This is a genomic window from Ornithinimicrobium sp. CNJ-824 (assembly GCF_001942405.1).
Classification (GTDB): Bacteria; Actinomycetota; Actinomycetes; order Actinomycetales; family Dermatophilaceae; genus Ornithinicoccus; species Ornithinicoccus kibberensis.
Genome location: NZ_MKKA01000060.1, coordinates 1 through 57,671, shown reverse-complemented (window position 1 = coordinate 57,671; position 57,671 = coordinate 1). Strand labels below are relative to the sequence as shown.

General features: G+C 73.9%; 44 protein-coding genes, 1 rRNA gene and 5 pseudogenes (1 of these 50 running past the window's edge). 6 read left to right on the top strand and 44 right to left on the bottom strand.

The window, feature by feature from the left end; genetic code table 11:
• From BJF81_RS14885 to pyrR, 18 genes and pseudogenes are all read right to left on the bottom strand, one after another.
• Positions 1-1,583: the 5' portion of an ABC transporter ATP-binding protein gene (locus BJF81_RS14885; protein ID WP_075958994.1), read on the bottom strand. The gene continues 220 nt to the left of window position 1, outside the view; 1,583 of the gene's 1,803 nt are visible here — the first part of the coding sequence; it begins with the start codon at positions 1,581-1,583; its stop codon lies beyond the left edge, outside the window.
• Positions 1,583-2,695 (bottom strand): ABC transporter permease, encoded by a 1,113-nt coding sequence (locus tag BJF81_RS14880; RefSeq protein WP_446740569.1) that lies wholly within the window; start codon positions 2,693-2,695, stop codon positions 1,583-1,585. Before BJF81_RS14880 ends, BJF81_RS14885 begins: the two co-directional genes overlap by 1 nt.
• A gap of 76 nt (positions 2,696-2,771) precedes the next feature.
• Complete coding sequence (locus BJF81_RS14875; protein WP_075958993.1) at positions 2,772-4,304, bottom strand: ABC transporter permease; 1,533 nt, start codon at positions 4,302-4,304, stop codon at positions 2,772-2,774.
• 230 nt (positions 4,305-4,534) lie between these two features.
• On the bottom strand, positions 4,535-6,427 hold the full coding sequence (locus BJF81_RS14870; RefSeq protein WP_187345523.1) for an ABC transporter family substrate-binding protein: 1,893 nt from the start codon (positions 6,425-6,427) through the stop codon (positions 4,535-4,537).
• A 186-nt stretch (positions 6,428-6,613) separates the two neighbouring features.
• The gene (locus BJF81_RS14865; protein WP_075959054.1) at positions 6,614-8,677 is read right to left on the bottom strand and encodes a primosomal protein N' family DNA-binding protein; all 2,064 of its coding nucleotides are present in this window, start codon (positions 8,675-8,677) and stop codon (positions 6,614-6,616) included.
• Between the two features lie 39 nt (positions 8,678-8,716).
• A pseudogene (metK, locus tag BJF81_RS14860) lies at positions 8,717-9,930 on the bottom strand (methionine adenosyltransferase).
• A gap of 76 nt (positions 9,931-10,006) precedes the next feature.
• On the bottom strand, positions 10,007-11,257 hold the full coding sequence (gene coaBC, locus BJF81_RS14855; RefSeq protein ID WP_075958991.1) for a bifunctional phosphopantothenoylcysteine decarboxylase/phosphopantothenate--cysteine ligase CoaBC: 1,251 nt from the start codon (positions 11,255-11,257) through the stop codon (positions 10,007-10,009).
• Between the two features lie 14 nt (positions 11,258-11,271).
• Positions 11,272-11,535: a DNA-directed RNA polymerase subunit omega gene (rpoZ, locus tag BJF81_RS14850; RefSeq protein ID WP_075958990.1), complete on the bottom strand. Its 264-nt coding sequence runs from the start codon at positions 11,533-11,535 to the stop codon at positions 11,272-11,274.
• Between the two features lie 4 nt (positions 11,536-11,539).
• Positions 11,540-12,073, bottom strand: a complete 534-nt coding sequence (gene gmk / locus BJF81_RS14845; RefSeq protein ID WP_237770274.1) for a guanylate kinase — start codon at positions 12,071-12,073, stop codon at positions 11,540-11,542.
• Between the two features lie 86 nt (positions 12,074-12,159).
• Entirely contained in the window at positions 12,160-12,477 is a 318-nt protein-coding gene (gene mihF / locus BJF81_RS14840; protein WP_075958988.1) for an integration host factor, actinobacterial type, read from the bottom strand.
• Between the two features lie 94 nt (positions 12,478-12,571).
• Positions 12,572-13,417: an orotidine-5'-phosphate decarboxylase gene (gene pyrF, locus BJF81_RS14835; protein WP_075958987.1), complete on the bottom strand. Its 846-nt coding sequence runs from the start codon at positions 13,415-13,417 to the stop codon at positions 12,572-12,574.
• Positions 13,414-14,406, bottom strand: a complete 993-nt coding sequence (locus BJF81_RS14830) for an iron-sulfur cluster-binding protein (protein WP_143780894.1) — start codon at positions 14,404-14,406, stop codon at positions 13,414-13,416. Before BJF81_RS14830 ends, pyrF begins: the two co-directional genes overlap by 4 nt.
• Positions 14,292-15,086, bottom strand: coding sequence for a hypothetical protein (locus tag BJF81_RS17755; RefSeq protein WP_075958985.1), 795 nt, complete (start codon positions 15,084-15,086; stop codon positions 14,292-14,294). Before BJF81_RS17755 ends, BJF81_RS14830 begins: the two co-directional genes overlap by 115 nt.
• 20 nt (positions 15,087-15,106) lie before the next feature.
• The gene (carB, locus tag BJF81_RS14820; protein WP_075958984.1) at positions 15,107-18,529 is read right to left on the bottom strand and encodes a carbamoyl-phosphate synthase large subunit; all 3,423 of its coding nucleotides are present in this window, start codon (positions 18,527-18,529) and stop codon (positions 15,107-15,109) included.
• On the bottom strand, positions 18,516-19,676 hold the full coding sequence (carA, locus tag BJF81_RS14815; RefSeq protein ID WP_075958983.1) for a glutamine-hydrolyzing carbamoyl-phosphate synthase small subunit: 1,161 nt from the start codon (positions 19,674-19,676) through the stop codon (positions 18,516-18,518). The genes carB and carA overlap by 14 nt, the downstream gene beginning before the upstream one ends.
• Positions 19,673-20,997, bottom strand: a pseudogene (locus BJF81_RS14810) (dihydroorotase). Before BJF81_RS14810 ends, carA begins: the two are co-directional and overlap by 4 nt.
• Complete coding sequence (locus tag BJF81_RS14805; RefSeq protein ID WP_075958982.1) at positions 20,994-21,926, bottom strand: aspartate carbamoyltransferase catalytic subunit; 933 nt, start codon at positions 21,924-21,926, stop codon at positions 20,994-20,996. Before BJF81_RS14805 ends, BJF81_RS14810 begins: the two are co-directional and overlap by 4 nt.
• Complete coding sequence (pyrR, locus tag BJF81_RS14800) at positions 21,923-22,501, bottom strand: bifunctional pyr operon transcriptional regulator/uracil phosphoribosyltransferase PyrR (protein ID WP_075958981.1); 579 nt, start codon at positions 22,499-22,501, stop codon at positions 21,923-21,925. Before pyrR ends, BJF81_RS14805 begins: the two co-directional genes overlap by 4 nt.
• 41 nt (positions 22,502-22,542) lie before the next feature.
• Here pyrR and BJF81_RS18185 point away from each other — a divergent pair, with 41 nt between their 5' ends.
• Positions 22,543-22,707 (top strand): hypothetical protein, encoded by a 165-nt coding sequence (locus BJF81_RS18185; protein ID WP_158068707.1) that lies wholly within the window; start codon positions 22,543-22,545, stop codon positions 22,705-22,707.
• A gap of 54 nt (positions 22,708-22,761) precedes the next feature.
• Here BJF81_RS18185 and nusB read toward each other — a convergent pair whose 3' ends face one another.
• Both nusB and efp read right to left on the bottom strand, forming a co-directional pair.
• Entirely contained in the window at positions 22,762-23,175 is a 414-nt protein-coding gene (gene nusB, locus BJF81_RS14795) for a transcription antitermination factor NusB (RefSeq protein ID WP_075958980.1), read from the bottom strand.
• Position 23,176: 1 nt separating this feature from the next.
• Positions 23,177-23,737: an elongation factor P gene (efp, locus tag BJF81_RS14790; protein ID WP_075958979.1), complete on the bottom strand. Its 561-nt coding sequence runs from the start codon at positions 23,735-23,737 to the stop codon at positions 23,177-23,179.
• A gap of 137 nt (positions 23,738-23,874) precedes the next feature.
• Between efp and BJF81_RS14785 the strand changes: the two genes are divergently transcribed.
• On the top strand, positions 23,875-25,542 hold the full coding sequence (locus BJF81_RS14785; protein ID WP_075958978.1) for an FMN-binding glutamate synthase family protein: 1,668 nt from the start codon (positions 23,875-23,877) through the stop codon (positions 25,540-25,542).
• A 6-nt stretch (positions 25,543-25,548) separates the two neighbouring features.
• Here the strand turns inward: BJF81_RS14785 and aroB are convergent.
• The 9 genes and pseudogenes from aroB to BJF81_RS14740 all read right to left on the bottom strand — a co-directional run bounded on the left by aroB (position 25,549) and on the right by BJF81_RS14740 (position 35,848).
• A pseudogene (gene aroB / locus BJF81_RS14780) lies at positions 25,549-26,627 on the bottom strand (3-dehydroquinate synthase).
• Complete coding sequence (locus tag BJF81_RS14775) at positions 26,624-27,145, bottom strand: shikimate kinase (protein ID WP_075958977.1); 522 nt, start codon at positions 27,143-27,145, stop codon at positions 26,624-26,626. The pseudogene aroB and the gene BJF81_RS14775 overlap by 4 nt, the downstream one beginning before the upstream one ends.
• Positions 27,142-28,425, bottom strand: coding sequence for a chorismate synthase (gene aroC, locus BJF81_RS14770; RefSeq protein ID WP_075958976.1), 1,284 nt, complete (start codon positions 28,423-28,425; stop codon positions 27,142-27,144). Before aroC ends, BJF81_RS14775 begins: the two co-directional genes overlap by 4 nt.
• A gap of 69 nt (positions 28,426-28,494) precedes the next feature.
• Positions 28,495-29,214 (bottom strand): prepilin peptidase, encoded by a 720-nt coding sequence (locus BJF81_RS14765; protein ID WP_075958975.1) that lies wholly within the window; start codon positions 29,212-29,214, stop codon positions 28,495-28,497.
• Positions 29,207-30,079, bottom strand: coding sequence for a shikimate dehydrogenase (locus BJF81_RS14760; protein WP_075958974.1), 873 nt, complete (start codon positions 30,077-30,079; stop codon positions 29,207-29,209). The genes BJF81_RS14765 and BJF81_RS14760 overlap by 8 nt, the downstream gene beginning before the upstream one ends.
• Entirely contained in the window at positions 30,073-30,978 is a 906-nt protein-coding gene (gene mltG, locus BJF81_RS14755) for an endolytic transglycosylase MltG (protein WP_075958973.1), read from the bottom strand. The genes BJF81_RS14760 and mltG overlap by 7 nt, the downstream gene beginning before the upstream one ends.
• A 347-nt stretch (positions 30,979-31,325) precedes the next feature.
• Positions 31,326-31,817 (bottom strand): Holliday junction resolvase RuvX, encoded by a 492-nt coding sequence (ruvX, locus tag BJF81_RS14750; protein WP_075958972.1) that lies wholly within the window; start codon positions 31,815-31,817, stop codon positions 31,326-31,328.
• Positions 31,814-34,506, bottom strand: a pseudogene (gene alaS, locus BJF81_RS14745) (alanine--tRNA ligase). The gene ruvX and the pseudogene alaS overlap by 4 nt, the downstream one beginning before the upstream one ends.
• Positions 34,507-34,552: 46 nt before the next feature.
• A complete protein-coding gene (locus tag BJF81_RS14740; RefSeq protein WP_143780893.1) occupies positions 34,553-35,848 on the bottom strand; it encodes a replication-associated recombination protein A in 1,296 nt (431 codons plus the stop codon).
• Between the two features lie 109 nt (positions 35,849-35,957).
• Between BJF81_RS14740 and BJF81_RS19980 the strand changes: the two genes are divergently transcribed.
• The 4 genes from BJF81_RS19980 (at position 35,958) to BJF81_RS14725 (ending at position 39,906) form a co-directional block, all read left to right on the top strand.
• Entirely contained in the window at positions 35,958-37,544 is a 1,587-nt protein-coding gene (locus BJF81_RS19980; RefSeq protein WP_237770272.1) for an MMPL family transporter, read from the top strand.
• A complete protein-coding gene (locus BJF81_RS19975; RefSeq protein ID WP_237770271.1) occupies positions 37,475-38,230 on the top strand; it encodes an MMPL family transporter in 756 nt (251 codons plus the stop codon). The genes BJF81_RS19980 and BJF81_RS19975 overlap by 70 nt, the downstream gene beginning before the upstream one ends.
• A complete protein-coding gene (locus BJF81_RS14730; protein ID WP_083664274.1) occupies positions 38,227-38,991 on the top strand; it encodes a GNAT family N-acetyltransferase in 765 nt (254 codons plus the stop codon). Before BJF81_RS19975 ends, BJF81_RS14730 begins: the two co-directional genes overlap by 4 nt.
• 150 nt (positions 38,992-39,141) lie before the next feature.
• Positions 39,142-39,906 (top strand): hypothetical protein, encoded by a 765-nt coding sequence (locus tag BJF81_RS14725; RefSeq protein ID WP_143780891.1) that lies wholly within the window; start codon positions 39,142-39,144, stop codon positions 39,904-39,906.
• Positions 39,907-40,000: 94 nt separating this feature from the next.
• Here BJF81_RS14725 and BJF81_RS14720 read toward each other — a convergent pair whose 3' ends face one another.
• The 15 genes and pseudogenes from BJF81_RS14720 to rrf form a co-directional block, all read right to left on the bottom strand.
• On the bottom strand, positions 40,001-41,473 hold the full coding sequence (locus BJF81_RS14720; RefSeq protein WP_075958968.1) for a phytoene desaturase family protein: 1,473 nt from the start codon (positions 41,471-41,473) through the stop codon (positions 40,001-40,003).
• Positions 41,474-41,538: 65 nt separating this feature from the next.
• Entirely contained in the window at positions 41,539-43,365 is a 1,827-nt protein-coding gene (gene aspS, locus BJF81_RS14715) for an aspartate--tRNA ligase (protein WP_075958967.1), read from the bottom strand.
• A 206-nt stretch (positions 43,366-43,571) separates the two neighbouring features.
• Positions 43,572-44,177, bottom strand: coding sequence for an NUDIX domain-containing protein (locus BJF81_RS14710; RefSeq protein WP_075958966.1), 606 nt, complete (start codon positions 44,175-44,177; stop codon positions 43,572-43,574).
• Positions 44,178-44,207: 30 nt separating this feature from the next.
• Positions 44,208-45,899: pseudogene (locus BJF81_RS14705) on the bottom strand (CTP synthase).
• Positions 45,900-45,915: 16 nt separating this feature from the next.
• Positions 45,916-47,070 (bottom strand): glycosyltransferase family 4 protein, encoded by a 1,155-nt coding sequence (locus BJF81_RS14700; protein WP_075958965.1) that lies wholly within the window; start codon positions 47,068-47,070, stop codon positions 45,916-45,918.
• Positions 47,067-48,758, bottom strand: coding sequence for a murein biosynthesis integral membrane protein MurJ (gene murJ, locus BJF81_RS14695; protein ID WP_075958964.1), 1,692 nt, complete (start codon positions 48,756-48,758; stop codon positions 47,067-47,069). The genes BJF81_RS14700 and murJ overlap by 4 nt, the downstream gene beginning before the upstream one ends.
• Positions 48,740-49,552, bottom strand: a complete 813-nt coding sequence (locus BJF81_RS14690) for a hypothetical protein (protein ID WP_075958963.1) — start codon at positions 49,550-49,552, stop codon at positions 48,740-48,742. The genes murJ and BJF81_RS14690 overlap by 19 nt, the downstream gene beginning before the upstream one ends.
• Positions 49,549-50,691: a copper transporter gene (locus tag BJF81_RS14685; protein WP_075958962.1), complete on the bottom strand. Its 1,143-nt coding sequence runs from the start codon at positions 50,689-50,691 to the stop codon at positions 49,549-49,551. Before BJF81_RS14685 ends, BJF81_RS14690 begins: the two co-directional genes overlap by 4 nt.
• A complete protein-coding gene (gene steA, locus BJF81_RS14680; protein ID WP_237770270.1) occupies positions 50,692-51,822 on the bottom strand; it encodes a putative cytokinetic ring protein SteA in 1,131 nt (376 codons plus the stop codon).
• 67 nt (positions 51,823-51,889) lie between these two features.
• Complete coding sequence (recN, locus tag BJF81_RS14675; protein WP_075958960.1) at positions 51,890-53,701, bottom strand: DNA repair protein RecN; 1,812 nt, start codon at positions 53,699-53,701, stop codon at positions 51,890-51,892.
• Positions 53,698-54,630 carry an NAD kinase gene (locus BJF81_RS14670; RefSeq protein WP_202817503.1) on the bottom strand — a complete coding sequence of 311 codons (933 nt, stop codon included), beginning with the start codon at positions 54,628-54,630 and terminating at the stop codon, positions 53,698-53,700. Before BJF81_RS14670 ends, recN begins: the two co-directional genes overlap by 4 nt.
• The gene (locus BJF81_RS14665; RefSeq protein WP_075958959.1) at positions 54,627-55,472 is read right to left on the bottom strand and encodes a TlyA family RNA methyltransferase; all 846 of its coding nucleotides are present in this window, start codon (positions 55,470-55,472) and stop codon (positions 54,627-54,629) included. The genes BJF81_RS14670 and BJF81_RS14665 overlap by 4 nt, the downstream gene beginning before the upstream one ends.
• A gap of 199 nt (positions 55,473-55,671) precedes the next feature.
• Entirely contained in the window at positions 55,672-56,526 is an 855-nt protein-coding gene (locus BJF81_RS14655; protein ID WP_075958957.1) for an HAD-IIA family hydrolase, read from the bottom strand.
• Positions 56,523-57,233, bottom strand: a complete 711-nt coding sequence (locus BJF81_RS14650) for a hypothetical protein (protein WP_187345522.1) — start codon at positions 57,231-57,233, stop codon at positions 56,523-56,525. Before BJF81_RS14650 ends, BJF81_RS14655 begins: the two co-directional genes overlap by 4 nt.
• Positions 57,234-57,580: 347 nt before the next feature.
• Positions 57,581-57,671 (bottom strand): 5S ribosomal RNA (rrf, locus tag BJF81_RS14645); the annotation flags it as partial.

The window sequence follows — 57,671 nt, the reverse complement described above, 5'->3', positions numbered from 1 at the left end:
ACGACCTTGCCGTTCTGCAGCACGACCACCTGGTGGGCGAGCAGGTCGACCACCGCCAGGTCGTGGCTGATGAAGAGGCAGGCGAAGCCGAACTGCTCCTGCAGCTCGGCGAAGATCTTCAGCACCCGGGCCTGGACGGACACGTCGAGCGCCGACGTCGGCTCGTCGGCGACGAGGAGCTCGGGATCCAGGGTCAACGCCCTGGCCACGCAGATGCGCTGCCGCTGCCCGCCGGAGACCTCGTGCGGGTAGCGGTTGAAGACCTCCCGGGGGAGCTGGACGGCGTCGAGCAGCTCGTAGACCTTGTCCTGCCGGGTCTTGCGGTCGCCCACCTTGTGCACCACGAGGGGTTCGGCGATGCACTCGCCGATGGGCAGGCGGGGGTTGAGCGAGGCGGCCGGGTCCTGGAAGACGACGCCGATCCGCTTGCGCAGGGCCTTGAGCTCGCGCTTGTTCATCGTGGTGATGTCCTCGCCGAGGAGCCGGAACTCCCCGGACGCGGCGGGGATCAGGCCCAGGGCGCACCGGCCGATCGTGGACTTGCCGGAGCCGGACTCGCCGACGAGACCGACGATCTCGCCCTTGCGCACCTGGAAGCTGACGTCGTCGACGGCCCGGAACGGGGGCTTGCCCATCCGCTGGTACTCGATGACGAGGTTGCGCAGGTCGATGGCCAGCGGGGCGTCGTGGTCGACCTCCTCGCGCACGCTGATGCCCATCTGGCCGCGGCCGGCCCCCATCTTGGGCACCGAGCCCAGCAGCATCCTGGTGTAGGCGTGCTGGGGGTGCAGCAGCACCTCCTCCACGGTGCCGCGCTCGACGATCTCGCCCTTGAACATCACGGCGACCCGGTCGGCCATGTCGGCCACGACGCCCATGTTGTGGGTGATGAGCAAGATCCCGGTGTTGAGCTTGTCCTTGAGCGAGCGCAGCAGGTCGAGGATGTCCGCCTGCACCGTGACGTCGAGGGCGGTGGTCGGCTCGTCGGCGATGATGACCTTGGGGTCGCAGCTGATCGCGATGGCGATGACGACCCGTTGACGCTGACCGCCGGAGAGCTCGTGCGGGTACTTCTTCATCTGCTTGGCCGGCTCGGGGATGCCGACCATCTCCAGCAGCTCGATGGCCCGGTCGACGGCGGCCTGGCCGCGGGCCACGTGGTGCAGCTCCATCGACTCCACCATCTGGGTGCCGACGGTCAGCACGGGGTTGAGCGCGGTCATCGGCTCCTGGAACACCATGGCCACGTCGTTGCCGCGCAGCCGGCGCATGTTCCGCTCGGAGAGCTGACCGACGTCCCTGCCGGCCACGTTGACGGCCCCGCCGATGGTGGCGTTGGACGGCAGCAGCCGCATCGCCGTCATCGAGGTGACGGACTTGCCCGAGCCGGACTCGCCCACGAGCGCGACGACCTCGCCCGGGCGCACCCGCAGGTCGACGCCCTTGACGGCGTGGACGCTGCCGAACTCGGTCTTGAAGCGGACGTCGACGTCGTCGAAGGTCAGCACGACCTCCTCGCCCTCGCCGGGGGTCCCCGAGCCGGTGAACACCTGGTCGCCGTAGTTCTCGGTCGTGGTCGTCATCAGTCGGCGGTCCTGTTCTGACGGGGGTCGAAGGCGTCGCGCAGGCCGTCACCGAGGAAGTTCACGGACAGCGCGATCGCCAGGATGATCATGCCGGGCCACCAGAAGAGCCACGGCCGGGTCTGGAAGCTGTTCTGGTAGGTCGAGATCAGCAGGCCCAGGGAGGTGTCGGGCGGTCGGACGCCCCAGCCGAGGAAGGACAGCGCCGACTCCAGCAGGATGGTCGCCGCGATCGCCAGCGTGGCGCTGACGATGATCGTGCCGATGGTGTTGGGCAGGATGTGCTTGAAGATGATCCGGCTCGAGCTGGTGCCGATGGCCTCGGCGGCAGCGACGAACTCGCGCTCGCGCAGGGAGAGCACCTCGCCGCGCACCAGCCGGGCCAGGCCGGTCCAGGTCAGCACGCTCAGCAGGAAGGCCAGGGGCCAGATCCCACCACCGGCCATCTTGCCGAACACCGCGGCCATGACCAGGAGCGGGATGACGATGAACAGGTCGGTGACCCGCATGAGGATCGCCTCGACCCAGCCGCGGTAGTAGCCGGCCAGGGCGCCGACGAGCGTGCCGATGATCGTCGACAGGATGCCGACGGTGAAGGCCACGATGAGCGAGCGCTGCGTGCCGCGCATCGTGAGGGCGAAGTAGTCCTTGCCGGCGTTGTCCTGGCCGAAGGGGTACTCCCCCGCCTCGAACGGCCACAGCTGCAGGGTGGGCCGCCCCATGTTCTCCACCAGGGCGCCCTCCCAGAAGTTCTTGCCCCACCAGCCCGGGATGACCCCGTAGCCGATCGAGGTGAAGGCGAAGACCGTGATGGCCAGCAGGGCGACCAGGGAGACCATGGCGCCGCGGTGGCGGAAGAATCGGCGGCGGACCAGCTGGCCCTGGGAGTAGGACTTGCCGGTCAGGTCGATGTTCTTCTCGACCGAGTAGATCTCCGGGGCCCCGTCGGCGCTGGTGCCGTCGGTGACCTCGTCCATGGTGTCCGGGTCCTGCGGGGCGGCCTTGTCCTGGGGGGCCGGCACCGGGGAGAGACCCTCGCGTCCGCTGCCGGGGACCTCGGGCCGGTCCTGCTCGGGGCGGTCCCCGCCGCTGGTCGGGGGCTTGTCGTTCATCGGTCGTTCCTTCGCATGGTCGTGGCCGGCGTCGTCGCCGCCGGTGTCGTGCTCGGGTCGCGGTTCACGGCGCCGCTCACCGGCGGATCCGCGGGTCGAGGAAGGCGTAGGCGATGTCCGCGAGCATGTTCATCAGCACCGCCGCACCGCCGGCCACGAGGTAGTAGGCCATGACCGGGCCGGGGTCGACGGTGTTCAGGCCGTCGCGGAAGATCGCCCCGAGGCCCTTCCAACCGAAGATGGTCTCGGTGATGACGGCGCCGCCGAGGAGGGCGGCGAAGTCGAAGGCGACGATGGTGGTGATCGGGATGAGGGCGTTGCGCAGCGCGTGCTTGGTGTAGACGACCCGGTCGGAGAGGCCCTTGGACCGCGCGGTGCGGATGTAGTCCTGGTTGATCGTCTCCAGCATCGAGGCCCGGGTGTAACGGCTGTAGCCGGCGATGGAGATCAGCGTCAGCACGATCGTCGGCAGGATCAGCTGGACGCCCCAGTTGTAGATCTCGATCCAGAAGTTGCCCTCGAGCCGCTCCGAGGGGATGCGGGCGTCGCCGATGGTCCCGATCGGACGGCCCTGCGGGGCGACGTCCAGGAAGCCGGCCCAGTTGCGCAGCAGCTGGTCCATGAAGACGAGGAAGCCGAAGGCCAGGGCGGTGCCGATGTTGACCACCATGGAGGTCTTCTTCTCGAAGCCGCCGAAGAACCAGCCGATGGCCGCACCGACGACCGCGGACACCAGCGCCAGCAGCAGGACGAGGCCCCACGAGGGATCCTGGATGAGGGGCTGGACGAGGAAGTAGCTCACCACCCCCACGGCCAGGGTCCCCAGGCCGGCGTAGAGGATGCGGCGGTGCTGCAGACCCACGGTCAGCACGAGGAAGAAGGCCAGGGCGGCCAGCCCCCCGACGATGATGAGGGGCAGGCCGAGGGCGGGCTGGCGCCACCAGCCGATGCGGTCGAACCAGAAGACGGCTGCGAAGACCACGCCGGCCGTCACCAGGAAGGTCAGCGCCTGCCGTCGGATGTCCCCGCCGAGCACCGAGGCGATGAGCAGGCCGAAGACGATCGCGATGACCCCCATGGCGACCGTCGTCAGCTGTGGGTCGGCCATCCAGTTGTTGAACCGGATCGCGCCGAAGTCCTTGAGCAGCACCGCGGCCCAGAAGACGGGCAGGGAGAAGAAGAGGAAGGCCAGGAAGGTGATCGAGTAGTCGAACCCGGAGTACTGGCGGATCGCGGAGAGGACGCCCAGGGTGATGCCGATGATGATGGCCAGGGCCACCGACAGGGCCACCAGCCGCAGGCTGGCTCCCGCCGCCCCCAGCAGGAGGCTGTTGACGTTGGCGCCGTCCCGGGTGGTGCCGAGGTCGCACTGGAGCACCAGGCACTTGCCGGCCCCGGTCAGCCACGTCAGGTAGCGCTGCCACCACGGCAGGTCCAGGTTCATGTTCCGGATCCGCGCCTCCATGAGCTGCTCACGGTTCTCGGCGCGGGTCTCCCGCAGGTCCTGCAACGGGTCTCCGGAGTTGATGGTGGCGAAGTACATCAACGCCGAACCCAGGACCAGGATCACCGCCGAGATGGCGATCCGGCGGAGGATGAACTGGAGCACGGGGAATACCTTCCTGCACTGGGACCACGTCGTCGTGGCGGGGGTGACGTGGCACTCTAACCGACCTGGCAGGCCGTTGGCGAAGAGCCCCGACCGCGCGTCGGAGACGGGACGGACCGGGCGACGGAGGGGGCACGCGGCGGGGCGGGAGGGCTGGTGCCCTCCCGCCCCGTGGCGTGCGACGGACCTACCGGGACGACGTCCCCGGACGGACCGCTAGCGCCGGTGGATCAGCTGGCGCGGACCCACTGCTCGGCGTTCCACGACACACCCGTCTGGGTGGAGTTGTGGCGGACGTTCTCGAGCGTGGCGTCGTGACCGATGACGCCCGGGTGGGCGAACAGCGGGATGCCGTAGAGCTCGTCCCACAGCAGCTTCTCGATCTTCTTCACCTGCTCGAGGTGGACGGCCGGGTCGTTGGACGAGGCCAGCTCGTCCCAGGCCGCGTCGACCTCCTCGTTGGAGAACTGGCCGAAGTTCTGGCCGCCACCGGTGGAGTAGATCGGCTCGCCCGAGGCGATCTGCCCCGAACCGGCCCACGCGAAGAGAGCCACCTCCCAGTCACCGGTCTCCAGCGGGCCGCCCTGCTGGAAGAAGGTGGAGTCGCCGGCGTCGACGATGTTGAAGCCCGCCTCGTCGCAGGAGGCCTTGATCGCGGTGACCTCGTCGGTGCGGCGCGGGTTGGGCGCCGAGTAGCCGATGCGGACCTCGACCGGGGTCTCGACCCCGGCCTCCTCCAGCTTGGCGGCCGCACCCTCGATGTCGACCTCGTCGTACCGGCCGTCGTAGGCGGCCGAGAGGACCTCCTGGTAGTCCGGCTGGAAGGGGAACTTCTCGCGCAGGTTCATGACCTCAGCCTCGGGGTTGATCGGCTGGATCAGGTTCTGCACGATCTGCTGACGCGGCACGCACATCGCGAACGCCTCGCGGGCGGCCAGGCCACCCTCCTCGTCGGAGAAGACCGAGCCCTCGGCGAAGTTGAAGTCGAGGTGCTCCCAGGTCATCTCGTCGCCGGTCAGGGTGGTGACGGTGTCGCCCATGCCGGCGAGCTGGTCCATGGTGTCCACGGTGGCCTGCGGCTCGATGACGTTGATGTCACCGTTCTGCAGGGCCTGGACGTGGGTGCCCGGGTCGGCGAACTTGAAGACCAGGTTGGCCGTGGCCGGGGCCGGGCCGTAGAACTCCTCGTTCGGGACCAGACCCAGGGACAGGTCCTTCTCCCAGACCGAACCCTGGAGGGTGTACGGACCCGAGGACGGGACGATGGACTCGTCCGGGATCTCGTAGTCGTTGAAGACCCAGCCGGTGTTCCAGAACTCCGAGGCCTGGGCCACGGTCTCGCCGTCGCCGTCGAGGATGGCCTGGGCCAGGTCGCCGGGCTCCATGCCCGACTGCTCCGCCACGACGTGCGAGGGGAGCGCGCCGGAGACCATGAGCTCCCAGTCGGGGTAGGGCTCGGGGTAGACGAGCGTGAACTCCTTGGAGTCCACCTCGGTCTCCAGGCCGTCCGGGACGTAGACCCCGAAGGTGTCGGACACCGGGTCGAAGCCGAGGGTGTCGACGCCGCCCAGGGACTCCGGGTTGGAGGAGGCCCAGGAGAGCAGGTAGTCGTTCGCGGTCACCGGGGTGCCGTCGGACCAGACCGCCTCGTCGGAGATCGTGTACTCGACGGTCAGCGGGTCCTCGCTGGTGACCTCGTAGGAGCCGAACCACTCGTTGGGGTACACGGTGCCGTCGGTGCCCCAGTACCAGAAGCCGCCGATGAGCTGGTTGTTCACCACCGCGTTGTAGGTCGAGTTGGTCGACGAGGTGTCGCCGTTGTAGGCGTTGTACTGCTCGGACCCGGTCGAGAACGAGATCTCGTCCTGGGCGGTCTGGACGTCGCCCAGGTCCGCCTTCGCGGTGTCCTCCTCGCCGCCGCCGGCAGCGGTGCCGTCCTCCGAGGTCGCCGAGTCGTCGTCGCCGCCGGCGGTCGACTCCTCGTCGTCGGTCTCGGCGTCGGTGCCGCCGCCCTGCTCGTTGGTCGTGCCGGTGTCCTCGGGGGTGTCCGTCTCGGACGTGCAGCCGGCCAGGGCGAGGGCTCCGGCCGCCACGACGGCCATGGTCGCGCGCCTGATCTTCAATGTTCCTCCTAGTGGGAAGCTCGGGCCGGAGCACACGTCCCACTCCGGACGCGCACCCGGTCGACACCGAGCCGGGGGGTTGCGAGAGCAACATAGGCACGGGTGGGGCCCCGACGCCACACCGGTGACCGGACGGTCACTGGATCGTTACCAGTTTGAGACGTCGGCCGCCCGCCCGTCGGCGGCTCAGCGCGGGCCCTCGAGGGGGTCGAGCACCGCGCGGACCTGGTCGTCGGACCGGCGCGCGCTGCGCGTCGCCCGCACCGCGCGCACGTCGGCGGGCAACGATCCTGCCCGCCCCTCCCCCAGGACTGCCACGGACTCCTCGGGACCGGTGGCCCGGACGTCGCCGAGCGGGAGGTGGCCGAGCTCCTCCAGCCGGCCGGCGAACTCCTTCACGCCCGCGGAGGCGCCGCGCAGCAGCACGTGCCGGCGCACCGGAGGAAGACCCAGCTCGACGCGGTCCGCGAGCTCGCGCGCGGCGAGCCACCCGGGGTCCCACCGGACGAGGGCCTCGACGGCCGGGACCTGGGCGTGCGGGGGGACCCCGCACAGGACGACCCGTCCCGGGCCTCCGCGGGGGGCCGGCCGGACCATCGCGGCGGCAGCGGCCCACCTGCGCAACGCCTCGACGGCCGCGTCCAGGCTGGCCCGGTCCAGCAGCTGCCAGCCGTCCAGCAGGGCTGCCGCCCGGTAGCCCCCTGGAGCCCACGGCTCGGCGCCGGGCGTCGCGACCACGAGCGTGGGCGTGTCCTCCACCGTCGCGACCACGGAGGCACCGCCGGACGTGAGCACCCGGACGCCGGGGAAGGCCCGCCCCAGCTCCTCGGCGGTCCGTCGCTCCCCGACGCCGCTCGCCCGCAGACGTCCCGAGCCGCACGCCCGGCACCGGGTCTCCTCCGCAGGGGGCAGCCCGCACCAGCGGCAGACCGGCGCGGTGCCGGTGGCGGGCACGCCGACCGGTCCCGCGCAGCGGGGGCACCGCACGGGGGTGCGGCACTCCTGGCAGGCCAGCGCCACGACATACCCCTGCCGGGGGACCTGGACGAGCACCGGCCCCTCCTCGAGGCCGTCCCGCAGGGCCCGCCAGGCGAGGCTGGGGATGCGGGCGGTGCGGGCGGCCGGGTCGCGGTCCTCCTGCCGCCCCTCACCGGCGACGAGCACCGACGCAGCCGCCGCCCGCACGGCGGACCTGCCCGGCACCACGTCGGCCGCCAGGCCGGTCGCGACCCAGGCCTGCAGGGGGACGCTGCGTCCCAGGCCACCGACCACAAGGCCGGCACCCTCCTGGACGGCCCGCAGGCGCAGCACCTCGCGCACGTGCGGATAGGGCGCCCTCGGCTCCTGGTGCAGGTCGTCGCCGTCGTCCCAGCAGACGAGCAGGCCCAGGTCCCGGACGGGGGCCCAGGCCGCGGCCCGGGTGCCGACGGCCACGCGGGCGTGCCCCCGCAGGAGGCGCAGGAAGGCGCGGTAGCGCGCCTCCGGGCCCAGGTCGGCCGTCAGGGCGACGCAGTCCTGCTCGCCGACGACGGCCGACACGGCGGCGAGCACCCGGTCGACGTCACGCCGGTCCGGCACCACGATCACCGCACCACGCCCGCCGGAACGGGTCGCCGCCACCGCCTCCGCGACGGCGTCCGGCCAGTCCGTCCCGGGGGGCTGTGCGGGCAGGGCCGTCCATGCGGCCACGGGCGCCTCCCCGGCCGCCAGCCGACGCAGGAGCGCGGGCCCGGCGGGGAAGGCGGACCAGGCCCCAGGGGGCTGCCCGGCGGAGGGAGGAGCGGCGGGGCCGGCCGGCTCCTCGGCCGGTGGGGGCTCGGCGGACTCGGCGCGGGCGTGCCGTGGGGGCACGGCCAGGCGGAGCACGTCGGCCAAGGTGCCGCTGTAGTGGTCGGCCACGGCCCGGGCCGTGGCCAGCACGTCGGCGGTGAGCACGGGCTCGGCGCCCACGACCCGCAGGACCGGCGACAGCCTGCCGGGATGGTCGGCCTCGGCGGCCCGGGCCACCACGAAACCGTCGTGCTGGCGGCCCGCCATCCGCACCCGCACCCGGACGCCGGGCTGCGCGGCGTCGGCCAGGTCGTGCGGGACGACGTACTCGAAGACCCGGTCGAGGTGGGGCAGCGGCGTGTCGACGACGACCTGGGCGACGGGGTCCCGGTCGGCCGGGGGCCGGTCCGCGGGCGGGGACGGGCGACGGCGGCGTCGGGCACCGGCCGGTGGGGGCACCAGCGTCAGCTGCTCCTCCACCTCGTCGCCCCCCGTCCGCGCCTCCGGCGCCACCGGTGCTCAGACCGCCCGGCGCAGCTCCTCGACCCGGTCGAGGCGTTCCCAGGTGAAGGCGTTCTCCACCCCGGGCGCTGCGTGCGGCCGAAGTGGCCGTAGGCGGCGGTCGGCCGGTAGATCGGGCGGAGGAGGTCGAGCTGGTCCACGAGGGCGGCGGGCCGCAGGTCGAACACCCGGGTGACCGCGTCCTGGATGGTGTCGTCGGGCACCGTGCCGGTCCCGAACGTCTCCACGTAGAGCCCGACCGGGTGCGCGGTGCCGATCGCGTAGGCGACCTGGATCTCGCAGCGGCGCGCCAGCCCGGCGGCCACCACGTGCTTGGCCACCCACCGCATCGCGTAGGCGGCGGACCGGTCGACCTTGGAGGGGTCCTTGCCGGAGAAGGCTCCTCCCCCGTGCCGGGCCATGCCGCCGTAGGTGTCCACGATGATCTTGCGCCCGGTGAGGCCGGCGTCCCCCATGGGCCCGCCGATCGTGAAGATGCCGGTGGGGTTGACCAGCATCCGGTAGCCGTCGGTGTGCAGGTCGATCCCGGCCTCGTGCGCCTCCTCGAGCACCGGGCCGATGACCCGCTCCCGGATGTCGGGCGTGAGCTGGTCCTCCAGGGAGATGTCCCGGGCGTGCTGGGTGGACAGGACCACGGTGTCCAGGCGCACGGCCCGGTCCCCCTCGTAGGCGATGGTCACCTGGGTCTTGCCGTCGGGCCGCAGGTAGTCCAGCTCGCCGCTCTTGCGCACCTGGCTGAGCCGCTCGGCCAGCCGGTGGGCCAGGAAGATCGGCAACGGCATCAGCTCAGGGGTGTCCTCGCAGGCGTAGCCGAACATCAGGCCCTGGTCGCCGGCGCCCTGGACGTCGTAGGGGTCCGCCCCGGACTCGTCGCGGCTGGCCATGGCCGTGTCCACGCCGACGGCGATGTCGACGGACTGGTCGCCGATGGAGACCTCGACGCCGCAGGTCCGTCCGTCGAACCCCTTGTGCGAGTTGTCGTAGCCGATGTCCAGGATCGTGTCGCGCACGATCTGGGGGATGTTGGCGTAGCCGCTGGTGCGCACCTCCCCCGCGACGTGCACCAGCCCCGTGGTCACCAGGGTCTCGACCGCGACCCGCGAGCCCGGGTCCTGGCGGAGGAGCTCGTCGAGGATGCCGTCGCTGATCTGGTCGCAGATCTTGTCGGGGTGCCCCTCGGTGACGGACTCGGACGTGAACAGGCGGGCCATCGACTCTCCTCGCGGTTGCGCAGCGGCTGCTGACTGACCCGGGCAGTCTACGGTCCGGGACCGACGGCCCCGTCTGCTACGTCCCCAGGGCGGAGACGACCTCGTCGAGGACCGCTGCGGCGACCTTGTCCTTTCCTGTGGGCCCGACGGTGCGCACGTCCGCGACGTCGGGACGCAGCAGGTGGACGGTGCTCGTGTCCTGGCCGAAGGTCACCCCCGGGCCCACCTCGTTGGCCACGAGCAGGTCGCAGCCCTTGCGCTCCAGCTTGGCCCGGGCGTGCTGGAGGACGTCCCCCTGGTCGTCGCCGGTCTCCGCGGCGAATCCGACGAGGAAGGGCCGGTCGAGCTCCCCCCGGTCGGCGACCAGGCCGGCCAGCACGTCGGGGTTGCGCACCAGCTCGACCACCGGCGCCTCCGCCGCGTCCGGTCCGTGCTCCTTCTTGATCTTGCGCGCGGCGTAGGCCGCGGGCCGGAAGTCCGCGACCGCGGCGGCCATGACGACGACGTCCGCGTCGTCGGCCACCGCCTGGTGCACGGCCTCCTGCAGCTGCAGGGCCGTCTCGACGGCGACCACCTCGGCCCCCTCGGGGGCGGGCAGGTCGACGTTGGCGGACACCAGGGTGACCCGGGCCCCACGGCGGGCCGCCTCGGCCGCGAGGGCGTACCCCTGCTTGCCCGACGACCGGTTGCCCAGGAAGCGCACGGGGTCCAGCGGCTCGCGCGTGCCGCCCGCGGACACCACCACGTGCCGTCCGGCGAGGTCGGCGGGCGAGCCGTCGGCCCCGCGACCGGTGGCCGCCCCCTCCGGGACGCGGGCCAGCGCGGCGGCGACGATCTCCTCCGGCTCGGGCAGCCGGCCCGGGCCGCTGTCGGTGCCGGTGAGCCGGCCGGAGGCCGGCTCGACGACGTGGACCCCCCGGTCGCGCAGCGTCCGGACGTTGGCGGCCGTCGCGGCGTGGTGCCACATCTCGGTGTGCATCGCCGGGGCGAGCACGACCGGGCAGCGCGCCACGAGCAGCGTGGTGGTCAGCAGGTCGTCGGCCAGGCCGGCGGCGGCCCGGGCCAGCAGGTCGGCGGTCGCGGGGGCCACGAGCACCAGGTCGGCCTCCTGCCCGAGCCGGACGTGCGCGACGCCCGGCACGTCGTCCCAGACCTCGGTCGCGACGGGGCGTCCGCTGAGGGCCTCCCAGGTGGCGGTGCCGACGAAGCGCAGCGCGGCGCGGGTGGGCACGACGGTGACCTCGTGCCCGGCCTCGGTGAGCAGGCGCAGGACCAGGCAGGCCTTGTAGGCGGCGATCCCCCCGGAGACCCCGAGGACGATCCGCATACCCCTGGTCCTGGTCAGCTCTCGATGGCGCCCAGGTGCAGCTTGCCCTGGTCGACCTCGTGCAGCGCGATGGACAGCGGCTTGTCGGTCGCGTCGGCCTCCACGAGGGGACCGACGTACTCGAGCAGGCCCTCCGAGAGCTGGGAGTAGTAGGCGTTGATCTGGCGGGCCCGCTTGGCGGCGTAGATGACGAGGGCGTACTTGCTGTCAGCCCGCTCGAGGAGACTGTCGATCGGCGGGTTGGTGATGCCGTCCGGGTGGGCGATGGTGCCGGTCACGTTCTCACGATTCCTTTGCTGGGGTGGGGTCAACCATCAATGATACGAGTTCCTCCGCGGCGCGGGAAACGTCGTCGTTGACGATGGTCACGTCGAACTCCTGGGCGGCGTCGAGCTCGGTGCGGGCGGTGCGCAGCCGCACCTCGCGTTCCTCGGCCGACTCGGTGCCCCGTCCCTCGAGCCGGTCGACGAGGTCGCCCCAGGAGGGCGGTGCGAGGAAGACGAACAACGCGTCCGGCATCGCCCTGCGGACCTGGCGGGCCCCCTGCAGGTCGATCTCCAGCAGGGCCGGCCGACCCTGCGCCAGCACCTGCTCCACCGGTCCGCGCGGGGTGCCGTATCGGGCCCGGCCGTGCACCCACGCCCACTCGAGGAGATCGTCCTCCCGCGTCAGCCGGTCGAACTCGGCGTCGTCGACGAAGTAGTAGTGCTGGCCGTGGACCTCGTCCGGCCGCGGCGGCCGCGTGGTCGCCGACACCGACAGCCAGACCCCCGGATGGTGGCGACGCACGTAGGCGGCCACGGTCCCCTTGCCCACGGCGGTCGGCCCGGCCAGGACGACGAGTCGGCGGGCGGGGACGGAGCCCTCGGGCTCCCCGGCGACCTGGGGCTGCTGTGCGGGGATCAGCTCTCGCCGAACCGCTCGAGCAGCTGGGCGATCTGGTTGGCGCCCAGCCCACGGACCCGACGGCTCTCGGAGATGCCGATCTCCTCCATCACCTGCCGGGCTCGGACCCGACCCACGCCCGGCAGCGACTCCAGCAGCGCCGAGACCTTCATCTTGCCGACGACGTCGTTCTCCTTGCCCTCGGAGATGACGTCCTTGAGCGAGCCCTGGGCGTTCTTGAGCCGGTTCTTCACGGCCGCGCGCTCACGGCGGGCCTCCGCCGCCTTGGCGAGCGCGTCGGCTCGCTGCTCGGGCGTCAGCTGGGGAAGGGGCACGGTCCAACTCCTCCGTCTGGGTCGGTGCACGGACGGGTGTCCGCTGCAGTGAACCTATCCACACCCGGGCGTGTGTGCCAACCCCGCGCGGGGCTCATCCCGGGGCCAGGTCACGGCGCAGCTGCCCGGACCACGTGGTGACGGCGCGGACCAGGTCGTCCGGGCGTGGTCCGGCTGCGAGGATCCCCCGGCTGACCGGCACCAGGACCCGGTCGGTCAGACCGGCGAAGACCCGCGCCACGTCCGCCCCGGACGCCCCCTGCGCCCCGACCCCGGGGGCGAGCACGGGGGCGCCGGCACCGGGCAGGTCCAGACCGAGGACCGAGGGGGTCGCCGGGAGGGTCGCCCCGACCACCAGGCCCACGTCCCCGAACGGTGCCAGGCCGGCGTTATCGGCCGCGACCTGGTCGACCACCCGGGCGGCGACCGACGGCGACCCGACCTGCTGGACCTCTGCGCCCTCGGGGTTGGACGTCAGTCCTAGGACCCACACCCCGCGGCCGGTCGCGCGGGCGAGGTCCACGGCGGGACGGAGCGCCCCGTAGCCGAGGTAGGGGCTCAACGTCACCGAGTCGGCGGCCAGCGGGGCTCCGTCGGCCAGGTAGGCCTCGGCGTAGGCCAGCATGGTCGAGCCGATGTCCCCTCGTTTGACGTCCAGCACGCTGAGCAGGTCGCGCTCCCGGCACCCGGCGAGCACCTCCTCCAGGACGCGGACCCCCTCCGCACCGTGCCGCTCGAAGAAGGCGGACTGCGGCTTGACGGCGGCGCACCTGCCGGCCGCCGCGTCGAGGACCCGACCGCTGAAGACGCGCAGCCCGTCCGCGTCGTCGGGCAGTCCCCAGTCCGCCAGCAGCCGCGGGTGCGGGTCGAGCCCGACGCAGAGGGGACCGTGCCGTCCCATCGCCTCGGCCAGCCTGGCTCCGAAGTGGGTGGTGGTCACGCGGTTCTCCTGTCGGTGGTGGGACGAGGGGACGAGGGGGGTGGCGCTGCCTCGGCGGCCGTCCGCAGCACCGGCAGCAGGGTGGGGTCCGCCCACAGGGCCGTGCCCACCTGGACGCCGTCGGCACCGTCGCTGAGTGCGGCACGGACGGTCGTGGCCGAGTGGATCCCACCGGCGGCGACGAGAAAGGTGCCGGGCCAGCGCTGCTCCGCCGCTGCCGAGCACAGCGAGCGCAGTCCGGCCCTCGTCGTCGCGGCGTTCGAGGGTCCGGTCCACCACCGGCCCCCGCCGAGGGGAACCTGCCCCGACACCACGACGGCCGAGGCTCCTCCGGCCACCGCGGACCGGGCGACGGCGACCAGCTGCGGATCGACCGCCAGCACCTTGACGAGGACGGGCAGGGTGCGCCCCGCGGCCTCGCGGACCCGGGCGGTCGCCCGCAGGACCGTCTGCTCGTCGCGGCCGCGCAGGTCCACCTCGACGGCGCCCACGACACCTCCGTCGGGGTGCCGCAGCAGCTGCTGCAGCGGGGCGGCGAGCTCCTCGGGCGCAGCACCCCGCACCGCGAGGCACACGCGGTGGCCCGCGGTGGCGGCCCAGGTCAGGCGGGCGCCGGCCACCTCGACGGTGAGGGCAGGCGCGTCGTCGTGGTCGACCCCGCCGACGCCGGACCCGTGCACCCGGGTGCGTGCGTCGCTGCTGCGACGGGACCCGGTGGCGACCGGACCGACGGGGAGCAGCAGTCCGTCCGCACCCTCGAGGCGGGCCAGCGCGGCAGGGTCGGTCAGCGCGCCCGGGCCGAGCCAGGTCCGTGGCAGCGTCGTGCGCCGTGCGGCGCTCAGGACCGACTTCCCCCCGACCCACTCCCCCGGGATCACCGGGCCCTCGGTGCAGGCACGCAGCAGCTGCCCGGCGGCCGGACCGCCGGGCAGCTCCAGGTCGCACCCTCCGCACAATCCCGTGCCGCACAGCACGTCCTGCCCGCCCACGTCCAGGACGCTGGCCCGGCAGGCCGCGCCCCGCGCACCGGCCGCGTCGACGAGCCGAGGCAGCAGGTGCGGGGGCGTGGCCGCATACACGACGCCCACCTGGCCGGTGAGCTCCTCCAGCACCCGGCGACGGCGTCGACGAGGTCGACCGAGGTCGTCAGCACCACGCTGCGGGCGTGCCGGCGCAGGAAGGGCAGGTCCAGGTGCAGCTCGGGGTCGTCGGCCGAGAGCACGAGGTGCACGACGCAGCCCCGGGAGCGCAGGCGCGCCGTGAGCCACCGGAGCGGGACGGCGCCGCCCTCGTGGCCGACGAGGAGCACCGGCACCGGCTGACGGGGTGCCGGGAAGCCCTGCCCCAGGGGGCCCAGCAGCCTCATCCGGTCGCCGGGCGTCGTCGACCGGTCCGCGGGAAGCACCAGCTCGGCCGTGGTGCCGTGCACCGGGTCCTGGTCCGAGCCGGCGAGCCAGTGCACGCGGGCCCGGACCGTGCCCGCCGCCGGGTCGCGCGGCTCGACCACGAACTGGCCCGGCCGTGCGCTGCCCCAGCCGTCGTGCCCGTGGGACACCGTCAGCCCGACCACGTCGAAGCGGCCGGCCGGACGTACCGAGACGACCTCGGCCGTCGACGTGGTCAGGACCTCGGCCGGCCGGGGCCCGGCGGGAGGTCGCCGTGCGTCCATGACGGTGGCCGCGACGGCGTTCAGCCGCGGGCGTCGACGGCCGGGGCCGCGGCCCGGCCGAACAGGTCGAGGGAGGCCGCGTGCTCCTGCAGGGACGCGACCTGCAGGGGGCCGCCGCGCATCGCCTCGATCCCGAGCACCGCCACGGCCAGCTGCTGGACCGTGGTGATGATCGGGCGGTCCAGGCTGGTGGTCGCCGCCCGGATGGCGTAGCCGTCCGCCCGTGCGTCGCGCCCGGAGGGCGTGTTGATGACCATGTCGACCTCCCCGGCCGTGATGCGCTCCACCACCGAGGGGCCAGAGGAGCTGCTCCCCTCCGGCTGGCTGTGCTTGCGCACCACCTGGGCCTCGATGCCGTTGCGTCGCAGGACGTCGGCGGTGCCCTCGGTCGCCATCACCGAGAACCCCAGGTCGACGAGACGCTTCACCGGGAAGATCATCGACCGCTTGTCCCGGTTGGCCACGGACACGAAGACCGTCCCGCCGGTGGGCAGGCTCGTGCCGGCCCGCAGCTGGCTCTTGGCGAAGGCGGCGCCGAACGAGGCGTCGATCCCCATGACCTCTCCGGTGGAACGCATCTCCGGACCGAGGATCGAGTCGACCGCCTGACCGGTCTGCGTGCGGAACCGGCGGAAGGGCAGGATCGCCTCCTTGACCGAGAAGGGGGCGTCGGCGGGCATGACGCCCCCGTCCGCGTGCGCGGGCAGGGCCCCCTCCCGCCGGAGCTCGGCGATCGTGGTGCCCATCATCACCCGGGCGGCCGCCTGGGCCAGCGCCACCCCCGTGGCCTTGGCCACGAACGGGACGGTCCGGCTGGCGCGCGGGTTGGCCTCCAGGACGTAGAGCACGTCCTGGGCCAGGGCGAACTGCACGTTGATCAGGCCACGGACCCCGATCGCCTCGGCCAGCAGGCGGGTCGCCTCCCGCACCTGCTCCAGCTCGGTGCGACCCAGGGTGAACGGTGGCAGCACGCAGGCGGAGTCGCCCGAGTGGATGCCGGCCTCCTCGATGTGCTCCATGATCCCGCCGACGTACAGGCCGTGGCCGTCGTAGAGGGCGTCCACGTCGATCTCCACGGCGGTGTCCAGGAAGCGGTCGACGAGGACGGGGTGGTCCGGGCCGGCCAGCGTGGCCCGGTCGACGTACCCGGCCAGGGTCTCGTCGTCGTAGACGATCTCCATGCCGCGTCCGCCCAGGACGTAGGAGGGGCGGACCAGGACCGGGTAGCCGATCTCGTGGGCCACCGCCAGCGCCTCCTGCGCCGAGTACGCGGTGCCGTGCCGGGGTGCGGCCAGGCCCGTCTCGGCGAGGATCCGGCCGAAGGCCGCACGGTCCTCGGCCAGGTGGATCGCCTCCGGCGAGGTCCCCACCACGGGCACGCCCTCGGCCTTGAGCGCCGCCGCCAGACCGAGCGGGGTCTGGCCCCCGAGCTGGACGACGACCCCGGCGAGCGGACCGGCCTGGCGCTCGGCGTGGACCACCTCGAGGACGTCCTCCAGGGTGAGCGGCTCGAAGTAGAGCCGGCTGGAGGTGTCGTAGTCGGTGGAGACGGTCTCGGGGTTGCAGTTGACCATGACCGTGTCGAACCCGTGCTCGCGCAGGGTGATCGAGGCGTGCACGCAGGAGTAGTCGAACTCGATGCCCTGGCCGATCCGGTTCGGGCCCGAGCCGAGGATGATCACGGCGGGCCGTTCCCGCGGGGCGACCTCGGTCTCCTCGTCGTAGGAGGAGTAGTGGTAGGGCGTCAGGGCCTCGAACTCGCCGGCGCAGGTGTCCACCGTCTTGTAGACCGGTCGGACGCCCAGGGCATGGCGCACCCCGCGGACGACGTCCTCCGTCATGCCGGTCAGCTCGGCGAGCTGGGCGTCGGAGAAGCCGTGCCGCTTGGTCAGGCGGAGCAGCTCGGGGCTGAGCCGCCCGTCGCCGGTCAGCCGCGCCTCGTCGTGCACCTGCGCGGCGAGCTCGTTGATCAGCTGGATCTGGTCGAGGAACCACGGGTCGATGCCTGTCGCGTCGTGCACCTCCTCGACGCTGCAGCCGCCGCGCAGGGCCTGCTGGACCAGGACGATCCGGCCGTCGGTGGGCGTGCGGGCCTGGTCGAGCAGGGCGCGAGCCATCTCGGGGCTGGGCGACTCGTCCTCGCGCCAGTGGAAGCTGCTGCCCGCGCGCTCGACCGAGCGGAGGGCCTTCTGCAGCGCCTCGGTGAAGCTGCGCCCGAGAGCCATCGCCTCACCGACAGACTTCATCGTCGTGGTCAGCGTCGGGTCCGCGGCCGGGAACTTCTCGAAGGCGAACCGGGGCACCTTCACCACGACGTAGTCCAGGGTCGGCTCGAAGGCGGCCGAGTACCAGCGGTCGGCGTCGTGCCGCTGTTCGCCGGAGGCGGTCCGGGGGGCCTCCGGGGGGCGGAGCCCCCCGGACGTGGTGATGTCGTTGGGCACCTCGTCGAGGGTGTAGCCGAGGGCCATCTTGGCGGCGATCTTGGCGATCGGGTAGCCGGTGGCCTTGGACGCCAGGGCCGAGGACCGGGACACCCGCGGGTTCATCTCGATGACGATGACCCGTCCGTCGTCCGGGTCGACCGCGAACTGGATGTTGCAGCCGCCGGTGTCGACGCCCACCTCGCGGATGACCGCGATGCCGATGTCGCGCAGCTGCTGGTACTCCCGGTCGGTGAGCGTCATCGCCGGCGCGACCGTGATCGAGTCGCCGGTGTGCACCCCCATCGGGTCCAGGTTCTCGATGGAGCAGACGACCACGACGTTGTCCGCCCGGTCGCGCATGACCTCGAGCTCGTACTCCTTCCAGCCCATGATGGACTCCTCGAGGAGCACCTCGGTGGTGGGGCTGTCCTGCAGGCCCGCGCCGGCGATCATGCGCAGCTCGTCCTCGTCGTGCGCGAACCCGCTCCCGAGGCCGCCCATCGTGAACGAGGGCCGCACGACCACCGGGTAGCCGAGCTCCTCCGCGGCGGCGATGGCCTCCTCCATGGTGTGGCAGATCGCCGACCGGGCGACGTCGGCCCCGCAGCGCTCCACGACGCCCTTGAAGGCCTGCCGGTCCTCCCCCAGCTGGATCGCCTCGACGTTGGCGCCGATGAGGGGGCAGCCGTAGCGTTCGAGCACGCCCGCCTCGTGCAGGGCGATCGCGGTGTTGAGCGCGGTCTGACCACCCAGGGTGGCCAGCACCGCGTCCGGCCGCTCCTTGGCGATGATCGCCTCGACGATCTCGGGGGTGATCGGCTCCACGTAGGTCGCGTCCGCCACCCCGGGGTCGGTCATGATCGTCGCCGGGTTGGAGTTGACCAGGACGACACGCACGCCCTCCTCGCGCAGCACCCGGCAGGCCTGGGTCCCCGAGTAGTCGAACTCGGCGGCCTGGCCGATGACGATCGGCCCGGAGCCGATGACCAGGACGCTCCTGATGTCCTCACGCCTGGGCACGGTGCTCCTCCATCATCGTCACGAACCGGTCGAAGAGGTGCTCCGCGTCGTGCGGACCGGCGGCGGCCTCGGGGTGGTACTGGACGGAGAAGGCCGGGACCTGCTCGCACACCAGCCCCTCCACCACGTCGTCGTTGAGGGCCACGTGGCTGCAGCGCACGGGGCCGTAGGGGGTCGGGACCGGCTCGTCCGTGGCCGCACCCTCGGGCCAGCCGACGGCGAAGCCGTGGTTGTGCGCGGTCACCTCCACCCGGCCGGTGGACCGGTCGAGGACGGGCTGGTTGATCCCCCGGTGCCCGAACGCCAGCTTGTAGGTGGGCAGACCCAGGGCGCGCCCCAGCAGCTGGTTGCCGAAGCAGATGCCGAAGTAGGGCAGCCCGGCGTCCAGTGCCCGGCGCAGCAGCTCGATCTCGTGCTCCGCCGTGGCGGGGTCGCCCGGACCGTTGGAGAAGAAGACACCGTCGGGCTCCACCGCCAGCACCTCCTCCCACGTGCTGGTCGCCGGCAGCACGTGCACGCGGATGCCCCGGGCGGCCATCAACGTCGGCGTCGTCCCCTTGATGCCCAGGTCGAGCGCGGCCACCGTCCAGCGTGGCGTCACCCCCTCTGGCGGGGACACCACGTAGGCGTTCGGCGTCGACACCTCCTCGGCGAGGGCCGCGCCCACCATGGGCGGCGCCTCCTCCACCGTGCGCCGCAGCTCCTCCGCCGGGCGACCGGCGTCGGGCCCGGAGAAGACGCCGACCCGCATCGCACCGCGGTCACGCAGGTGCCGGGTCAGCGCCCGGGTGTCGACACCGCTGATGCCCACGACCCCGGCCTCGCGGAGGGCGTCCTCGAGGTCCCCCTGCGAGCGCCAGTTGGACGGACGCAGGGCCGGGTCGCGCACGACGAACCCGGCCACCCAGATGCGCCGGCTCTCCATGTCGTGCGGGTTCACGCCGGTGTTGCCGATGTGGGGGGCGGTCATGACGACCACCTGCCGGTGGTAGGAGGGGTCGGTCAGCGTCTCCTGGTAGCCGGTCATCCCGGTCGAGAACACGGCCTCACCGACCGTGGTGCCGACGGCGCCGTAGGCCTGGCCCGAGAAGGTGCGGCCGTCCTCGAGCACCAGCACCGCGGGCTCGTGACGGGTCGTGGTGCTCACTCCTCGCCTCCCCACACGAGGCCCTCGCGGGCCGTGACCCGTCCACGCAGCATCGTCAGGTGGACGGCGCCGGTCAGCTGAAGCCCGTGCCAGGGGTTGTTGCGCGACAGGGACCGGGACCGGGTCGCGTCCACCGTGACCACGCGGTCCTGGTCGACCAGGGTGAGGGTCGCGGGGTCGCCCGGCTGCACCCGGTGCCCCTGGTCGTCAGCCGGGCGATGCGGGCCGGGGCCTGGGACATGACCCGGGCCACGTCGGACCAGCTCATGCGGCCCTCCCGGACCATGAGGGTGCTGACCACGCCGAGGGCGGTCTCCAGGCCGAGCATCCCGAAGGCCGCGTCGACGAAGGCGTGCTCCTTGTCCTGGCGCACGTGGGGCGCGTGGTCGGTGGCCACGGCGTCGATGGTGCCGTCGGCCAGCGCCTCGCGCAGCGCCTCCGCGTCCTCGGTCGGCCGCAGGGGCGGGTTGACCTTGAAGGTCGGGTCGTAGCCGACCAGGCGCTCCTGGGTCAGCATGAGGTGGTGGGGGGTCACCTCTGCGGTGACGTCGATCCCCTGCGCCCTGGCCCAGCGGAGCACCTCCACGCTGCCGGCTGTCGACACGTGCGCGACGTGCACCCGGGAGCCGGTGTGCCGGGCGAGCATGACGTCCCGGGCGACGATCGTCTCCTCGGCGACGGCCGGCCAGCCGGGCAGGCCGAGGCGTCCGGAGAGCTCGCCCTCGTGGCAGCAGGCCCGGCCGTCGGCCAGCCGGGGGTCCTGGGAGTGCTGGGACACGACGCCGTCGAAGGCGCGGACGTACTCCAGCGCCCGGCGCATCAGCCGGGCGTCGTGGACGCACCGGCCGTCGTCGGAGAACACCCGGACGCGCGCCCGGGACCGGGCCATGAGGCCCAGCTCGGCCAGCTCCTCGCCGGCCAGCCCCTTCGTGACCGCGCCCACCGGGTGGACGTCGACGTAGCCGGCCCGCCGCCCCAGGTCCAGGACCCGTTCGGCCACCTCGGCGGTGTCGGTGACCGGGTCGGTGTTGGCCATGGCCAGGACGGCGGTGAACCCGCCGGCGGCGGCGGCCTGCGATCCCGTCTCGACGGTCTCGGCGTCCTCCCGACCGGGTTCCCGCAGGTGGGTGTGCAGGTCGACGAACCCGGGCAGCAGCACCAGGCCGTCGGCCGACAGCCGCTGGGTGCCCGCCGGGGCCTGGGCGGACGCCTCCGCCCCGACGGCCACGATCCTGCCGTCGGCGACGAGGACGTCCTGGGCCCCGTCCCCGAGCACGTCCGCCCCCTCGACGAGAAGGCTGGGCTGGGTGTGCGAGGTCACTGGGTGCTCCCTTCCCCGGCGAGGAGGTGGTAGAGGATGGACATCCGGACGGCGACGCCGGCGCTGACCTGGTCCAGGACCAGCGAGCGGGCCGCGTCGGCGGCCTCGGCGGAGATCTCCAGGCCCCGGTTCATCGGGCCCGGGTGGGTGATCACCGCGTGGTCCGGCAGCAGCGCGAGCCGGCGGGGGGTGAGCCCGTAGGTGACGGCATACTCCCTCGCGGTGGGGAAGTATCCCCCGCTCATCCGCTCGCGCTGGACCCGGAGCATCATCACGGCGTCCACGCGCGGCAGGACCTCGTCCAGGTCGTAGGAGGTCTCGAACCCGTCGACCCCCGCCCAGGAGGCCACCCCGGCGGGCATGAGGGTGGGCGGAGCCACCAGGGTGACGGCGGCGCCGAGGGCCCGCAGGGAGAGCAGGTTGGAGCGCAGCACCCGGGAGTGCGTCAGGTCGCCGACGATGGCCACGTGCCGCCCGTCCAGGTCGCCGAGCGCGCGGCGCAAGGTGTAGGCGTCGAGCAGGGCCTGGCTGGGGTGCTCGTGGGTGCCGTCGCCGGCGTTGACGATGGAGCAGTCGACCCAGTCGGCGATCTGGGCCGGGGCGCCGCTGGCGGGGTGGCGCACGATCATCATGTCCACCCCCATCGCGTCGATCGTCAGGACGGTGTCGCGCAGCGACTCCCCCTTGGAGATGGAGGTCCCCTTCCCGGTGAGGTTGATCGTGTCCGCGCTCATCCACTTGCCGGCGATCTCGAAGGAGGCCCGGGTCCGGGTGGAGTCCTCGAAGAAGAAGTTGATGATGGTGCGGCCGCGCAGGGTCGGCAGCTTCTTGACGTCGCGGTCCTGGACCTCGTGCATGGAGACCGCGGTGTCGAGGATCGAGACGATCTCCTCACGGGTGAGGTCGGCGATCGAGAGCAGATGCTTCACGGCGCCACCTCCGCCGGTCCGGCGATCCGCACGCCCTCGGTGCCCTCGCCGTCGTGCTCGGCCAGGCGCACCATCACCCGCTCCGCCGTGGAGGTCGGCAGGTTCTTGCCGACGTAGTCGGCGCGGACGGGCAGCTCGCGGTGGCCCCGGTCGACGAGGACGGCCAGCCGGACCGCACGGGGCCGCCCGAGGTCGGAGAGTGCGTCGAGCGCGGCCCGCACCGTGCGTCCGGAGTAGAGGACGTCGTCGACGAGGACCACGACCTTGTCGTCGACCCCTCCGGGCGGCACCACGGTCGGCTCGACGGCCCGGGTGGGCTGGCTGCGCAGGTCGTCGCGGTACATCGTCACGTCGAGGGACCCGACGGGGACCTCGGTCCCCTCCACCCGTTCGAGAGCGTCGGCCAGGCGGCGGGCCAGATGGGCTCCGCGCGTGGGGATCCCCAGGAGCACCAGGTGCTCCGGCCCCTTGTTGGCCTCGAGGATCTCGTGGGCGATCCGGCGCAGCGCCCGGTCGATGTCGTCGCTGTTGAGGACCTCTCGTCCTGGACCAGCCGTGTTCTGGGCAGGGGTCACAGCCCGTCTCCTTCCCCGCCTCGCAGGACGGTGGTTAAAGGATGATGCTCGGTGCCGTCACTGTACTGCACCCGGACGGGGGCTCCGTGCCGCCGCCCGCGGTGGTCGCGCTCGGACGTATCGCGCGCCCGAACGACGTGGTGCTCGGCGACCAGCCCGAGCCCGACGGGTGGGTCGGCGACCGCTTCCGCACCCGTGGTCCGTGACTTCCGGGGCGTCCGGTGCCCCCGCTGACGACCCCTGCGTGGCGGCCGGAGCCGTCAGGCCAGGGTGTCCTTGACCTCGGCGATCCGGGACAGCAGCCCGTTGACGAACCCCGGGGAGTCGTCGGTGGACAGGCTCTGCACGAGGTTGACGGCCTCGGAGACGGCCACGCCGTCGGGCACCTCGTCGTTCCAGACGATCTCCCAGGTCCCGATGCGCAGCGCGGCCCGGTCCACCGCCGCCATCCGGTCCAGGGACCAGCCCTGGGACCAGGTCGTGAGGGCCTCGTCGATGGAGGCCCAGTGGGCCAGCACCCCGCGGACCAGCTGCACGGCATACTCCGGGAGCGGGTGCTGGGTGGTCGGCGCCGCGATCCGCTCCTCCAGCAGCGTGCCGACGTTGAGGCCCCGCTGCTCGGCCTCGAAGAGCAGCTCCAGGGCGCGCTTGCGCGCCTTGGTGCGTGCGGGCACGTCAGTTCACGCGGCCGAGGTAGGAACCGTCGCGGGTGTCGACCTTGACCTTGGTGCCGGTCTCCAGGAACAGCGGGACCTGGATCTCCGCGCCCGTCTCCAGGGTGGCCGGCTTGGTCCCGCCGGTGGAACGGTCGCCCTGGAGCCCCGGCTCGGTGTGGGTGATCTCCAGGACCACCGAGGCCGGCAGCTCGACGTACAGCACCTGGCCGTCGTGCTGGGCGATCATGGCGCGGCCGTTCTCGAGGAGGAACCTCGCCGCGTCCCCCATGGCCTGCGGGGAGACGTGGATCTGCTCGTAGGTCTTCTCGTCCATGAAGATGAAGTCGGTGCCGTCGTTGTAGAGGTACTGGTAGTCCGACCGGTCGACGGTCGCGGTCTCCACCTTGGTGCCGGCGTTGAAGGTCTTGTCGATGATCTTGCCCGAGGTGACGTTCTTGAGCTTCGTGCGGACGAACGCCGGGCCCTTGCCGGGCTTGACGTGCTGGAACTCCAGCACCTGCCACAGCCCGTTGTCCATGTCCAGGACCATGCCGTTCTTCAGGTCGTTCGTCGTTGCCACAGCGTGCTTCCTTCGCAGGTCGGTCGGGTCGGGTCGGTCGGGTCGTGGGAGGGCCGGCGCGGACACGGACCCAAACCCGGACAAGTCTACCGGTGGTTCCGGGGGCGACCGGCACCGTCCTGCGGCACAGTGCGGGTATGAAGTGGTCCACCGCCCTGGCCGTCCCCGCCGCCGCCCTGGCCGCCGTCGCCGCGCGTGACCTGTCCCAGAAGCAGCACGCCATCCGACACAACTTCCCCGTCGTGGGCAACCTGCGCTACCTGCTCGAGAAGGTCGGCCCGGAGCTGCGGCAGTACATCGTCACCAGCAACAACGAGGAACGGCCCTTCAGCCGCGACCAGCGGCGCTGGGTCTACGCCTCGGCCAAGCAGCAGAACCCCTACTTCGGCTTCGGCACGGACAACGACGTCGAGCACGACGAGGGGTATGCCGTCATCAAGCACCGCACGTTCGCGGACGTGCAGCCGGTCGTGCACCCCAACGCGGGCGAGGAGACGCCGTTGCCGGGGGCCAAGGTGCTGGGTGCGGCCCGTGGACGTCGTCGGGCCTTCCGCCCGGCGTCCGCGGTCAACGTGGGCGCGATGAGCTACGGCGCCCTGTCCGGCCCGGCGGTCGAGGCGATCAACCGCGGGTGCGCGCTCACCGGGGCCCTGCACAACACCGGCGAGGGCGGGATCTCGGTGCACCACCAGCACGGCGCCGACCTGGTCTTCCAGATCGGCACGGCCTACTTCGGCTGCCGGGACGCCCGGGGACGGTTCGACCTGGCGCGGCTCAAGGACCTGGTGGCCGAGCATCCCGTGCGGGCGATCGAGGTCAAGCTCTCGCAGGGGGCCAAGCCGGGGCTCGGAGGCCTGCTCCCGGCGGCCAAGATCACCGAGGAGATCGCGGCGATCCGTGGGATCCCCATGGGCCAGGACTGCCACTCCCCCTCCCGCCACGCCGAGTTCTCCGACGTGGACTCGATGCTCGACTTCGTCGAGCTCCTCGCCGAGGAGACCGGGCTGCCCGTGGGGATCAAGTCGGCCGTGGGCCACGACGAGATGTGGGAGGACCTTGCCCGGCTCATGGCCGGCGGCGACCGCGGGGTCGACTTCATCGCGGTCGACGGCGGGGAGGGTGGCACCGGCGCGGCACCGCTGACCTTCGCCGACTCGGTCTCGCTGCCCTTCCGGCTCGCCTTCCCCCAGGTCTACTCCGCGTTCGCCCGGGAGGGCCTCACCGACCGGGTGGTGTGGATGGGCGCCGGCAAGCTCGGGCTGCCCGAGAACGCCGCGGTGGCCTTCGCCCTAGGGGTCGACCTGGTCTACGTGGCCCGGGAGGCGATGCTGGCCGTCGGGTGCATCCAGGCCCAGCGGTGCCACGACGACCGTTGCCCCACCGGTGTGGCCACCCAGAACGCCTGGCTCACCCGGGGCCTGGACCCCGACAGCAAGTCCGAGCGGGCGGCCTCCTATCTGCGGGCGTGGCGACGCGAGATGCTCAAGGTGGCGGAGGCCTGCGGGGTCGAGCACCCCGGCCTGGTCACCGGGGAGATGGTGGACATCCTGCTCGGCACCCGCACCGCCACGCCGCTGTGGCGGTCGGTGGGCTACGAAGACCCCGGGTGGGGCCTGCCCTCCGCGGCCCAGCAGGAGCAGATCCGCCAGCTGATGGCCGGGGCTCCCGCGGGCGGGTCGGCCCCGCCCTCGGCGACGGCGGTCGACGCGCCGGACGACGGTCCGGAGGAGGGGGTCGGTGCGCCGACGGCCGACGGCGGGGCAGGCCGCAGGTCCCGCATCGACGACGCGGCGACCCCCGGCTGAGGGGCCTCAGGCCACGGCGTCGTAGGCGGCCCGCAGCTCGTCCTCGCCCGGCCCCTCGAGCCGGGCCGGGCGGGCCAGTCCCTCGAGCACGACGAACCGCAGGGTGGCCCCCCTGGCCTTCTTGTCCCGGCCCATCGCCGACCGCAGCTCCGGCCAGCGCCCGGCGCCGTAGGTGGTGGGCAGACCCACGGCGGAGAGCACCCGACGGTGCCGCGCGAGCAGGTCGCGTCGATCAGACCGCGCCGGTGCGCCAGCTCGGCGACGTAGACCATCCCCACCGCGACCGCGTCCCCGTGACGCCAGGTGTAGTCCTCCACCTGCTCGACCGCGTGCGCGAAGGTGTGGCCGTAGTTCAGGACCTCCCGCAGCGAGGACTCCCGCAGGTCGGCCGCGACCACGTCCGCCTTGACCTGGACGGACCGGGTCACGAGCTCCACGGCCAGCGCGGGCTCGGCCACGGGGTCGAGCGCGGCCTGGGGTGCGGCCTCCACGAGCTCCAGGATGCGGGGGTCGGCCACGAAGCCGCACTTGAGCACCTCCGCGAGACCGGAGGCGTAGTCGGGCCGGGTCATGGTCGACAGCCAGGCCGGGTCGCAGAGCACGGCCGCCGGCGGGTGGAAGGCCCCGACGAGGTTCTTGCCCTCGGCGGTGTTGATGCCGGTCTTGCCGCCCACCGCGGCGTCGACCACGCCGAGGAGGGAGGTCGGCAGGTGGACGACCTCCACCCCCCGCAGCCAGGTCGCCGCGACGAAGCCCGCCAGGTCGGTGGTCGCCCCTCCGCCCAGGCCGACGACGAGGTCGTCGCGGGTGAAGCCCTCCTGCCCGAGCCGGGCCCATAGGTCGGCGAGCACCCGCACGTCCTTGGCCGCCTCGGCGTCCGGCACGGCCGCCGGGACCGGGCGGGCCCCGGCCGCACCAAGCAGCTCGAGGACCTGCCCGAGGAGCTGCTCCCGCCCCGGCTGGTGCACGACGAGGACGCGACGCCCGGGTGCGGCGTGGTCGGCCAGCCGGTCCAGCACGCCGGGGCCGACGTGGACGTCATACCCCTCCCCCGGGCCGCCGACGTGCACGGTCCCGGCGCTCATCCCCCGGCCCCGAGCCGCTCGGCGACCTCCGCCACGACGTCCGCCGGCGTCCGTCCCCCGGTCTGCACGTGGTGGTCGGCCAGCCGCTGGTAGGTGGGGCGGCGGGCGTTCATCAACCGGGTCCAGGAGGCGCGGGGGTTGACGAGGAGCAGCGGCCGGGTGGTGTCGAAGCCGACGCGGGCGGCGGCGTCACCGATGGTGACGTCGAGGAAGACGACTGGGACGTCGGCCGCCTCGAGGGCGGCAGCCACCTCGTCCTGCATGACGGCTCCCCCGCCGAGCGCGAGCACACAGGGCCGCTGGCCCGCCAGGGCCTGCATCACCGCGGCGCGCTCGAGGTCGCGGAAGGCGGCCTCGCCGTCCTCGACGAAGATGTCGCTGATCGAGCGCCCGGTGGTCGTCTCGACCTCGGTGTCGGTGTCGACCAGGGGGATGCCCAGACGGTCGGCGAGCGCACCCCCCACCGTGCTCTTGCCCGCGCCGGGGGGTCCGACGAGGACGACGACGGGGCCGCTCATGCGGTGCCTCCGTCCGGACGGAGGGTCACGTCGGCGGGTGCCGGCCGCAGGTGCTGGGGGACGTGCTCCAGGTAGGCGGCGTGGTTGCGCGCCACCTCGGCCACCGAGTCCCCGCCGAACTTCTCCAGGACCGCGTCCGCCAGGACGAGCGCCACCATGGCCTCGGCGACGACCCCGGCGGCCGGGACGGCGCACACGTCGGACCGCTGGTGGATGGCGGTGGCGGACTCCCCGGTGCCGGTGTCGATGGTGCGCAGGGCCCGGGGCACGGTGGAGATGGGCTTCATGGCCGCCCGGACCCGCAGCACCTCACCGGTGCTCATGCCACCCTCGGTGCCGCCGCTGCGCAGGGTGGTCCGGCGCACGTGTCCCTGCTCGTCGGCGACGATCTCGTCGTGCGCCCTGCTGCCCCGACGGGCCGCGGTGCGGAACCCCTCGCCGACCTCGACCCCCTTGATGGCCTGGATCCCCATGAGCGCGGCGGCCAGGCGTGCGTCCAGCCTCCGGTCCCAGTGCACGTGCGACCCCAGCCCCGGCGGCAGGCCCCAGGCCAGGACCTCGACAACGCCCCCGAGGGTGTCGCCGTCCTGGCGGGCGGCGTCGATCTCGGCCACCATGGCGGCCGAGCGCTGCGGGTCGAGCGTGCGGACGGGGTCGGCGTCCAGCCGCTCCACGTCGTCCGGCCGCGGCAGCTCCGCCGACGAGGGCGCGTCCTCGTCCGGCGACGGCGTCCCGGCACGGCCGATGCTGACGGTGTGCGAGACGAGCCGGACCCCGACCGCCTGCTCGAGGAAGGCGGCGGCCACGGCCCCGAGCGCGACCCTGGCCGCGGTCTCGCGGGCGGAGGCCCGCTCGAGCACGGGGCGGGCCTCGTCGAAGCCGTACTTGGTCATGCCGACCAGGTCGGCGTGACCGGGGCGGGGCCGGGTCAGCGGGCGGTTGCGGGCCAGCTCCTGCGGAGCCCCGACGTCGTCGGACCGGCGCAGCGCGTCCTCGGGCACCGGCTCCGGGCTCATCACCGCCTCCCACTTGGCCCACTCGGTGTTCTCCACGAGCATCGCCAGCGGGGAGCCGATGCTCAGCCCGTGGCGGAGCCCGCCGAGGAAGCGCAGCCGGTCCGCCTCGAAGGACATCCGGGCACCCCGGCCGTAGCCGAGGCGGCGGCGGGCGAGGGCGCCCTCGACGGCGTCCCGGTCCACCCGCACCCCTGCGGGCAGGCCCTCGAGGACGGCGGTCAGGGCGGGGCCGTGGGACTCCCCGGCGGTCAACCAGCGCAGCATGCCGGCGATTCTCCCACGCGGCCGGTCCCGGCCCGGCCCCCGGTGGCGGTGCGGGTCACCGCCCCCGGGTCACAGGAGGCCGGCCGACGAGCCCGGGACGAGCACCAGGCCCAGCAGGGCCCCGACCATCATCGGAGGCCCGTAGGCGAAGTCGCCCTTCCACCCGACCCGGCGGGTCACCAGGAGCAGGACGGCCAGCAGCCCCCCGACGAGGAAGCCGGCGTAGATGCCGGCCACGACCTCGGGCCAGCCGAACCAGCCCAGGCCGCCGCCCAGGACGACGGAGAGCTTGACGTCCCCCAGGCCGAGCGCCAGCGAACCGCGGGCGAGGGACACCAGCGCCAGCAGCAGGTAGAACCCGCCGCTGGCCACGCCGGCGAGGACCGAGCGGAGCAGGGGCTGCGGCCCACCGCCCACGAGGGCCGCCAGGAGCAGGCCACCGGCCAGGACGGCCATGGTGGGCCACATGATGCGGTCCGGGAGCCGGTGCACGTCCAGGTCCATGGCCGCCAGGCACACCCCCGCCAGGGTCACGACGAGCAGGGTGGCGGTGAGCACGACGGCGACCGGCCAGCCGGGCACGGCGTCGTCGCCGACGAGCCAGATCCGGTGCACCACGAGGGTCGAGGCCCCGGCGAGGGCGAACGGCACCCACCAGCGGTTCCCCGGGTACGGGACGTCGGCCTCGTCGGGCTTGCGGTAGGTCGTCGCCTCCAGCCACCGGGCGACGGGGATCCCCAGCACCCCCACGACCAGGGCCACCAGGCCGAGGGCGAGCTGCTCAGACATCCCCCGTCCCTTCTGCGCCGGCCGGTCCGGTCGTGGCGTCCTCCGTCAACGCCGCGCGCATCGCCTCCACCGGCCCATCATGCCCGGTCATCAGCCGTACCTGGCGGGCGGCCTGGTGGAGGAGCATGGCCGTGCCCCGCACGACGGGCCGCCGTCCGGCCGTGGCGGCGGACACGGCGGTCGCGAACCCGCTCGGCCAGGGTGCGTAGGCCACGTCCAGGACGACCGGACTGGCCCCGGCGAGCAGGTCCTGGACGACGCCGACGTCGGGGACCGCGCCGGCCGGGAGGGTGCTGACGACGACGTCCGGAGCGTCGCCCCTCGCGGCGGTGCCGAGCCGCCGGGTGGTGGTGCGCAGGCCGAGTCGGTCCAGAAGCTCCCACGTGGCCGCCCGCGGGGCGTCGCGCACCACCAGGTCGACCTCCCGCACACCGAGACGGTCCAGGGCGACGAGGACCGATCGGGCGGTCGCACCACCGCCCAGGACCACGCCCCGGAGGGGCCCGACCAGCCCGGCCCCCACCAGGGCTGCGCCGACCCCGTGGACGTCGGTGTTCCAGGCCCGCCACCCCCGGTCCGGACAGGGGACGAGCGTGTTGGCCCCTCCGGTCAGCCGGGCGTCCTCGTCCACCTCGTCGGCGAGCGCCAGCGCCTCCTCCTTCAGCGGCATGGTCACCGACAGACCCGCCCACTCCGGGCCCAGGCCCGCGACGAACGCCCTGAGCGACCCGGCGTCGACCTGCACGGCCTCGTACGACCATCCGGTGAGGCCGAGCGCCCGGTAGGCGGCACGGTGGAGCGAGGGCGAGAGGGAGTGCCCCACGGGCGCTCCGACGACGGCGGCCCGCCGGCCGGCGCTCAGCACTGGTCGGGGTTGTCCTGGCACCACTGCTGGAAGAGCTGGACGTTCTCCTGGTGGCCCTCCCAGTCGGTGGCGAACCGGGTCTCGCCGGTGGAGGGATCCACGGTGACGAAGTACAACCAGTCGCCGGGCTCGGGGTCCATCGCGGCGCGGATGGCCTCCTCGCCGGGGCTGTTGATGGGGCCGGCCGGAAGTCCCGGGTGGGCATAGGTGTTGTGCGGGTCCGGGTTGGCCCGCTGCTCGTCGGTCGTGCCCGCCAGCCCGCGCTCCTGGTAGATGAAGTGCACCGTGGAGTCCATCTGCAGGTAGCCGTTGGTCTCCGGGTTGGGTTCCAGGCGGTTCTCGACGACCCGGGCCACCTTGGGCAGGTCCTCGGAGAACGCGCCCTCCCCCTGGACGATGCTCGCCTTGATGATGATCTCGCGCAGCTCGTCGTCCGGGATCCCGAGCTCGTCGTGCACCGCCCGACCCTGGTCGACGAGGGTCTGCAGCTGCTCCTGCGGCGTGGTGTCCGGGCCGAACTCGTAGGTGCTCGGGTAGAGGAAGCCCTCCAGCTCGCCCTCGGCGGCGTCGGGCAGGTCCAGCGAGGCCGGGTCGACCGCCTCGTAGTCCGCGACCTCGTTCCCGGTGGCCTCCGCCAGCGCGGCGAAGGTCTCGGCGACCCAGAGACCCTCACGGATCGTCACGCCGTCGATCTCGCGGTAGTTGCCGTCCAGCAGCCGGCCCAGGGCCGCCTCGGAACTCATCTGGTTGGCCATCCGGTAGGTGCCCGGCTGGATGGCGGACGACCGCGGGTCGGCCTGGAGCGCGGCGGTGAACGCCGACGCCGAGGCGACCACGTCGTTCTCGGCCAGGATCTCGGCGATCTGGCCGCCGCCGGCCCCCTGGGGCACCTCGATCATGACCTCGCCGGTGCCCGCGCCTCGTAGTCCTGCGCCGTGGGCTCCCCCACGGACACGGTGGGCAGCAGGTCCCGCATCCAGCCGAACGCGAACACGGAGGCGGTGACCACGAGGCACCGGCCAGGAGCAGCGACAGACCGACGAGCAGCGGGTTGCGCCGGCGTCGCCGCCGTCGCCGGAAGAGCTGCTCCTCGGGCTCCAGCACGTCGTCGGCCAGCGACTCGTCGTGGTCGTGGACGCCGCGCAGACCGAGGACGTCGTCGTCGAACCGGGTCCCGGACGCCGTGCCGTGCACGTCGTGCTCGTCCCAGTCCTCGTGCGGAGGATGGCTCATCCGTGTCCTTTGCTCAGGGGCCGGACCGGCGGGTCCGGGGCTTGCGCGCCTTCAGCGGCTCACCGGGGGGACGGCCGGCGCGTCTGGCGTCCAGCGCCGACTGGAGGATCAGGACCGCTGCGGCCTGGTCCACGACGCCCCGGTGCGCCCGCCCCCGGACCCCGCTGCGGTGCAGGTTCCGGTGGGCGTCCACCGTGGTCAGACGTTCGTCGACCAGTCGCACCGGCACATCCAGACGCCGCTGCAGCGCACCAGCGTAGTCGCGGGCGCGGCGTGCGGCCAATCCCTCGTCCCCCGACAGCGAGCGCGGCAGGCCGACCACGACCCCGACGGCCCGCCGGTCGGCGACCTCCGCGGCGATCATTTCGAGGTCCGTCAGACCCTCCGCGTCCCTCCGCAGGGTCGCGACGGGATGGGCCAGCAGGCCGACGGGATCGCTGGCCGCCAGGCCGACCCGGGCCTCCCCGACGTCCACGCCCAGGAGCACCCCGTCGCCGGGGGTCACGGCCGCAGCTCGTCCTCGACCCGACGCAACGCCTCGGCGGTCCGCGACGGGTCCTGGCCCCCACCCTGCGCCAGGTCGTCCTTGCCGCCGCCACCACCGCCCAGGGTCTGCGCGGCGACCTTCACGAGGGCGCCTGCCCGGATGCCCCGGCCGCGGGCCGCCTCGTTGGTGCCGACGACGACGTGGGGACGGCCGCCGGAGGTGCCGGTCAGCGCGACGACGACCGGCCGGTCCGTGCCCAGCCGACCGCGCAGGTCGGTCACGGCACGCCGCAGGTCGTCCCCGGTCGAGCCCTCGCCCAGGTCGTGCCCGAGGAAGGTCACCCCGCCGACGTCCCTGGCCCGGTCGGTGAGCGAGGCGGCCGCGGCGAGCGCCTGCTGGGCCTTGGCCTGGGCGATCTGCCGCTCGGCCTCCTTCAGCCGGGTCATCAGCTGGCCGATGCGGTCGGGCAGCTCCTCGGGGCGCACCTTCAAGGAGTCGGTGAGCTGGTTGACGATGACGTTCTCCCGGGCCAGGTGCTGGTAGGCGTCCGCACCGACCAGCGCCTCCACCCGCCGGACCCCCGACCCGATCGAGGCCTCGCCCATGATCTTGACGAGCGACAGCTGCGCGGAGTTGAGCACGTGCGTGCCGCCGCACAGCTCCAGCGACCAGGGGCCCCCGACGGAGACCACACGGACGACGTCCGGGTAGCGCTCGCCGAAGAGCGCCATCGCACCCATCTCCCGAGCCTGTGTCAGGGGCATCTCGGCGGCGCTGACCGCGAGGTCGTCCATCAGCCGCTCGTTGATCCGCGCCTCCACCGCGGCCAGCTCGTCGGGCGAGAGCCCGCGGGTGGACCGGAAGTCGAAGCGCAACCGGCCGGGGGCGTTCTCCGAACCGGCCTGGGTGGCGGTGTCGCCCAGCGCCTCCCGCAGCACCTTGTGGACGATGTGGGTGGCGGTGTGCGCGCGGGACACCGACGCGCGGCGCAGCGTGTCGATCTGGGCCGTGGCGGCCTCACCGACGGCGACCTCCCCCTCCAGCAGCCGGCCACGGTGGACCACGAGGCCGGGCATCGGCCGCTGGACGTCGGAGACCTCCACTACGGCGCCGCCGGCCAGCCGGATGACGCCGTGGTCGGCCAGCTGTCCTCCGGCCTCGGCGTAGAACGGGGTGCTGTCCAGGACGAGCTCCACCTCGGCGCCCCCGCCGTCGACGTCCTTGCCGCTCGCGCTGAGCCGGTCGACCTCCTGCCCGCCGGTGAACAGGCCGACCACGGGCGCCTCGCCGGTGGTCCGGTCGTAACCGGTGAACTCCACGGGACGGCCGAGCCGGTCCGCGACCTGCCGGTAGGAGGTGACCTCCCCGTGCCCCGCCTTCTTGGAGCGGGCGTCGGCCTTGGCCCGCTGCCGCTGCTCGGTCATGAGGGTGCGGAACCCCTCCTCGTCGACGGACAGGCCCTGCTCGGCCGCCATCTCGAGGGTCAGGTCGATCGGGAACCCGTAGGTGTCGTGCAGCTGGAAGGCCTGGCCGCCGGCCAGCGTCGTGGACCCCGTCTCCTTGGCCCGGGCGACGGCGGTGTCCAGGATGGTGGTGCCGCTGGCCAGGGTGCGGCGGAACGCCTCCTCCTCGGCGTAGGCGACCTCGCTGATCCGCGCCCAGTCCCGCTCGAGCTCGGGGTAGGACTGCTTCATGACGTCCTTGCTCACGGGCAGCAGCTGCGGCAGCGCGGCGTCCTGGACGCCCAGCAGGCGCATCGAGCGCACCGCACGGCGCAGCAGCCGGCGCAGCACGTAGCCACGGCCCTCGTTGCCGGGGGTGACCCCGTCGCCCATGAGCATCAGCCCGGACCGGACGTGGTCGGCGACGACCCGGAAGCGGACGTCGTCGTCGTGGTCCTTGCCGTAGGCGCGGCCGGAGAGGTCCTCGGCCCGCTCGATGACCGGGTAGACCTCGTCGATCTCGTAGAGGTTGTCCACCCCCTGCAGGAGGTAGGCGACCCGCTCCAGACCCATCCCGGTGTCGATGTTCTTGCGCGGCAGCTCGCCGGCGATGTCGACGTCGGTCTTGGACCGCACGGCCGACAGCTCGTCCTGCATGAAGACGAGGTTCCAGATCTCCAGGAAACGGTCCTCGTCGACGACCGGCCCGCCGTCGGGACCGTGCTCGGGACCCCGGTCGATGTAGATCTCGCTGCAGGGGCCACCGGGGCCGGGGACGCCCATCGACCAGTAGTTGTCCGCGGGTCCGCGCCGCTGGATGCGTTCCTGGGGCAGCCCGGCGATCCGGTGCCACAGGTCGGCGGCCTCGTCGTCCCCGTCGAGGACGGTCACCCAGACCGAGTCCGGGTCGAAGCCGAGGAACCCGTCGTCCTGGGACCCGGTGACGAACTCCCAGGCGTAGGAGATCGCGCCCTCCTTGAAGTAGTCGCCGAAGGAGAAGTTGCCGTTCATCTGGAAGAAGGTGCCGTGCCGGGTGGTCCGCCCGACCTCCTCGATGTCGAGGGTCCGCACGCACTTCTGCACCGACGTCGCCCGTGCCCAGGGCGCCGACTCCTGGCCAAGGAAGTACGGCTTGAAGGGCACCATGCCTGCGTTGACGAAGAGCAGGTTGGGGTCGTCGTAGACAGGGGGGCGCTGGGGACGACGGTGTGGCCCTTGCTCTCGAAGAACCTCAACCAGCGACGGCGGATCTCGGCGGTTTCCATGGTCTCCTCACCAGGGGGCAGACGGACCTTGCCACTCTAGCCGCCGTCACCGGCCGCGGACGATCCGCCGCAGCTCGGCCCAGCGGACCGCGAGCCGTTCCTCCCATCCGCGCGTCGTCGGACGGTAGTAGTCCACGTCCGCCGCGAGCAGGTCGTCGGGCAGGTACTGCTGGGGGCCGACGCCGGCGGGTTCGTCGTGGCTGTACCGGTACCCCTCGCCGTGCCCGAGCCGGGCGGCACCGGCATACCCGCTGCCCCTCAGGTGCGGGGGAACCGCCCCGCCCCGGCCCGCACGGACGTCGGCGACGGCGGCGTTGACCGCGGCGTAGGCGGCGTTGGACTTGGGGGCCAGCGCGTTGTGGACGACGGCCTGGGCCAGCACGATCCGGGCCTCGGGCATCCCGATCTGGGCGACGGCGTGCATCGCGGCGACGGCGGTCTGCAGGGCCGTCGGGTCGGCCATGCCCACGTCCTCGCTGGCGGCGATGACGATGCGGCGCGCGATGAAGCGGGGGTCCTCCCCCGCCTCCAGCTGCCGGGCCAGGTAGTGCAGCGCCGCGTCGACGTCGCTGCCGCGCATCGACTTGATGAAGGCGCTGGCGACGTCGTAGTGCTGGTCGCCCGCCCGGTCGTAGCGCACCGCGGCGGTCGCCACGGCCTGCTCGACCGTCGCCAGGGTGATCGGGGCCGGCTCGTCCTCCCGGCCGGCGGGGCGCTCGTCGGCCGCCACCCCGGCCGCCGCCTCCAGGGTGGTCAGGGCCCGTCGGGCGTCGCCGCCGGCCATCCGCACGACGTGGTCCAGGGCGTCGTCGTCGAGGGTGAAGCCGCCGGCCAGCCCGCGCTCGTCGGCGAGCGCCCGGCGGACGACCGCCGCGACCTGCTCGTCGGTCAGCGACTCCAGCCGGACCATGACGGACCGGGACAGCAGCGGGGCGATGATCGAGAAGGAGGGGTTCTCCGTGGTGGCGGCCACGAGGATGACCAGGCGGTTCTCCACCCCGGGCAGCAGGGCGTCCTGCTGGGCCTTGGTGAACCGGTGGATCTCGTCGAGGAAGAGGACCGTGGCCCGACCGTGCAGCGACCGCTCGCGCACCGCCTCCTCCATGACCGCGCGCACGTCCTTGACGCCGGCCGTCACCGCCGACAGCTCGACGAACCGGCGGTCGGCGGCCGTGGCGACCAGGTGGGCGAGCGTGGTCTTGCCGGTTCCCGGCGGCCCCCAGAGGATCGCCGAGAGCGGTCCGGCGACCCCGGCGTGCCCCTCGATGAGGCGACGCATCGGCGACCCGGGCCGAAGCACCTCCTGCTGACCGGCGACCTCCTCCAGGGTGCGGGGCCGCATCCGCACCGCCAACGGAGGACGCAGGTCACCCTCGGGTGCGGCACCGTCGCCGCCCGTGGCTAGGCTGAAGAGGTCTGATCCACCGCTCGACACCCTGGTGAGGCTACCCGTGGCCGGTGCGCACCGCCCTCCTCGTCGTCCGCTGCTGGCGGCCCTCGGCCGGTCGACGGTCCGCCACCGCTGGTGGTACCTGGTCACCTGGTCCGTCCTGGTCGTCGCCGCCTTCGTCACGGCCCTGGGCCTGGGGCCGGGGCCGGGCCTGTTCGACCGGCTGACCTCCGGCGCGATCGAGGCGCCCGGGGACGCCCTGGTCGTCCGAGACGTCACCTCGGCCGACGCGGACGGGCCCACCCTCATCGGGTCGGTGACCGGGGCCGACCTGCAGGACCCCGAGCTCGTGGGCGCGGTCGCCGCCTTCGCCGAGGACGCCGGCGAGGTCGACGGGGTGGCGGGGGTCGAGGCGCCGGTGCTGCACCCGCGGTGGCCGGCGGCGCCCGAGGCCCTCGTCGCCGTGCGCGACCAGGACCCCGCCGGCGGTGCCTTCCTCCTCACCGTCGAGCTCGAGCCCGAGGTGACCTTCCCGCAGGCCCGGGATGTGCTCGCGGGGCTGGAGACGGCATACGCGGAGTCCCTCGCGGAGCGCACGGAGGCCGTGGACTGGGGCGGCGTGCCGCTGCTCGTGGACGACATCACCGACCAGATCCAGGTCGACCTGCAACGGGGCGAGGGCATCGCCCTGCCCATCTCGCTGGTCGTCATGGTGGTCGTCTTCGGCGGCGTCCTGGCCGCCCTCATGCCGGTCCTCGGCGCGGTGGCCAGCATCGGGGGCGGGCTGGCGATCCTGCTGGGGTTCTCCTACCTCATCGACCTCGACGCCACCGTCGTCAACATCGTCACCGTCATGGGCCTGGCCCTGTGCATCGACTACGGCCTGCTGCTCGTCTCCCGGTTCCGGGAGGAGCTGGACGCGGTCGCCCCGGGGGTGACGCACCGCGACCTGTCCGCCGAGCAGGTCGAGGCCGCGGTCGTGGGCGCCCTGACGACCGCCGGGCGCACGGTCCTGTTCTCCGGGCTCATCGTGGGGATCGCGCTGTCGGGGCTGGTCCTGTTCGAGGCGCCCATCATGCGGGCCATCGGTGCCGCCGGCGTCGCGGTCGTCGTGGTCGCCCTGCTCGTGGCCCTCACCCTCGTGCCGGCACTCGCGGCCACCTGGGCACGGCGGCTGGGGCACCGCAGGGGGGCCGGCGCCGTCACCGACGACGGCGTGTTCAGCCGCCTGGCGTGGGCCGTGCAGCGACGGCCGGTGGTCACGGTCGTGGCCAGCACCGCCGTCCTGCTCGCCCTCGCCTGGCCGGCCCTGGGCCTGCGCCTGACCTCCTCGGGCACGGACCTGCTCCCGCCCGGGGCCGACCAGCGGGTCTTCTTCGAGCAGCTGGAGGAGGACTACCCCCTCGTCGCCGCGCCCGACGTGGTGGTCCTGGCGCAGGCTCCCGCCGACGAGGTCGAGGCCTGGGCCGAGACGGCCGCGGCGGTCGACGGCGTGCTGTCGGTCGACCCGCCGCAGGACCTCGGCCCCTGGCCCGAGGACGTGCCGCTCGCGGCCGGTGCCGACGCGACGCGCCCCTCGTGCGCCTCGGGGTGCGGGTCGAGGAGGGTCCTCTCGGCGAGCCCGCCAGGGAGGTCGTCGACGCCCTGAGGGCGGCTTCGCCACCGGCCGACGGGGAGGTCTGGGTCGGTGGCCAGGCGGCCTCGCTGGCCGACTTCGTCGACTCCGTCTGGGACCGGGCAGGCTGGGCCGCGGGCTGGATCGCCGGCGCCACGGTCGTGCTGCTCTTCCTGCTCAGCGGGTCGGTCGTCATCCCGCTCAAGGCGGTGGTGCTGAACGTGATCTCGCTGGGCGCGAGCCTGGGCCTGACCGTCCTGGTCTTCCAGCACGGCAACCTGGAGGGGCTGCTGGGCTTCGAGTCGGTGGGCGCCCTGGAGTCCGTGATCCCGCTGCTGGTGCTGGCCTTCGGGTTCGGGCTCTCGATGGACTACGAGGTCTTCCTTCTCTCCCGGGTCATCGAGCTGCACGAGCAGGGGCAGGACGACGACACCGCGGTCCGGCTGGGGGTGCAGCGGTCCGGCCGGATCATCACGTCCGCGGCGCTGATCATGATCGTCGTCTTCGCCGGCTTCGCCGCGGGGCACATGCTGGCCATCAAGCAGACGGGGTTCGCCCTGGCGGCCGCCGTCCTGGTGGACGCCACGCTCGTGCGGATGCTCCTCGTGCCCGCGACGATGACGCTGCTCGGCCGGTGGAACTGGTGGGCCCCGGGCTGGCTGCGACGCGTGCACGCCCGGGTGGGCGTCTCCGAGCACGCCCCGGCCAGAGGGGTATGAGGATGCGCCGGATCACCTCGCACGAGGAGCTGGTGCAGCTCTCGGCGGGCGACCCGTGGGTGCGCTGGTCCATGGACCCGGCGCTCCCCGGCGAGGTGTGGGCGCACGAGGGGGTCGCGCTCGTCGAACGCCTGGGCGAGCGCCGGGGGTTCTGGGTCGCGCCCCTGCCCGGCGCCGCCGGCCCCGCCGTGCGGGCGGCGCTGGTCGCCCTGCGGGACGGGGGGCATCTGGAGCGGTTGCGCAGCAGGTCGGTCTCCGTGGTGCGCGAGCACGCCGCCCTCGCCTCCGAGGTGCTCGACCTGGGGGACGGCGGCGACTGGGACTGGATGTGGACCACCACCCCTCCCCCGGTCGATCCACGGGAGGACGAGCTGGTGGACCTGGACGACACGCGGGACGCGGACGAGCTGGCGGCCTTCGCCCGGGAGCACAACCCCCGCATGTGGACCGAGGTCGGCACGGGCCGGGTGATCCGATGGGTCGGCCGCCGCGACGCCGCCGGAAGGCTCACCGCCGTGGGCGGCGCCGAACGGGAGGCCGGCGGGGTGCCGCACCTCGCCGGGATCGTCACCGCCACCGGCGAGCGGGGTCGCGGCTGGGGGGGCGTGGTCACGGCCGCCCTGACGAGGTGGTCGCTGCACGGGCACGGGGTGTGCACCCTCGGCGTCTTCGCCGACAACGAGGTCGCCCTACGGGTCTACCGGCGTCTGGGCTACCGCACGGCCCGGGCCTGGCACAGCCGTCGGCTCCCGGACGGGTGACGTCCGTCCTTGCCGATCCGGGACCTTCGGCCCTACTACCGACCGTAGGAATTCGACAGGGTGATGACATGCCCCTCCACGGGGCGGCCGCCGGCCCAGGCCGGCGGGACATCACGATCCGGGCCCCCTGCCCGGAGGAGGTTCTTCGGCATGGCACAACGTCTTCGTCTCGTCGGGATCATGCTCATGGTCTTCGGCCTGGTCTTCCTCATCGGCTCCGGCGTCGCCTTCAAGATGTACCAGGACGGCCGGCACTCCCTGCAGAGCTTCAGCGAGGTCCAGGGCGTCGAGCTGTCCTACAACGAGGACGGTCAGCTGGTGGACCGGGGCACCACGGAGGAGGCCGACGCCATCATGACCATGCTCGAGGACGAGTGGGGCTACCCCGTCTCCGGCATGGAGATGGACGCCGACGACCCGCTGGTCAACACCGCCAGCGAGTACATGTTCCAGATGGCCACCGTCGTGCACCACGTCATCAACGGCACCACCGAGGTCACCCTCACCGAGGACCAGCTCGTCGACGCCGAGGGCAACGCCCTCACCGAGCTGCAGGTCGGCGACGAGACCCTGCAGGTCCCCGACCCGGTCCCCGCCGAGGGCTGGACCGTGGAGTACCCCAACGGCGGCAAGTACTGGAACGACTTCGACCGCACCAACCCGGTCGACGCCGCCGCCCGCGGTGACATCTGGACCGGCACCGTCCACGGCCTCGTCGGCGAGCTCGGCGTGGGCACCGTGACCGCCTCCGCCCTCAAGCTGGCCCTGGGCCTGACCGCCCTCATCGCCGGCCTGGGCGTCATCAACATCCTCACCGGCGCCGGTCTCTTCTGGGCCGCCGGAGCCGCCCGCCGCGACGACCGTCCGGTCGCCGACGCGGACGACCGTCGGGTCCTGGTCGACCAGACCGCCTGATCCGCCGCGACGCAGGCCCCGCCCCGGTCACCCGGGGGCGGGGCCTCGACGTCGGGCCTGACACCGGTCCTGCCCCGGGGGGGGGTGCGAGCCGTCAGGGCGCCAGCGACGGGACCGGCAGGCCCAGTGAGCGCAGGATGCGTCGGGCGGCGTGCAGGCCGGACATGCCGTGCACGCCCGGCCCGGGCGGGGTCGAGGCCGAGCACAGCCAGACGCCGGGCGCGACGGCATACGGATCCGGACGCAGGGTGGGCCGGGACACCATGTGCCACAACGAGATCGCCCCTCCGGAGATGTCCCCGTCCGGGTATGCGGCGTTGTGCTCCGCCATCCGGGAGGCGGGGGTCACCACACAGTCCTCGACGAGGTCCCGGAAGCCGGGGGCGAAGCGCTCGATCTGAGCCTCGGCCTCGGCCCGCACGTCCCGGGCCGAGCCGCGGGGGACGTGGGCATAGGCCCAGAGCGGTCGCAGGCCGGTCCGGCCCTGCCGGCCCGGGTCCAGGGCAACGGGGTCGCTGACCAGCATCATGGGCCGGTCCGCGTGCCGACCGGCGGCCACCTCGGCCTCCGCCCGGCGCATGTCGGCCACGTCGCCGCACAGGTGGACCGTCCCGGCCCGGCCGACGTCCGGGTGCGCCCAGGGCACGGGGCCCGAGAGCACGAAGTCCAGCTTGCACACCCCCGCCCCGACGGGCAGCGACCGCAGCCGGGACCGGTAGGGCTCGGCCAGCAGGTCGGCGGCGACCCTGGCGTGCGTGTCGAGCAGGGTGACCCGTGCGGGCGGCAGGTCGGCCCGCCCGCGGACCGGGTGGTCGAGGACCACCTGACCGCCGTGCGCGCGCAGGTCGGCCACGAGCGCCTCTGTGATCCGGCCGATGCCGCCGCGGACCAGCGGCCAGCCGCCCGGCCCGTGCGCGAGGGCCCCCAGGTAGGCGGCGGTGCCCGCGGCCGCCGGCGAGGGGATCCGGGTGATGGTGTGCGCCGCGACACCGGTGATGAGCGCGTGGGCCTCCGGCGTGCGCCACCACCGGTCGCCCCCCGGCCCGGAGAGGACGGCCAGCGCCTGGAGGAAGGCCGCCGCGGCAGCAGGGGTCCCGACTCCCCGCCAGGGCACGGACCGCTTGTCCGACAGCGCGATCGTGGCGACCTCGTCCCGCCACCGCACGAGCGGGCCGACCAGCCGGCGCCAGGCCGTCGCGTCCTCGCCCAGGCCCTGGGCCGTGCGGTCGAGGTCCCGCCAGGCGATCCCCGCCCGTCCCCCGTCCAGGGGCTGGGCGTAGGAGGCCTCCGGCACGAGGAGCTCGACGCCGCGCGCGGCCAGGTCGAACTCCTCGAAGAAGGTCGACCCGGCCACCGCTGCCGGCACCGCCGCGCACACGTCGCGCACGAGTCCCTCGTCGGGCGGTGCGCCCGGCCCCACCAGCGGCAGGGTCCGCACCCCGCCGCCCGGGGTTCGCTGACCCTCGAGGACGGTGACCTGCAAGCCGGCCCTGGCCAGGCTGACGGCGGCCGCCAGGCCGTTGGGGCCGGAGCCCACCACGACGGCGTCGACGGGTCGAGGGCTCATGGACTCACGCTAGCCGTGGGGCCGGTGCGCCGCCGTCCGGAGGCGCACCGGCGCAGTCCGCGGCCTCAGCTCGTCGTCGGGGAGATCTCCGGCGCCCCCTGGGGGGCGGGGGACTCCTCGTCCGGCACGGCGTCGATGCCGGCCTCCGCGCGCTGCTCGGGGGTGATCGGCGCGGGGGCCTCGGTCAGCGGGTCGAAACCGCCACCGGTCTTGGGGAAGGCGATGACGTCGCGGATCGAGTCGGTGCCCGCCAGCAGGGCCACGATCCGGTCCCACCCGAAGGCGATGCCGCCGTGCGGCGGGGCGCCGAACCTGAACGCCTCGAGCAGGAAGCCGAACTTCTCCTGCGCCTGCTCCGGCGTCAGCCCCATGATCGCGAAGACCCGCTCCTGCACGTCCCGACGGTGGATACGGATGGAGCCGCCGCCGATCTCGTTGCCGTTGCAGACCAGGTCGTAGGCGTAGGCGAGCGCGGCGCCCGGGTCCTCCTCGAGGGAGTCGAGGAACTCCGCCTTGGGCGAGGTGAACGCGTGGTGCACCGCCGTCCAGGCCCCCGAGCCCACGGCCACGTCGCCCGCCTCCACGGCCTCGCCGGCGGGCTCGAAGAGGGGGGCGTCGACGACCCACACGAAGCTCCACGCGGACTCGTCGACCAGGCCGGCGCGCCGGGCGATCTCGAGCCGGGCGGCGCCCAGGAGGGCCCGGGCCGGCCTGGTCGGGCCGGCGGCGAAGAAGACGGCGTCGCCCGGGGCGGCGCCGACGTGCGCGGCCAGCCCGGCCCGCTCCTCCTCCGAGATGTTCTTGGCCACGGGACCGCCCAGCGTGCCGTCGTCACCGACGGTCACGTAGGCCAGGCCCTTGGCGCCGCGCTGCTTGGCCCACTCCTGCCAGGCGTCGAACTGACGACGGGGCTGGGACCCGCCGCCGGGCATGACGACGGCCCCGACGTGCTCGGCCTGGAACACCCGGAAGGGGGTCCCGGCGAAGAAGGCGGTGCAGTCGGTCAGCTCGAGGTCGAAGCGCAGGTCGGGCTTGTCGGTGCCGTAGCGGGCCATCGCCTCGGCGTAGGTGATCCGGGGGAACGGGGTCTCCAGCTCGATCCCCTGGACCGCCCAGACGGCCCGGGCCACGGCCTCGCCGAGCTCGATGACGTCGTCCTGGTCCACGAAGCTCATCTCGATGTCGAGCTGGGTGAACTCCGGCTGCCGGTCGGCGCGAAAGTCCTCGTCGCGGTAGCAGCGGGCGATCTGGTAGTAGCGCTCCATCCCGGCGACCATGAGCAGCTGCTTGAACAGCTGGGGGCTCTGGGGCAGGGCGTACCAGCTGCCGGGCTGCAGCCGGGCGGGCACGAGGAAGTCGCGGGCCCCCTCGGGGGTGGAGCGGGTCAGCGTCGGGGTCTCGACCTCGACGAAGTCACGTTCGGCCAGCACGGTGCGGGCGGCCGCGTTGACCTTCGAGCGCAGCCGCAGGTTGGCGCCCGCCGAGCTGGCGCCGGGGCGACGCAGGTCGAGGTAGCGGTGCCGCAGGCGGGCCTCCTCCCCCACGCTGACCCGCTCGTCGATCTGGAACGGCAGCGGGGCCGACTCGCTGAGCACCTCGATGTCGGTGGCGACCACGTCGATCGCGCCGGTGGGCAGGTCGGGGTTGACGTCCTTGTCCGCGCGGGCGGTCACCTCGCCGGTCACCCGGACGCAGTACTCGCTGCGCAGGTCGTGGGCCGTGCCGGTGAGCACCTCGTCGCGGGCGACGACCTGCACGACGCCGCTGGCGTCCCGCAGGTCGACGAAGGCCACGCCTCCGTGGTCGCGGCGCCGGGCCACCCACCCGCTGAGGGTGACCGTGGTGCCGACGTGCTCGGCGCGCAGGGTGCCGGCCTCGTGGGTGCGAAGCATGATGTCTCCTCTCGGGTCGTGTCCCGGAGGGACGGGTGCCCCTCCGGAAGGCAGCCCGGACAGGTGTGGGCGGGGGCCAGGTCGCGGTGCCACCACACCTTCGCCGAGGGATCCTCGGCCTCTCGTCGGTCCGCCGGACGCGCGGTGCCCGGGTCGGACCCCGGGGGGCCCGGGCGGGTCGTCACTCCGCCCCCGTGCACGAGGAGTCAGTGTAGCCGCGCCGCCAGGGCGAGCACGCCGACGATCATCGGCCCGTTGCGCACCTGCCCGCCCAGCACGGCGGCCACCACGTCGGGCACGCGGACCCAGCCCACCGGCATACCCGCCTCCTCGTGCTCGCGCACGTGCCGCTCCCCGGCGGGGACCTCCGACAGGCCGGTGGCGACGAACGCGGTGATGACCTCGCCGAGGCTGCCCGGGGACGGGGTGAAGGAGAGCAGCTGCTCCCAGTGCTCGGCCCGCAGGTCGGCCTCCTCGGCCAGCTCGCGCCGGGCCGCTTGGAGCGGGTCCTCCCCCTCCACGTCGAGGAGCCCGGCGGGCAGCTCCCAGTCCTCGGCGGCGACGGGGTGGCGGTACTGCCGGATGAGCAGCACCTCGGGCCCCCCGCGGTCCTCCCGGACGGCCAGGACGAGGACGGCGCCGTCGTGCTCCACGACGTCGCGGGTGACCACGCTCCCGCCGCCGAGGTCGACATGGTCGCGCCGGACGTCCCAGACCTTGCCGGTGAACGCCACCTCGCTGGCGACCACGGGCCGGCGGCCCGGCAGGTCGTGCAGGTCGGCGGCGCTCAGGCGGGGTGCGTCCAGGCTCATGCGCCTACGGTATGCGTCGCCCGGCCGGGTTCACTCGGGCAGCTCGTGCTGGTGGTGGCGTCCCTCGACCTCGACGAGGCGCTGGGCGCGCTGCTGGTCGAGCGCGGCCGCGACGAGACCGGAGAAGAGCGGGTGGGCGTGGTCGGGCCGGGACTTGAACTCCGGGTGCGCCTGCGTCGAGACGTAGTAGGGGTGCACGTCGGCCGGGAGCTCGACGAACTCGACCAGCGTCCCGTCCGGGGAGGTGCCGCTGATCACCAGGCCCGCCTCGACGAGACGGTCGCGGTAGGCGTTGTTGACCTCGTAGCGGTGGCGGTGCCGTTCGGTGACCTGGGTGGTCCCGTAGGCCTGGGCCACCACCGAGCCCTCCTGGAGGACCGCCGGGTAGGACCCCAGGCGCATGGTCCCCCCGAGGTCCCCCGCGCCCTCGACGATCGACTTCTGCTCCTCCATGGTGGCGATGACCGGCTCGGCGGTCTGCGGGTCGAACTCGGTGGAGCTGGCCCCCTCGATCCCGGCCACGTGGCGGGCGTGCTCGATGACCATGGCCTGCAGCCCCAGGCAGATGCCCAGGGTCGGCACGCCCCGTTCGCGGGCCCAGCGCAGGGCCCCGATCTTGCCCTCGATGCCGCGCACCCCGAAGCCTCCGGGGACGAGGATGGCGTCCACGCCACCCAGCGCCGTGCTGGCGCCGGCGTCGGTGCGGCAGTCGTCGGAGGCCACCCACCGGATGTCCACCTTGGCGTCGTGCCGGAACCCGCCGGCGCGCAGCGCCTCGGTCACCGACAGGTAGGCGTCCGGGAGGTCGACGTACTTGCCGACCAGGGCGATCTCGATGCGGTGCTCGGGCTCGTGCACCCGCTCCAGGAGCGCGTCCCAGGCGGACCAGTCGACGTCCTTGAACGGCATCCCCAGGTGGCGCACGACGTAGGCGTCGAGCATCTCGGCGTGCAGGACCTTGGGGATGTCGTAGATGCTCGGCGCGTCGATGCAGGCGGCCACGCCGTCGTTGTCGACGTCGCACATGAGCGAGATCTTGCGCTTGATGCCCTCGGGGATGACCCGGTCGGCCCGCAGCACGAGGCGTCGGGGGTGATGCCGACCTGCCGCAGCGCCGCGACCGAGTGCTGCGTGGGCTTGGTCTTCAGCTCGCCGCTGGGCGCCAGGTAGGGCACGAGCGAGACGTGCAGGAAGAAGCAGTTGGCCCGGCCGATGTCGTGCCGGACCTGGCGGGCGGCCTCGAGGAAGGGCAGCGACTCGATGTCGCCCACGGTGCCCCCGATCTCGGTGATGATGATGTCCGGCCGCTCACCCTCGTCGCGTCCGCGGCCGCCCGCATCCGGGCCTTGATCTCGTTGGTGACGTGCGGGATGACCTGCACCGTGTCGCCGAGGTACTCGCCACGACGCTCGCGGGCGATGACGTCGTTGTAGACCTGCCCGGTGGTGACGTTGGACCGCCCGGAGAGGTTGGTGTTGAGGAAACGCTCGTAGTGGCCGATGTCGAGGTCGCACTCGGCGCCGTCCTCGGTCACGAAGACCTCGCCGTGCTGGAAGGGGTTCATGGTCCCCGGGTCGACGTTGATGTAGGGTCCAGCTTCTGCATGGTCACCCGCAGCCCGCGCGAGCGGAGCAGGAACCCCAGGCTGGAGGCCGTCAACCCCTTCCCCAGCGAGGAGGCCACGCCCCCGGTCACAAAGATGTGCTTCGTCGTCTCCGCCACGGGCTGCCAGTCTACGTCACGTGCCGGCCGGTCCGGGTCGGGGGTGGTCGGCCAGGACACGCTCGTATGCCGCGACCGCCGCCGCCACCGCGTCCGCCTCGGTCGGCAGCTCCGCGGCCCGGACCGCGGCCCGGCCACGCAGGATGGTCCGTTCGGCGGGGTGCTCGAGCAGGGCCCGGACGGCGTCCGCGAGCCCGGCCGCGACCTGGTCGTCCCCGCCCTGGTCCGGCACCAGGACGGCGGCGCCTCCCACGACGAGGGCCGTGCCGCCGACGTCGGTCGCCACGACCGGGGCCCGTTGCAGGAGAGCCTCCTGGAGCCACACCGGCTGACCTTCCCAGCGGGCCGCGGAGAGCACGACGTCGGCCCCGGCGAGCAGGTCCGGGACGTCGCCCCGGTGCCCCAGCAGGTGCAGGTCCGCCCGTCGTCGGGCCGCAGCCGCGAGCCGCTCCTCCTCCGGTCCCTCCCCCGCGACGACGAGGTGGACCCCGGCCGGGTCGGCGGCCCCGGGGCCGTTGAGATGGTCCAGCATCGCCACCGCCCTGTCGAGCCCCTTCTGGGGCGCCAGCCGGCCCACGACGAGCACGACCGTGGCGTCGGGGTCGAGACCGGCGGCCGCGCGAAGCTGCTGCCGGGCGGCGGCCGGGTTCCGCCGGGCGGCGGCGGGCGCGGGCACCACCGCGAGGTCGACGGCGCCGGCACCGGCCCCCCGCGCCCGTACGGCCAGGTCCGGGGAGACCGCCAGGAGGAGGTCCGACCGGGCGGCGACGAGGCGTTCCATGCCCGTGTAGACCAGCCGGTCGGCCCGCCCGTCCGGGGGTGCGTTGTGCATCGTCACCACGAGGGGGTCCGACCGGCGCAGGGCCACCGAGCACAGTGCCCCCGCTCGCAGGCCGTGCGCGTGGACGACGTCCGCCGTGGCACCGACGGCCCGCAGCGTGCGCACCGCGCGCGCGTCGAGGACCGGGTGGGGGGAGGAACCGACCGTGAGGGGGACGATCCGGGCGTGCTGGTCGAGGGCGAACCGTTCGGCGACCTCCGGCGGGCAGGCGACGGCCACACGGTGGCCGCCGGCCGTCAGACCGGCGGCCAGCATCTGCACGTGCCGACCGACCCCGCCGGCCACCAGGGCGGTGACCAGCAGCACCCGCGCCGGACGACGCAGCCTCATCGTTCCCCCTCCCCTGCGGGGACCCCCGCGCCGGCGTCGCCGCCGGGTCCGGGGTCCGGGCTCCTACGGGTGCGCCCCCGGCGCCGCAAGTGCGCCACAGTCCCGGGGTCGGCCACGCCGAGCCCGACCACCGCGGAGACCAGCACGGCGAGGCCGACGAGGAGGGCCCGCCCGAGCGTCGGTACCCATCCGCCGGCGGGCTCGCCGAGGACCGTCTCGGCGAGGAGCACGACGGGTACCGCCCCCACGAGCACCCCGAGCCCCGACCGGGCCGCCCGGCGCCCGGCGCCGGCTCCCCACGCCAGCCGGAGCTCGCGCAGGAGCAGCAGTCCCGCGACGGTCATCCCGACGGAGGAGCCGACGGCCAGGAGCCGCAGCGTGGTCCCGACCGTCGCGTCCGCCGGGGCCAGCACCAGGGGGACCAGCCCCGCGACCGCCCAGCCCGCCCCGGCGGCGGCCGCCGCCCGCAGGGGCGATCCGTGCGCGTACAGCGCGCGCGTGGCCACCGCCAGCACCGCGAACCCGGGCAGCCCCGGGGCCAGCAGCCCGAGGGTGGGCGGCAGGGCGGCCAGGCTCTGGGCCCCCGGGCCGTCGGCCCCGGCGTCGAGGAGCACGAAGGCCCGGCCGAGCTCGCGGCGCAGCGCGACGAGGACCGCTGCGGCCAGCACCGCGGCGGCGACCACACCGGCGAGGGTCTGGTGCAGCACGGCCTGCCCCCGGCCTCGGCCGGCGCTGAGGCGGGGGAAGCTGACCGTGGCCAGCGGAACGACAAGCACCGCGTAGGGCAGCAGGTAGGCGGTCTGGGCATAGGTCCACACGTTGATCGCGGCGACGCCGGTGGCCGCGTTGCTCAGCAGGAGGACGACGACGGTCGTCGTCTGCTGGGCCAGCACGACCGCGACCCCTGCCAGGACGAGCAGCCCGGCGCGGGTGCCCGTCCCCTCCGGGAAGCGCCAGGTCGGACGCCAGCGCAGGTCCAGCCGGGTGGCCGGTCCGAGGACGGGCAGGACGAGGGCGACGACCCCGAGGGTGGTTCCGCCGGCCAGCAACCACAGTGCGGACGGGGGCAGCGCCTCCAGCGGGGCTGTGGGGTCGTGGAGGGCGCCGAAGGCGAGGTAGACGGTGATGACGACCAGGCTGGAGACCACCGGGGCGGTCGCCGCGGCCAGGAACCGGCCGTGTGCGTGCAGGACGCCCGTGAGGACGATGCCCACCCCGTAGAGGAGGACCTGGGGCGCGAACAGCAGGAGCATGAGCTCGCCGGCGGCCCGCGCCTCCGCCGGAGAGCACCCTTCGACGCCACCCAGCAGCCACCCCGTCAGTGGCCCGGCGGCGAGGGCGACGACCACCGCCAGCGGGAGCAGGACCGTCACGGTCCAGGTCAGCAGGGCCGACGCGGTCCGGCCGGCCAGGTCGTCCCGGCCGCGGTGCAGGTGGCCGGCGACGAGGGGAACGGCCACCGCGGCGAGCGCACCGCCGGCCGCGACCTCGAAGAGCACGTTCGGCACCAGGTTGGCCGTGCCGTAGACCTGGCCCACGCAGGTGGCTCCCACCGCGTGGGAGAAGACCACCCAGCGGACCAGCCCGACGGCCCGGGCCAGCAGGGTGACGCCGGCGACGAGGCCGGCGGCGGCGAGCAGGCCGCCCCCGCCCCTTCGCACCGAGGAGGTCACCGCTGCCGGCCCCACCGGTCCAGCGTGCGCAGCACGGGGGTGGACTCGATGACCCGGGTGAAGCTGACCCGTTCGCTGGCGAGGGTGAGTCCGGTCAGGACGGCCAGCGTGGCCCACCGTCCGCGAGGACCCATCCGGTGCGCCGCCGCCGCCCCCACGGCTGCCCCCAGGGGGTTGGCCCCCGTGTCCCCGAGCATGGTGCGTCCGGCGAGGTCGTCCGGCAGCACGACCAGTCCTGCCCCGCTCACCGCGGCCGCGGCCGGCTGGCCCCCCGCGACCAGGGGCAGCGCCGCGGTCAGGGCGACCTTGAGGGCGCGCCCGGGGCGCAGGTCGAGCAGGTTCGCCAGGTTGGCCGCCCCGGCGACCACCCCGGCACCCGCGAGCGTGTGCGGACCGGTGCCGCCCGGGACGCGGGCGTCGGCGGGCGCGACGGCCAGGAGTCCTGCCACGCCGAGCGCGACGACCTTCAGCGCTCCGGTGGTAGGTCGTCCGTCGCGGAGGGCCCGCAGATGTCCCCCGAGCCCCCGGGCGGACCCGTCGCCCGCCAGGTCGTCGAGGCCGCCGGCGGCGGCCGCCAGCAGCACCGCCCCCGCCGCGGCGGGCCTGGCGGCGAGGAGGGCCGCCGCCGTGCCGCCGGCGAGGGCCACCCCCTCCACGAGGGAGACGGTGGCCCCGGCGTGGTTGGTGCGGAGCCAGCGGGCGCGGCCCCCGGGCAGTCCACCACCGGCGTCCAGGCGGCGGATCCCCGCCGTGACCGTGGCCGCCACCAGGGCCGTCGTGAGGGTGCGCAGTGGTCGGGCGGGCCTCACGGGACGGGTGCCTCCGTGGCCCCGTCCTCGACGGTCCCGTCCTGGACCGCCCCGTCCTCGGCGGGGGGCGGAGCCGGCGCCCCGTCGGTGCTCCCCGTCTCCGGAGGGACGCCGACGTCCAGGTCGGCCCGGACGGGGGGTACCACGGGCACGGGGGCCTGGGCAAGCCGGCCGAGGCCGTAGTGGCCGGCGCGGTCCCGGGTCTCCCAGGCCAGGGCCAGGACCGTGGCGATCCGGCCGGACACCCCCTCGAGATCGTCGACGGTGGACAGCTCGCCGCTGAGCTCACGGTCCTGCCGCACCGCGGCCAGGAACGGGTCGAGCGCGTCGGGGCCGCCGTCCGGGCCGAGCGCAGGTCGGCTCTCCGTCCCGGTGCCCGTGACCACGGTCGGCACCTCCAGCGCGGCCAGGGCGGCGGCGAGGTCGATCCGGTGGGCCAGGGCGTCGGCGTCCTCGGCCTCGGCGGTGGGGTCCCCCGCCTCGGCCGCGAGCCCGCCGGCCACGACCACCAGCCCGTCGGGAGGCCGGCGGTCCCGCACCGTCCCGTCGGCCGGCTCGTCCCAGGTCACGTCGACGAGGTCGGCCTCGGCGAGGTCGTCCAGGGCCACGAGCCAGGCCCCCAGCTGCCCGGTCTCGTCGGCTCCGGCCAGCGCCGCGGCCAGGATGCTCGGGAAGGTCGGCCCGCCCCCGTCCGCCGGCTCCGGCTCGGAGAGGCTCGCCGCCAGCGTCGCGAGCAGCTCGGCACGGTCCGCCGGCAGCGGTTCGACGTCCCACCGCGCGTCCACGTCGACCGTGAGCGCCACCTGGGCCCCGGCGTCCTGCAGCCGCTCCCGGAGGTCGTCCAGCGGGTCCCGGTCGGCCCCGGGGAGCACCACCAGGCCGACGCGGGCGCCGGTGAGAGTCCCCGACACCGCCCTGCTCCCGGTGCGGTGCAGGCCTTCCTCCCGCGCGTCGGCCAGGCGGCGGGCCTCGTCGACGTCCTCCCGCAGGCTCACCCGTTCCTCGCGCAGCTGGGAGACCTCCCCCTCGAGCGTGGTGGAGAGCCCCTCGCGCAACGGCCCGGCCCCCAGCACGATGCCGACGGCGAGCGCGATGAAGACGGCCACCAGGGAGACGAGGTGGTAACGGAAGTCGATCACCTAGAACAGCCCCTCGACCCAGGCCCAGACATCGTCCCATCGTACGGCTAGCACACCGAAGAAGGCCCGCCCTCCCGGGGTCGCGGCCAGGGCGACGAGCAGGGCGGTGATCCCTGCGAGGACCAGCCACACGAGGGAGCCGGTGGAGATGCGGGAGCGGTAGAGCAGGCTCACCCCCTTGGCGTCCACGAGCTTGCTTCCCACCCGGAGCCTGGTGAGGAAGGTGCTGGCCATCCCCTGGCGCCCCTTGTCGAGGAACTCGACCAGGGTGGCGTGGGTGCCGACGGCCACGATCAGCTCGGCCCCCTTCTCGTCCGCGAGCAGCATCGCGATGTCCTCGCTGGTGCCCGGGGCGGGAAGGACGACCGCGTCCCGGACGCCCAGGGCCTCCACCCGCTCCAGACCAGGCGCCGTCCCGTCCCGGTAGGCGTGCACCACCACCTCTGCCCCGCTGGCGAGCGCGCGGTCCGAGACCGAGTCCATGTCCCCGACGATGAGATCGGGCGTCAGGCCCTGCTCGATGAGGGCGTCCGCACCCCCGTCCACCCCGATGAGGACCGGACGGGCCTCCCGGATGAAGGGGCGCAGCGTGTGCAGGTCCTCCTTGTAGTGGTAGCCGCGGACCACGACCAGGGCGTAGCGCCCGGTCAGGTCCGTGCGCAACGGTGGGATGCCGATGCCGTCCAGGAGCAGGTCCCGCTCGGCCCGCACGTAGTCCATCGTGTTCTGGGAGAACGCCTCGATCTGGTCGGAGAGGTTGGACCGCGCATCCTGCAGCTGGGCTTCCACCAGCGCCGCGGTGAGCCGGACGCCCCGGGCCAGGACCCGCTCCTCCGCCCGCAGCTCGTCGCCCTCGAGGGTGACGGGGGTCCCCTCGGCGATCTGCATCACCGCGGGACCGGCCAGGTCCAGCACGGGGATCCCTGCCTCCAGCAGGATCTGCGGTCCGCGGTTGGGATAGGTCCCGGACGTGCTGGGGGCGGCGTTGACGACCGCGGCGGGCCGGCACGCCACGAGCGCGTGGGCGCTGACCTGGTCGAGGTCGTCGTGGTCGATCACCGCGACGTCGCCGGGCTGCAACCGCTTGGTCAGCTCCTTGGTCCGCGGGTCGACCCGCGCCGGGCCGGTCACGGGGGCCGGCTCCTGCGCAGCGGTCCGCCGCGGGCGGGATGGCCGGCTCACGGGGCGCCCACCGCCGTCATGCCCGAGCCTCCAGCCCCCGGCGGGCGAGCAGCTCCCGCGCGTGCTCCGTCGCCGCCCGGGAGTCGGCGACCCCGCCCAGCATGCGGGCCAGCTCGGACTCCCGGTCGGCCCCGTCGACGACGACGACGTCGCTGCGGGTCACCTGTCCGTCGCTGCTCTTGCGGACCACCAGGTGGCGGTCGGCGTAGGCGGCCACCTGGCCCAGGTGGGTGACCACGACGACCTGGGCCGTACGGGCCAGACGGGCCAGCCGGGCTCCCAGGTCGAGGGCCGCGCTGCCGCCGACCCCGGCGTCGACCTCGTCGAACACGTAGGTCGGCAGGCTGTCGTCGCCGCAGACGACCTCCAGGGCGAGCATCACCCGGGACAGCTCGCCGCCGGAGGCCGCACGGGCCACCGACCGGGCCGGCGCGCCGGGATTGGCGGACAGCCGGATCTCGACGTCGTCCAGGCCGTGCCGGCGCGGCACGGCCTGCCGACCGTCGGGCAGGGGCACTGTGCCCGGTGGCTCGTCCCCGGAGCTGGTCGGCTCGTCGGTCTCGCGGCTCTGCGCGCGGGCGTCGGGGCCGGTCGCAGCGGCCGGACGTCGCCCCACGTGCACCACCACCTCGGCGGTCCCCATCGCCAGATGGCTGAGCTCCTCGCCGACCTCCCGACCTACGCGTCGCGCCGTCTCCTCGCGGACGGACGACAGCTGAGCGCCGAGCCGACCCACCTGCACCCGCAGGGACTCGGTCCGCCGGGCGAGCTCGTCCACGTCGTCGGCCGACAGGTCGAGGCGGGACAGCTCGTCGCGGGCCTCCCGGGCGAACCGGAGCAGCTCCCGGGTGGTGGGGCCGAAGCGCCGCAGCAGCGCGGTGAGGTCGGCCCGACGTCGGTGCACCGCGTCCAGGCGTTCGGCGTCGACGTCCACCCCGGCGGCGTAGCTGGACAGGTCGGAGGCCAGGTCGGAGGCGAGGTAGCCGATCTCGTCGAGGCGGCGCCGCAGCGCGTCGAGCTCGGGATCGTGGGCCGCGGCCGGGGCGAGCGCCGAGGATGCGGTCGAGACCAGCTGCGCCACGCTGGCGACGTCCACCCCGGGGTCGTCCGGCCCCACGAGCGCGTCGTGCGCGGCCCACGAGGCGGTCTGCAGCTCCTCGGCGTGGCTGAGGCGTTCGGACTCCGCCCGCAGGTCGTCCTCCTCGCCCTCCTGGGGGTCCAGCCCGTCGATCTCGGTGAGCGCTGCGCGCAGCACGTCGACCCGCAGGCTGCGCTCGGCGGCGCCGCGGACGACCTCGACCAGTCGGCGGCGTGCTGCCTGCCACGCATCGAAGGCCTGCTCGTAGGCCCCGAGAGCGGCGGCCAGCTCGGGTCCGCCTGCCGTGTCGAGCAGGATCCGGTGCTGCTCGGCGTCCCGCAGACGCCACTGGTCGGCCTGGCCGTGCACCGCCACCAGGTGCTGCCCGACCTCGCCCAGGACGGCGACGGGAGCGGACCGGCCGCCGACGTAGGCCCGCGAGCGCCCTCCGGAGGCGACCGTGCGGACCAGCAGGACGCCGTCGGAGGCGTCGCCGCCGGCCTCGGTCACCCGTCGCGCGGCCGGATGGTCGGCCGGCACGTCCACCTCCCCCTCGACCACCGCCTGGGCGGTGCCCGAACGCACCAGCCCGGCGTCGCCCCGGGCACCCAGCAGCAGGCCAAGACCGCTGACCACCATGGTCTTGCCGGCACCGGTCTCGCCGGTGATGACGTTGAGCCCCGGGCTTAGGTCGAGCTCGGCCTCGTCGATGACCCCCAGGCCCTGGATACGGATGCGTCGCAACGTCATACGGGCGCGTCCTCCACCGGTGCGGGCCCCGGTCCCCGCCAGCCGGTGACCGGCAGCTCGAACTTGGCCACCAGGCGGTCGGCGAACGGTTCGTGCCCGAGGCGGGCGAGCAGGACGGGGACGGAGGATCGTCGCACCTCGATCCGGGCCCCCGGAGGCAGCTCGACCGTGCGTCGCCCGTCGCACCACATCACGCCGGCCACGTAGGAGTGCGGGACCACCTCCACCGCCAGGTGCGTCCGAGGCCCCAGGACCAGCGGACGGGCGAACAGCGCGTGCGCGGAGATCGGCACGAGCAGGAGGGCCTCGACGTCGGGCCAGACCACCGGCCCGCCGCCGGAGAAGGCGTAGGCGGTCGACCCGGTCGGCGTGGCCATGACGACCCCGTCGCACCCCCACGTCGACAACGGCCGCCCGTCCACCTCGACCGCCACCTCGAGCATCCGTTCCCGGGCGGACTTCTCCACGGACGCCTCGTTGAGCGCCCAGTTGTGCGCGACGGGACGGCCGTCGTGGAGCACGTCGACCTCCAGGGTCATCCGTTCCTCCACGTGGTAGTCGCGCTCCACGATCCGCTCGACGATGGTGTCCACGTCGTCCCGCTCGGCCTCCGCGAGGAACCCGACCCGCCCCATGTTGACCCCGAGGAGCGGTGTCCCGGCCGGACGGGCGATCTCTGCTCCACGCAGGATCGTCCCGTCGCCGCCGAAGACGACGACGAGCTCGCACCCCGTCGCGTCCACGTGGGGCGGGACCGGGCTCTTGGGGGAGACCACCCGGTCGGTCCGGACGATCTCGTGCGTCGGGTCCCCCTCGGGGACCACCTCGACCGAGATGCCGTGGGCGGCCAACCTCTGCTCGAACGCCTCGGCCAGTCCGGGGACCTCGGGTCGGGAGGGATGGGTGACGAGCATGATGCGTCGGGTCACTTCTCCTCCTCCCTCAGGGTGGCGAGCCGGTCGTGGACCGCCTCCGGTGTCAGGCCCCAGCCAATCATGTCGGTCCGACGGGGCCGCAGCCACAGCAGGTACTCGACGTTGCCGTGGCTGCCGGTCAGGGGCGACCGCAGCATGCCGTGGAGGGTCAGACCCACCTCGTCCGCCGCGGCCAGCACGGCCCGCAGGACCTGGTGGCGCTGCTCGGGCGAGCGCACCACCCCGTCCCGGGGAAGGCCGGCACGGCCCACCTCGAACTGCGGCTTGACGAGGAGGACGAGCTGACCGTCGGGGGCGGTCAGTGTGGCCAGGACCGGAAGGACGGTGCGGAGGCTGATGAAGGAGAGGTCGCCCACGACGACGTCGACCGGCCCTCCGACCGTGTCGGGAACGGTGTCGCGGATGCTGGTCCCGGACAGGTCACGCACGCGGGGGTCGTCGCGGAGGTCGTGGTGGAGCTGGTCGTGGCCCACGTCCAGGGCCAGGACGGAGGCGGCCCCGGCAGCCAGCAGGGCCTGGGTGAACCCACCTGTCGAGGCGCCCACGTCGAGGCACCGTCGCCCCGTGACCGTCAGACCCTGGGGTGCCCACTCCTGCAGCGCGTGGCGCAGCTTCAGGGCGCCCCGGCCGACCCAGCCCTCGCTGACCCAGGCGCTGGCCGCCCCTTCGTCGGCGTCGTCGAGGACGACCTCCTGGCCGTCGCCGACCGGTGTGGCGGGCCGACGCACCGGGCTTCCGTCGACCCGTACCCGTCCGTCGCGCACGAGCAGCTGCGCCTGGGTCCGGGAGGGGGCCAGTCCGCGCCGGACGAGGGCCGCGTCCAGTCTGGTGCTCATCCCGGGGGTCCGGGACGGGCCTGTCCTGGTCCGTTCGACGTGCCAGGGTCGTTCAGCCGCCGCTGCAGGGCGCGGTGCGCGTCGACCACGGCCTCGACCGGGTCCCCGTCCCCGGCGAGCCGCCGGTCTAGGTCGTCGAGCGCACCGTCCACGACGTCGTCCCCGGTGACGGGCCTGGGGTGAGGGTCGCCGGCAGCGGTCACCTGTCCCGCCCCCACAGGTGGGCCAGGTCGCCGATGGTGTCCACGACGTGGTCCGGGCGCAGCGACGGCTCCAGGGAGCTGACCTCGTCGGCGGTCGAGACACCCGTGAGGACAAGGGCGCTGGGCACGCCGGCACGGGCCGCCCCGGCGATGTCGGTGTCCAGCCTGTCCCCGATCATCAGGCAGTCCTGGGACCGCAGCCCGAGCCGGTCGAGGGCGACCTCGTACGCGGTGCCGTGGGGCTTGCCCACGACCGTGGGTTGCACCCCCGTCGCGCTGCGGACCGCGGCGACGAGGGAGCCGTTGCCCACGGCCAGTCCGCGCGTGGTGGGCAGCGTGGCGTCGTCGTTGGTGGCGATCCAGGCCGCACCCTGCCGGATCGCGTAGGCCGCCTCGGTCAGGTCCTGGACGTCGAGCCGCGGTCCGTAGCCCTGGACGACGGCCGCCACGTCGGCCACGCCCGTCGCGCCCGAGCGCTCCCGCTGACGGGTCGTCGTGATCCACGCCAGCCCGTGCTCGTCCAGCGCGGCACCGACCCCGGCACCCCCCACGGCCAGCACGGGTCGGTCCTGGTCGACGGTGAGCCGACCCTGGGACCTGAGCGCGGCGACCTCGGCCGCCGCCACCTGGGACGCCGTCAGCACGTCGTCCGGCCCGGCGGCCACGCCGAGCCCCTGCAGCTGGTCGGCGACCGCCTGAGGTGTCCTGGAGGCGTTGTTGGTCATGTAGAGGATTCGCACGCCGGCCTCGCGCGCCGAGGCCAGTCCCTCGACGGCGCCGTCGCAGGGCGCGTCCCCGCGGTAGACCACGCCGTCCAGGTCGCACAGGATCCCGTGGAGGAGCGCGGTCACGCGGAGGCTCCCGGTCCTTCACCGGTGGCCTCCCGCCGTCCGTCCACGCCACCCTGGCCCTGCTCGTCGTCGGTCTCCTCGCCCTCGAGGAGGTCCACGACCTCCGGCTCCTCCTCGTAGCCCAGCCGCTCCCGTGCGTCGGTGTCACCGGTCTCGTCCAGTTCCGCGGCGATGGCGTACCAGCGCTGGGCCTCGTCGTCCTGCCCGTCGGCCTCCAGCGCCGCCGCGTAGGCATAGCGCAGTCGCGCGGCCCACGCTGACGTCGACTTCCCTGCCAGCACCAGCTCCCGCAGGCTCTGCACCGCGGCCGCGGTCTGCCCCATGTCCAGCCGGGCCCCCGAGACGACGATGGCCATCTCGATCTGCTCTGCCGCCGGGAGGCGACGGACTTCCGGCCCCGCCCCGAGCTCCAGCGCCCGTTCCGGCCGGCCCAACCCGCGCTCGGTGTCGGCGATGAGGGGCAGCAGGTGATCCTGCCCGGACAGCCGGCGGGCCGTCCTGAACTCCCCCAGCGCCTTGCTCCACTCACCTCGCCGGTAGTGCACGACACCGAGGGTCTCCCGGACGCCGGCCACCCGCCCAGCACGCTTGGCGGCCGCCTGCGCGTGGGCCAGCGCCCGGTCGAAGTCCTCTGCGTCCAGCGCACGCCCCACGGCGACCAGGTGCCGCGCCGTGCCGTCGGCATTGTCCTTGCTCAGGGTGCGCAACTCGGCCCGCAGGACCTTGTCGAGCTGACCAGCCTCGATGTCCTCGGGGATCTCCGGTTCCGGGACCCGGCGCGGCCGATCGCTCCGGTCGCGTGCGTCGTCGCCACGTCCTCCGCGCGCCTCCCGAGGCGGCCCCGACCGACCGTCGCGGCGAGGTCCGCCCCGCTCGCTCCGGCCGCGGGCCCCGCGATCACGTTGCTCGTTCACCCTCGCTCCTCCTGTCGTCGGACGCCTCATCCTCCCAGACCACTGCGCCGCTGAGGACCCGTGACATGGGTGTGGGCCCCCAGGGTCCCGGTCGACACAGTGTGTCGTCCGGGCCCTGAGGGCCCACACCATCAATGGTGGTCCGGCGGTGTCCTACTCTCCCACACCGTCCCCGGTGCAGTACCATCGGCGCTGTCAGGCTTAGCTTCCGGGTTCGGAATGTGACCGGGC

Excerpts from the sequence above, each read along its gene's own strand:
- BJF81_RS18185 (WP_158068707.1), top strand. The coding sequence starts at position 22,543 with ATGATGCTCGGTGCCGTCACTGTACTGCACCCGGACGGGGGCTCCGTG.
- BJF81_RS14730 (WP_083664274.1), top strand. The coding sequence starts at position 38,227 with ATGAGGATGCGCCGGATCACCTCGCACGAGGAGCTGGTGCAGCTCTCG.
- BJF81_RS14740 (WP_143780893.1), bottom strand. The coding sequence starts at position 35,848 with ATGCGGCCCCGCACCCTGGAGGAGGTCGCCGGTCAGCAGGAGGTGCTT.
- aroC (WP_075958976.1), bottom strand. The coding sequence starts at position 28,425 with ATGCTGCGCTGGTTGACCGCCGGGGAGTCCCACGGCCCCGCCCTGACC.
- coaBC (WP_075958991.1), bottom strand. The coding sequence starts at position 11,257 with ATGCGGATCGTCCTCGGGGTCTCCGGGGGGATCGCCGCCTACAAGGCC.
- recN (WP_075958960.1), bottom strand. The coding sequence starts at position 53,701 with ATGACGTTGCGACGCATCCGTATCCAGGGCCTGGGGGTCATCGACGAG.
- BJF81_RS14775 (WP_075958977.1), bottom strand. The coding sequence starts at position 27,145 with ATGAGCGGCCCCGTCGTCGTCCTCGTCGGACCCCCCGGCGCGGGCAAG.
- BJF81_RS14665 (WP_075958959.1), bottom strand. The coding sequence starts at position 55,472 with ATGAGCACCAGACTGGACGCGGCCCTCGTCCGGCGCGGACTGGCCCCC.
- BJF81_RS14765 (WP_075958975.1), bottom strand. The coding sequence starts at position 29,214 with ATGTCTGAGCAGCTCGCCCTCGGCCTGGTGGCCCTGGTCGTGGGGGTG.
- aspS (WP_075958967.1), bottom strand. The coding sequence starts at position 43,365 with ATGCTTCGCACCCACGAGGCCGGCACCCTGCGCGCCGAGCACGTCGGC.
- BJF81_RS14710 (WP_075958966.1), bottom strand. The coding sequence starts at position 44,177 with ATGAGCCTGGACGCACCCCGCCTGAGCGCCGCCGACCTGCACGACCTG.
- BJF81_RS14720 (WP_075958968.1), bottom strand. The coding sequence starts at position 41,473 with ATGAGCCCTCGACCCGTCGACGCCGTCGTGGTGGGCTCCGGCCCCAAC.
- BJF81_RS14725 (WP_143780891.1), top strand. The coding sequence starts at position 39,142 with ATGGCACAACGTCTTCGTCTCGTCGGGATCATGCTCATGGTCTTCGGC.
- BJF81_RS14880 (WP_446740569.1), bottom strand. The coding sequence starts at position 2,695 with ATGAACGACAAGCCCCCGACCAGCGGCGGGGACCGCCCCGAGCAGGAC.
- BJF81_RS14700 (WP_075958965.1), bottom strand. The coding sequence starts at position 47,070 with ATGAGGCTGCGTCGTCCGGCGCGGGTGCTGCTGGTCACCGCCCTGGTG.
- BJF81_RS17755 (WP_075958985.1), bottom strand. The coding sequence starts at position 15,086 with ATGGACGCACGGCGACCTCCCGCCGGGCCCCGGCCGGCCGAGGTCCTG.
- mltG (WP_075958973.1), bottom strand. The coding sequence starts at position 30,978 with ATGATCGAGGTGCCCCAGGGGGCCGGCGGCGGCCAGATCGCCGAGATC.
- BJF81_RS14785 (WP_075958978.1), top strand. The coding sequence starts at position 23,875 with ATGAAGTGGTCCACCGCCCTGGCCGTCCCCGCCGCCGCCCTGGCCGCC.